Origin of the sequence: Aliiglaciecola sp. (assembly GCF_039982535.1) — a bacterium.
GTDB lineage: Bacteria > Pseudomonadota > Gammaproteobacteria > Enterobacterales > Alteromonadaceae > Aliiglaciecola.
On the sequence record NZ_JBDWYG010000056.1, the window covers coordinates 1 to 57,671 of the forward strand.

The window sequence follows — 57,671 nt, forward strand, 5'->3', positions numbered from 1 at the left end:
CATGTTGTTGACGTTCCGACTTAATAAAGTAGGGTTTAACAGACTGCCAATCCCATCCCTGTGCACCTTGGGCTTGCCAGTCATCATAGTCTTTTTGATCACCACGTATGTAACACATGGCGTTGATTGAACTAGAACCGCCTAAGGTTTTGCCTCTGGGCCAATATAACTCTCGATTATCTAGGTTGGTTTGTGCTGCGGTATTGTAATTCCAGCCGACATTTTTAATCCGTGAAAGCAATGACAGACCAAAGGGAATATGAATTAAGGGGTTACTGTCTTTTCCGCCCGCTTCAAGTAAGCACACTTGAACATGAGGGTTTTCAGTTAAACGAGAAGCCAATGCCGCCCCTGCCGACCCTGCACCAATAATAATAAAGTCAAATTGGGTTTGTGTTAATGCTTGCATGTTGGCTTCTACTTCACAGTTATTAATGGATACAGAAAAATACGTAATTTAGTTCACAGATCAGCGCAACTGCTCTGATGTCTTACCAGTCAGTTTACCAAAAAATAAATCCAGTTGTTACTTTAATGTACAATACGGCATAAATAAATAACGTCTAACTTGACATTAAAACCCCCACACACTCACACTTAGCAATAGATTAGGATAAATAAGTTAATAACTAAGTGGCAGAAACTCTTCGCAAACGATTTTCATTAGGCTTTCATAAATGGATGGCTAAGTGGATGATCAAGTTAGGTAAAATACGCCATGTGGATTACACCATTGAAGAGCTAAATGCATTGGCGAGGCCGCATTTTCCGCAAACTCTCGACGTAGAAGTACCTGTAGGTAAAGGCAGGTTTACTATTCTTGATGTCGAGATAGATATTCCCCGCAATAGCGACACGATAAAAGTGCAACTCTATTCAAGTCTGGATATTGATGCCGTAGGCAGTCCTCTCTACCGTGCCCACTTGCTGATTATTTTAGATGTCATTCCAAAATATAATGCTGAAAACAAGACTGTGGTTATTGATTCATTGAAATTAGATTCAATCAGGCTAGTGAATGACGAATATGCATTACTTAACGATTCCAAGCAATTACTCGCCTTAGTCTTTCCCAAAAGCGTGCAAAACTTAATATCTGGTACCTTTAAGTCAGCGTTAGGTTTAATGACCGCCGGCAGTTCAGATGTTGCCGCTGACTATCTACACTTATATTTATCGGGAAGCAAACAACGGGTACTGGATTACCATAAACCTCAGATTATAAAGTTATTAGATGAAACCAAACAGAACCCCGAGTTCGTCTACAAACTGGACGAGAATGATTGGCAGGAAGCCTTATTCATTCAACACGGCCAGTTAGTTTGTGTTGAGCAGCGCTGCATTAGATTTAAATTCTAAGCAGATTTTTTTGTTGCTTCATCCGTATCCAAATGCTCATGTTCAGCATCATCCACATAGACTTCATCATCGACAATAGACAGATCGGTTTGTCGCACTCTTTCGCCTATATCATCAATATTCAACGAAGGATCATCGATACATTTTTCAAGCATTTCAAACGCTTCAGTGAAATAAACAGATAAAGTTTCCAACGACTTGACGTTCTTATCACAGCACACAATACCCACATTAGCCGTGCCAGCATAGGTAATTAACGTGATGTTTACTCCGCCCCCAGGTGTCATGGTTGAAATGGGATAACAAGCTAACAACTTACTGTCTTTTAAATAACGCACATCTGTGGGACCAGGTACGTTAGAAATCAGAATATTGGCAATAGGACGGACAAAGTCAGATAACTTTAACATTTCAAATATTAGCGAATAAGACTGTATCAACACAGTGTAGTAGCTAAAGGCTAAAGGTCTGGAGCGTTTTGCTGCCCGTTTCACAATGCGGTGATTCTCAATAATCTGGCGTAAGCGTAAGTAAGGATCATTTTTACCATGGGCCAAACGCACGGGCACTATGGCAATTTTGTTGCCTGCGGCTTGATCTCCCGGTTTACGTAAATTAATTGGCATATTGGTGTATAGGGCTTTTTTAAAAGTATGCCCTCTATCCATTAAAAACCGATGAACACCAATGTCAAAACAACAGAGTAAAATTTCATTTGCAGATGCCCTAGCACGCTTACTTAAGCCTCTCACCCGCGCAAAATTTAAATCTACCGTTGAAACAACCCTACCTTTTTTAACTTGGCCTGTTAATAAGGTTTTGGTGCCTGAAAAAGGCAAAGGCATGTAGGTTGAATTGATTCGAGTCAACTTCATCAGTAAACGCAACACAATGTAAAGTAAGTCAAAAACCACCATAAATAGCTCAAAGGCTCCACCAAAAATTAAGGTTAATACTCCTAATTTTCTGCGTTTTCGACTGCGTCTTTTAGCGGCCCATACGGGGATAAAAGTATCTGTATTTTTTTCTGGTAAATAGCCAGCTTGGAACCAGCGAATTAACGTTGCGCCGTCACCATATAGGTGATGCACCTTGGCATAGATGGCATACACGTTACTGTGATTGTCAGTAATAAAATGGTACTGCCAGAGTGGTTTATCGCGATCCAACCACTGTTCATGGAGTTTGGCGACAAACTTGTGTAAGGCTTCTTTGTCGTTTACATCGTCAACTACATGATATTTAACATGGTAGTCCATATCTAAAGTTTCAATTTCATTTAGACCAATGGGAAAGCCCATGAAACTTTTGACGGTGCCGTTGAAAGGACTAACGCCTTTATCGAATTTCTTCACCTCTGTGCATAGGTCTTCAACATAGCTAGGGGAAGCATCTTCTGGCATTTCCAAAAGCTGCAAACTTGCAACATGTTTTGGGTTATCTTCAGACTCAGTAATCCAAAATGTTTTGTCGAGAAATGATAGTTTTTTACTCAATCTCAATATTCCTTAAACGTACGGATTTTTAGGAAGCGCCTAACGCGCTAACCAAAGTTTGAGTTGCGATTGCGTCTTGCAAATGATGCAGCTCCCCGGGCGGTAGATTAATATATGGTAATACCGCAAATAGAATCGTAGCTAAGCCTTTATACAAGTGAGTTTCATCGCTGATATTTTGACCTTTTAAAGCATAATAGTTCGCTGATTGGGTAAACACTAGACCAACCAGCTCAACAATCTGTATTCCTTGATGAAAACTGGCCTTTAAACTGCCGTTTTGAATGAAAAACGTGATTAATTTTTCAATGCTTTTTTCTTGTGAGAGTATCAGCAACTTAAACTTTTTAGCCACCAAGGGGTAGTTCTCAGCCAGATTGGCCTGATTATGAAATAGGAATTGGAAATGATGGCCTTTTTCTAAAATAACGTACAAAAAATAAAAAAACTCTTCGATACTCAAGTCTTTGTTAGCAGCTGAATTAAATGCTGTATCTATCTGATTTTTATACAAATCGAAAAGTGCTGCCACTATGACTTCTTTGCCTTTGAAGTGATAGTAGAGATTACCGGGACTGATATCTAACTCAACTGCAATATCAACACTACTGACATTACTCTCCCCGTGTTGGTTAAATAAATCCAACGAAGTGACTAGTATTTTCTCTGCCGTTTTCATAGTGAACAACCAAAGTTAGTCGAAAATTTTCTTACATAGCCGATGAAAGCATCAACCCCTTACAGGGAAATAGGTAGCGGTTGCGCTTTAGGCCAATAATATTTTTACCTATCATTCCATAAATTATTAACAACTTACAAGTGCTACAAATAAATTAGTAGGTTATTCATTTGAATCATGATTGCGGTAAATTATGTTTACTTTCTGTTCATTAACCTTATTATTTAACTACAAGATAGCAAATATTCAAGATGTGTAATTGCAAAGGTCGCACCCTTGTAAAAGCAAACAAACCATTTTTTCAGCAACCTAAAACCCAGAGGCAACCCCATTGATTAGAGTGCTATTTAACAAAAAAGGTGGCGTAGGCAAATCGAGTTTAACCGTTAACCTGGCGGCAATTTCAGCGCACAATGGTCTAAAAACCCTATTGGTCGATTTGGATACCCAATGCAATAGCACAGCCTACCTTGACGCCATTAAAAAGGATGATGATTGCACTATTGCTAACCTATTTGAACAAACCATTACGTTTCATTTGCATCGCAAGCCACCAAAAGCGTTTTGCCAGCCAACTAAAATAGAAAACTTGGATATTATTGCTGGTTCAGAGCGCTTGTCTGAATTAGAAAGTGAGTTAGACAGCAGACATAAAATATATAAACTAAAAGAAGCACTGGAAGCCCTTGAACAGGATTATGACCGTATTTACATTGATACAGCGCCTGCTCTCAATTTCTATAGCTTATCAGCTCTTATTGCCGCTTCTCGTTGTTTAATTCCTATTGATTGTGATGATTTTGCCCGACAAGGTTTATACAGTCTGCAACAGAAAATTGCTGAAATTAAAGAAGATCATAATCCGAATTTAAGCATAGAAGGTATTATTGCCAATCAGTTTATGAGCAATGCAAACCTTCCCAAACAAATTATCAATGAACTATTAGACGAAGATTACCCGGTTTTACCAGAATATGTGGCTCAATCAGTAAAAATGCGGGAATCCCATCAAGCTAAACAACCATTGATAAAACTCGCCCCTAAACATAAATTGACATTATCCTTAGTCGGCATCTTTAATCTCATTGAAAAGTAAGGTGAGTAAACAGACCTTAGGGTATGAACACAGAGACGAAAAATTAGCGGCAGTTAATACCGCTAAATATCTTAAATCAAATAGAGTTGCATAAAGCCGGCTATCATCCCAAGAATTGCACCAACCACAATCAATTTCCACTCATCGGCTTGATAAGCTGGCCGCAACACGCCTTCAAACTCTTCTGGGGTGAGTAATTGCATTCTAGCGCACAAATCATCGCCCACTCTTAGGGCATCATTGGCATATTCGTGGGCATATTGCAGATATTTATCAGAGCTATCGAAAATCATTTTTACCGCAAGCTCTTTCATTCGATAGTACTTTTCGGAACCAACCCCCAATGCGAAGTATGGTTGAGCTATTGCCACATAACGCTCGATAGCATCATTAACGTGCAGTTCAATCAATTCCAAAAGTTGCTCTGAGCCTGAGCCGTGCAACACAATGTCGGTAATATTTTTAGAATTGATTAACTTTTTCTCAATGATTTCCGAGTACACCTCAGAGACTTCTTTTTGACGTTTTAAAAACATACCTTGAAAGGTGAACCCACAAAAACGAATGGGCTTTTTAGGCTCAAAAATGATTTTAATTGCAATCCAGTTAGTGGCATATCCGACAATTAAACCACCTAGAGGCAAAATCCACCAACTTTGGAACCAGTACCAGAAAGCCATGGTGGGTAAACCAAACAGGAAACCAAAATACAAACCAGAGCGCTCAATAAACGGAAATTCTTTTTCACCCGACCTCAAGAAAATTTCATTAATAAGCTCGGGGTCATTAACTAAGTGCTCTACCACCAATTCTTTGATATCCAGTATTTCATCCACATTGTGTTTGAAATCATCTACCATTTTGGCAACGACATTGGGAATATCAGCTTCAACTCGTTTGTATACCAAGTTTTTCGCTTGTACAGGCATGGACGCCCACATTTGCGGTGCTGACTCCTGCATAACTTGATTGACTATTTTTCTTAATACTTGTTTAAGGCGACGTTGAATGGATGCGGTTAACTTGTCTGCTTCAATTCTATCAGCGAGTTCTTGGACACTAAGTAACTTTCCTAAAACTAGTTCTACTTCTATTTCGGCCATTTCCTTACGTTTCATTGGAATCAGCCCTTGCCAGCCAAAAAATGGACGAACACCAATAAATTCTATTGGATAAAACATCATTTTAACTGCAAGAAAGTTAGTTGCCCAACCAACTATTCCACTGGTGATAGGGATCAGCAACAACAGGTAATTTTCTAAAATCCATTGCATAAGTAGCGTGGATGCCTTTATTTAGTTAGCCAGAAATGAAAAACAAACTCGATAGATAGCTAAGTAGTAGAGTCTGCTGCTTAATAAATCAACGCCTCTAAGTTTACCCTAAGCTAGTTCCTTAGGTCAGGCTAAACTTTGCCATTACAATGGTCAATCAAATTTATGCTATTGATTATAAATACTATAATTATGGATCAGGTGAAAATGCATGAAATCTTATCATTTCATGCAAATTGGGTAGCCTTTTCTAATTTATTGTTTTATTAATAAAGCATACTAATTGCTAATGTTTATTTAGCTTGTGTAATGTTAGCTTTTTAAATCCAAAGCTAAATATATCGTTTCAAATATCTAAATTTATTGATTCAATAATCAGATTTGAAACCTCTTAATTTGATAGTCCTGGTACGAAAACGTTTACCGGGTTAAATAGGTTGAACCATATGGCTTACTCGGATTCCCTTAGGGAATTAAATGCTGCAATCAAACATGCAGAAAGTTATGAAGAGTACAAGGAAGCCTGCCAGGAACATGATGAAATATCTGGCGCTGAAGAATGGAAAAGTAAAGACGCTTGCAAAGAGTATGACTACCGTCTTATTCGTAAACGAGTGCAACGCATTAAATTAGCTCGCTCTCGAGGTGATGCACTAGGATTGATGTCGATACTGCATGAAGGTATCCACGGAAATTTAGGTAATATAGCCAACTCTGCGATTAAAAATCATAGCAAAATCGGCACTAAATACCTGATTCAAGAATTTATCGACCAAGTATGTGAGTCTTTAGATTTTATATACCATGCAGATGAATCTGAAATTGATTTTTACGAGAAGCTATCTTTCTTTGATGAAACTGCCCATGCATTTGGACAGAGTTGTCTAATGTTAAGTGGCGGCGCAGGTTTAGGTTTTTTTCATGGTGGCGTAGTTAAATCCTTAAGTGAGCATGATTTACTCCCAGATGTTGTTTCAGGGGCAAGTGCTGGCTCAATTATCGCAAGTTTGATTGCTACCCGCACCAATGAAGAGTTGAAAGAGGCGCTAGAACCTCAGAATATTTACGAAAAATTCAGCAATTGGCGAATTTGGCAGGGCTTTGGTCGAAATAGCCTAATGGACAGCTCTAACCTCGAAAATGCATTAATAGAATTATTCGATTTAATGACTTTTGAAGAAGCTTATAAAAAAACAGGTCGCCATGTGACTGTGACGGTCTCACCGTCAGATTTACATCAATATTCTCGTCTACTTAATGCCAAAACCTCTCCTAACGCAATTATTACGCAAGCAGTTCGCGCGTCATGTGCAATTCCATTGGTGTTTAGCCCTGTACAATTAAAAGCCAAACAGGCAAACGGTAAAATTGTACCTTACATTCCAAATCGTCGCTTCGCGGATGGCTCTTTAATGGCTGATATGCCATTTAAACAGTTGGCCCGTCTATATGGTGTTAACCATAGTATTGTGAGCCAAACTAACCCTATTGCCGTGCCCTTTTTATCCCGAGATAAAAAAGACACAAGAGGCATTGCCGCTTTGACTTGGCGGCACATTGCAAATATCACCAAGATGAATAGCATCTATGCATTTGATGTTCTAGAAGGTGTAACTTCACACAAAGGCGCTAAGTTGGGTATTCACAAGTTACGCTCCATCATTGATCAACAATATGTGGGAGATATTAATATTTTACCGGAACGAGGCTTCGCAAGTTTAAAACATATATTAGCGAACCCCTCTTTGCGCAGCATTGAAAAATTAATATCAGGTGCAGAACGAGCGACTTGGCCGCAAATTGATCGCATCAAGCGAGATACTCAAATTAGTAAAACCTTCAGTAAGTATCTTAAAAAGCTAAAGAGCAGAGAAGAAAGAGTTTTAACTCAGCACAATGGGCTGCGCTTAGTAGACTCACCAAAGTCTGCTTAATAGATGTCAATCGAAGGCAGAAAATATGATGTTAGAGAATGGGCTATTTTGAAAATTTAACTAAGGTCTCGAACTGGCCGATTTAGCCCGTTGATATCTTTTGATGAATATGAATAGTCTGCTCAATTAGCAGTGAAAACTAAAAAATCCTCAGTGTTAACTGGGGATTTTTTTAATTGTAAGGCTGACTAGTTGTGTCTCGTTTGACTGGATTATGCGTTTCAATACACTCAAATAAAAGTGCTTTGTTTAAAATACCAACCTAAAGACATGCCTAATGCCTAAATTAAAAACTACTCTTTATCAGCGGTACTTTTGGTAGCTGGGGCTTTTTTCGCAGCAGGTTTGCGCGTAGTACCAGTAGTTGTTTTTGTAGCAGTCGTTTTTGCTGTGCTAGTTGATTTACTTGCAGCCGTCGACTTGGTCGCAGTGGTTTTCTTTGCTGCTGGCTTGCGGGTACTGGCAGGCTTAGCTGCAGTGGTTGAAGCTTTAGCGGCTGCCGGCTTAGCTGTAGATTTCGCAGCAGCTTGTTCAGCGGCTTTTTGCTGTGCAAGTTTGGCCACAACATCGATCAAATTATCAACTTTATTGGAGAGTATTTCTAATTGAATCTCGCGACTGTGACTTTGCATGCCCATTTTACTTTTGAACATTGCAATTTTGCTTTTTAACATCGACTTCCCCTTAAATATTGAGCTGTGTTCTAGTTTAGCTTTAAGATCCGCTTCCACTGATTCACCGCGTACAATCAGGTCTTGTACTAAAGCATTGCCATCTGTATACAATTTGTCCAGTGCATCTGTAGATTTATTTAAACTTTCTCCATAGGCACCAACACTTGCTAACCAGGATTTACGCCCGCTTTCTTCAACAGATTTTATCGCTTTCATAACTCCCCCGACGTTTTTCGTACTTCTCAACACATTTATCAGTTCAGGCGTTGTAAACCTCAATCCTATAGATTAAAGCCTACAAAACGCCTGAGCTTAGTTACATTACTTAGCTGCTAATTTAGCAACAGCGTCAGTTAATGCATCAATTTTTGCAGAAAGCTCTTCTACTTTATCTTCTGAACTTGAAGCGTCTAAACCAAGTTTTTTACGTACTTCAGAAACACGTTCTTCAACATTAGTTTTAGCTTTGATTTTAGCTTTGGCTTCAGTTTCTAATACTTCACCTTTTTCAACTAGCTCTTCAAAGACTTTACCTGCTTCGGTAGTCAACTTTTCATATTGACCTTGAGCTTCATCAAAACTCTTACCATAAGCACCTAAACCAGCTAACCAGATTTTACGTGCAAAATCTTCAGCGTCTGAAACTTTACTTTTGATTGCGTCTAAATTTGTCATGATTATTTCCTCGATTTGTTGACTGTGATTAAGATTAACGATCAAAATTAGAAAGCGCATACTAAAGTCTCAAAATAATCTAAATTAATTTGAGACTTTAAGGTAAAGTGTTGAAAAATAATGATATTTTAATTATAAAATTAAAAAGTAGCAGAATGGTGCTTAAAGGATTTTTCGATATTTGTTTTTCTATCCTTTAATTTAAGGTCAACACGGTTGCATATTCATGGTTCAAAACAAACGAATATACAACAGTGTGTTTAGTCAACTAGGTCGTTGGGCATTTCAGCGCGGATCTCGTGCCAGATTTTACCTGACTCAATTCCGTATTCACGAACAACAGAAGCAACTTTATCAAATTCACCAGTATCAGCTAGCTCCATTAACTTCTGGTAATAGTTACGTGATAACTCCCGCGATTTAGGGCAAGAAAAATAGTATCCACCAATTCTGGAGTACAATCCTCTGAACCCATTCATCATTAATACATAGACTTTGTTTCCTGATGCAAACGCCATATCGTGGTTAATTCGATAATCATACATTGCAAAAGCAGCGCCCTCTTCAGGGATATCTTTATATCCTTTTAGAATTTCCTTAACTCGCTGTGCATCATTTTTGATTGCACCACGAATAAAAACAGCGCTTAAGTTTGTTCTAGCGGCTAACAAATGATCCACTAGTTCGGAAATTCCTTCTTGATCTAAACGAGCGAGTGTCTCAAGGATATTCAAGCCCGAAGTTTCCCAAAAATTATTCACTTTAGTGGGTTTACCATGCTGAATTGTTAGCCAGCCATCTCGAGCCAGTCTTTGCAATACCTCACGGAGAGTTGTGCGCGTTACGCCGATGAGTTCTGATAACTCACGCTCTGCGGGTAATATCGTTCCTGGAGGGAAACGTCCACTCCATATTGACTCAACAATATATTCTTCTGCAAATCCTGCTGGACTTTGTGCCTTGTAAATCATGCAACGGCTCTCTTATTATCATTTTAGTGTCATGTTATAACTGATTGTACCAGATGAATTTTATATGGAACAACGAAACTTTAACAACATGTTAAATATTTAATAGACTTTATCGGTCGCAAAGGTGTGCAATATCTGTTCAAATAGTATCAATTCACTGATTAACAACAGAATTACCTTGCATTTATTGCGCTTACCTTTTAAAAATGAAGGGATAAATAATTGCGATTGCACTTCAAATCGATGAGTAAAAGGACACCCCTATGCAAGTTTCTATGACTCAAGCTATTTACAAGAACTTTTTAGGCCATGCACCGGATTGGTATAAACAAGTTATTGTCGGATTTTTGATATTAAACCCCATTCTGTTTTATTTCGTTAGCACCTATGTGGCAGGCTGGGTATTGGTGTTGGAATTTATCTTCACCCTAGCAATGGCGTTAAAGTGTTACCCATTACAACCGGGGGGATTACTACTCATTGAGGCCCTCTTTATAGGGATGACCTCTCCTTCTCATATGTACCACGAAATAACCGTCAATATTAGTGTGGTGTTACTACTAGTCTTTATGGTTGCTGGCATATACTTCATGAAAGACTTGCTAATGTACTTGTTTACTAAGCTATTGATTAAAATAGAAAACAAACGAGCATTATCTTTAGCTTTTATTATTGCTTCGGCCTTTTTATCCGCTTTCTTAGATGCATTGACAGTCATAGCGGTGATTATCGCGGTGGGGTTAGGGTTTTATAGTATTTACCATAAAGTTGCCTCAGGAAAAGATTTTAACATCGATCATGACCACTCCAGTGACGATGAGATAGCCCAGCCAAGTCGGGATGATTTAGAAAACTTCCGAGCATTTCTGCGTAACCTTATGATGCATGCTGCCATAGGAACCGCTTTAGGCGGTGTAATGACAATGGTTGGTGAGCCGCAAAACTTAATCATTGCCGATAAAGCATCTTGGGGCTTTGGCGAGTTCTTTATTCGTATGTCGCCTATTACTCTACCAGTGTTTATATCTGGGTTACTAACGGCTTATTTCGTCGAAAAAATGGGTTGGTTTGGCTATGGCGCTAAGCTGCCTCCAGTTGTCCGCGGGATTTTAAGTGACTACAACACGCAAATGGACAAACAACGGACTAAATTAGATACCGCTAGACTGTTTACCCAAGCTTTAATCGGTATTTGGTTAATTATAGGCTTAGCACTGCATTTAGCCGAAGTTGGTCTAATTGGTTTATCTGTAATTGTTTTAGCGACTACCATGTGTGGCGTTATTGAAGAGCACTCCATTGGTAAAGCATTTGAAGAAGCTTTACCTTTTACCGCGCTGCTTTGTATATTTTTCGGTGTTGTGGCTGTGATTATCGATCAGGGCTTATTTACACCCGTTATTAACTACGTATTGACCTTCGAAGGTAAAACTCAACTGGTGATGTTCTATTTAGCCAATGGTGTGCTATCCATGGTCAGTGACAATGTGTTTGTAGGTTCAGTTTACATAACCGAAGTTACGACTGCGCTGCATAATGGCCAAATCACTCGCGATCAGTTTGATATGTTAGCCGTTGCTATTAACACTGGTACAAACTTACCCAGTGTAGCCACACCGAATGGTCAGGCTGCTTTCTTGTTCTTGTTAACCTCCGCTATTGCGCCGTTATTACGCTTGTCTTACGGTACTATGGTTTATATGGCATTTCCGTTTACCATTGTATTAACCCTAGTTGGCTTGGCGGCAACTTACTTTGGTTTACAGGAACTAACAGATGTTTTATATAACCTGAACTGGATCAACCACCATGTTCCAGGTGAAGCAGCGGGCGCAGCAAGTGCCCATTAAGTATTAGGATAAGAATCATCAATATGAATATATTTGTATTCTTGGGTAGTTTAGCGTCAACACGATGGGCTTGGTTGACGCTAATGCTATCTGCTTTGGCATTAATTGTGACCGCGCTGTTTTTTCAATACGGTTTAGATCTCAAACCATGCATTATGTGCATCTATCAACGGACAGCGGTGTTTGGCTTGCTGTTCGCAGGCTTGCTCCCTACCCTTAAAAACAATCTGATCACACGCTTTATTGGGTTTGTGACTTGGGGGGTTTCGGCAATATGGGGGATGTTTATTGCTATTGAACATGTGGGGATCCAAAACGAATCGAATCCTTTTTTCGTATCCTGTGAAATTGTGCCTAACTTCCCGTCATTTCTTCCCCTGCATAATTGGTTACCCAATATGTTTGCTGCCACTGGTGATTGCGGCAATATTGATTGGGAATTTATGAATATGAGCATGCCTGAGTGGATGATTGTTGTATTTGCAATTTATACGGCAGTGTTTTCCATTGTATTGTTTAGCCGTCTTTTTACTCGCCGTAGCTTTTAACTATTATTTTATCTAAAACGAAAAGTTAAATGTAGAAATCGATTAACGCTTAAGTTAATCGATTTCGTTTAATGGCCAAATTACAATGTGATCTTCAAAGTCTCTTTCATCAACATCTCGGTCAAATACGGTTTTGCCCCTTACAGACATACCAGCTTTGTGCATTCCAGATTTTTTGTTCTTATGCAGCAGAGGATGCCAACTTGGAAGACCTTTGCCCTCGTTAAGCCTCCGGTAACTGCAACTGGGCGGCATATAAGCAAGCTGATGAAGATTATCCTGTGAAAGAGTGACACACTCTGGCACCAGTTCATCACGGTCTGCATACTGAGTACAAGCGCATGTTTTGGTATTTAGATAACTACACACAACATTGGTGAAATGTAACTCTTCGGCTTTAGCCTGTTGCGGTGCTTGTTGAACATCCTCTTCTGATGAGGTGCTGTCATCAGATTCATCTGCGTTAGAAAGGCTAACTTCAGAGGCACCTTCATCAATGATTTTGTGTAAACAGCATTTTGCGCAACCATCACAAACCGCTTCCCATTCTTCACGGTTCATTTGTTCTAATGTTTTATGCTGCCAGAAGTTTGCTTCTAAGCTCATTTTTCCCCCAGCACTTTACTGTTTAAGCTAAAATGATCATGTAAATTCAAACTCAATTCGTCATCAGCATATAAGGGACCAACACCTTTTGGCGTGCCTGTTAACACTATATCGCCAGGCAACAAGGTGAAAATTTCACTGATTTGTGACAACAATGACACCACATCCCAGATCATTAAAGACGTGTTTCCTTGTTGTCGGAGTTGTTGATTGATCTGCAAACTAAATTCCAGATTTTGCAGGTCGGGAACGTTTTCTATTTCAAGAAAACCCGACACCGGACAGGCTCCATCAAAAGCTTTAGCCCGCTCCCAAGGCAATCCCTTAGATTTCAGTTTAGCCTGCAAATCTCGTAGGGTTAAATCCAGCGCCAACCCCACGCCATAGATGGCAGCAAGGCATTCGTTTTGAGATGCATTTTTTAGGGGAGACTGAATTAGAATAGCCACCTCAAGCTCGTTATGACAACTTCCCAAGGTGTCTGAGGGCAATAAAATGGGATCATTGACATCACATAAACTGGTAGCAGGCTTCATAAATAATAGCGGATTATCAGGAACTTCATTTCCTAACTCTTTGACGTGATCCACATAGTTGCGCCCAACACACACGACTTTGCCAACCGGTAATTGAATAGCTTGGCCACTGATACTTTTATGCAAATATGCCATTTAAGACCCCTTTTTAATTCGATCAGCTAGATAACTCACCGCACTGCCAAAATAGGTAGAGCGATTCCAGCGCATAAGTGTATGAAAGTTTGAGTAAACTAAATAAATTCGGCCATTTTCATCATCGGGCATAATTAATGAGGCTTGCAAATCAACATTGGGCAAATCAGAGCCGTCATAGCGTCTCACACCTAATCCTTGCCATGCACTCAAGGGCTGCATTTTTGACTTAGCTAAACCGGCTAGGCTCAAATCAAAGTCAGCAGGAATACGAACTTGTCGTCCCCAGGTAATACTGTCATCCCAACCTTCTTTGCTTAAATAATTCGCAATGGATGCAAATACATCTTCAGGATTACTCCAGATATCTTTTTTACCATCGTTATCATAATCAACAGCGTATGTTAGAAAGGAGGTTGGCATGAACTGACTTTGCCCCATAGCTCCAGCCCAAGAGCCGAGAAACTGTGGTTTTTGAATGTGACCTTGTTCTAAAATGGTTAGAGCAGCAAACAACTGTTTTTTAAAAAAAGCCTCTCGGCGACCTTCATAAGCTAAGGTTGATAATGCAGACACGATGGAATAATTCCCCATTATCTTGCCGAAATTGCTCTCGTTCCCCCATAACGCCACGATAAAACGAGGTTGCACGCCATATTCGGCACCAATTTTATCCAACACTTGCTGGTGTTGATGATACAAATCGACGGCTTGCTTAACTTTCCAATCTGGTACCCGAGTGCGTAAGTATTTGTCTAAGGTAATTTTAGATTCAGGCTGATTCTTATCTGCTTTAATCGCGCGTTTATAGAATGTGATATCGGCAAAAGCCTGTTCGACAAATTGTGCATCGAAACCTTCGACTATCGCTTCACTCTTAAGCTGCTCAACATAAACACCGTAACCTTCTTCTGATTTTTGAGCATGTAAGGGCAAACTCAACAACAGAGTTAAAAATAGAACCCAATGCGCTTTCACTCGTTTGATCATTTCGCCTGTTTAACCTTTATTTTTTATTTGAGACTGTTTATGTGCTTTTAGCAAATCTTCTTCAGGTGGGGGAAGTTGCAAATAAAAACCGTTTGAATTTAATTCGGTAGTCAACTTATCAATGTCCACTTGTGCTAACTTTTGCCGTTTTTGCAGAGCTAAAATCATCACAAATGTAGGCGTTCCAAAGGTTTGCATAAGGGGTTTTGGCACATCTTCAAAGTTGTCTTTTTGCAAAACATAAAGGTACGTTTGCTGCTTTTTACTACTTTTATAAACATAAACCAGCATTATCTTATCTCCCCGTATTTGCCTACTATTTTGAGAGCTTCATCACCTAACAACTCCCCTCTCCAGCCTTTAATTAAATCAGGCTTCAACCCCATTTCGCGTAATTCATCTTGTTGATGCCAATGGTATTTCAACAATTGTTGGATTTGTTTTTTTGATCCTAAGACTTCAACGGGGATCTCAAGTTGGTCCGCTTTTACTTGACACAAGGCTCTGATTTCAGCCGAAGCTTTTTTAAAGCCTTTATGGGTCATCAACCTTTCTACCGGTGGAGGATATACTTCAATAGGCGCAACCTTGGCTTCCTCAACCATACTCAGTAAAGCATCTGAGTGGATACGTGCTTCCTGAGGAGTCATACCATCAATGGCAAAAATAGCGCCTTTGTGGCTAGGTAACGTACGAGCGACTTCAACCAAATTAGATTCACGCACAACGAAATTTAAAGCCAAGTCACGTATTCGAGCTTGCTCTATTCGCCACTTAGCTAAGATTTTGAGTAAATACAATGAAATGCCTGACAACTTCCAATTGTTTTTAATATTTAAATAAGCCAGCTCCGAGGGTAGGTTGATGGATTTCTTCAATGCTAACTGCTGCATTTCTTGATAAATCCATTCGGTACGCCCCAGTGCCGCAATTTGTTCGCTCAATTGAGGATAAATTTGCAACAAATAAAGTACGTCATTGGCCGCGTATTGACATTGTTCTTTACTTAGCGGGCGCGCAATCCAATCTGTTCGCGACTCTCCTTTATCGAGTTTGATATCTAGCATCAGCTCAATAAGGTTGGCGTAGCCCAGTGTCGCCCCTTTATTCAATAAACACGCAGCAAACTGGCTGTCAAATATAGGGGTTGGGATCACTTTCAAACTATGCCAAAAAGTTTCTAAGTCTTCTGAACACGAATGCAAGACTTTCACTACATCTGGATTGGCTAACAGCTCCACTAAAGGAGATAAATCCTCAATTTCTAGCGGATCTACAAGCACCAACGAGGTCCCATCAAAAATTTGGATTAAGCCCAATTTAGGATACAGCGTTCGAGTTCGCACGAACTCCGTATCAACGGCAATAGCAGAAGCGTTACTGGCCTGATCACAAAAGGATTGTAATGCGTCGAAAGTAGTTATAAGGGTATATTGCATATGAAAAGATGGACACCTAGAAAATAAAAAACCGACATGAGTCGGCTTTTTTGAATTAAATGAAATACGAGAAGATTTCGTTTAAGTTAATCGCGCAACTCTTTGCGGAGTATCTTACCAACATTTGTCTTGGGAAGCTCGTCTCTAAATTCAACAAATTTTGGCACTTTGTATCCAGTTAAGTTTTTACGGCAATGAGCGATCAGGGCTTTTTCAGTCAATTCATCTGAATTTCGTACAACAAAGAGTTTAACGGCTTCACCAGATGACTCACTTGGCACACCAACTGCCGCGACTTCCACCACTTGCTCGTGCATAGCCGCAACTTCTTCGATCTCATTGGGGAATACGTTAAACCCGGACACTAGTATCATATCTTTCTTTCTATCGACGATGTAAAAGTAACCTTGCTCGTCAACAGTCGCAATATCACCTGTTAATAGCCAGCCATCTTTAATAACATCTTCGGTTGCCTCAGGACGGTTTAAATAACCTTTCATTACTTGTGGACCTTTGACGTACATCTCTCCAGGTTGGCCCATAGGTACTTCGTTGCCATCATCGTCACATAATTTTATATCGGTGGAAGAAACTGGCAAACCGATAGACCCCTTGTAACTCTCGAGTTGTGGAGGGTTAACACTCACCACTGGACTACATTCGGTTAAACCATATCCTTCTAACAGGACCTTACCGGTCACTTTTTCCCATTTTTCAGCTACGGGACGCTGCACCGCCATGCCGCCACCTAAGGCAAATTTTAAGTCTGAAAAATCGAGGTCATTAAACTCCGGTGTATTAAGCAATCCATTAAATAAGGTATTCACACCGGTAATCACAGTCCAGTGATGTTCCGACATTTCTTTTACAAAGCCTTTCATATCTCGAGGATTGGTTATCAACAAGCTTGGGCAACCAAACTTCACGAAGGTCAGGCAATTGGCTTGCAACGCAAAGATATGGTAGAGCGGTAAAGCAGTGACCACCAGCTCTTTCCCTGGTTCGATTACCGTTTCTAGCACAGAAGAAATTTGCTCTAAATTAGCCACCATATTGCGATGAGTAAGCATGGCTCCTTTTGAGACCCCTGTGGTACCGCCGGTGTATTGTAAAAAAGCGATGTCATCATTGTTTATTTCAGGTCTGGTATAGGTTAAGGAAGCGCCTTTTTTAATTGCAGAAGTGAAGTTTTCAGTATTGGCAATGGAGAACTTTGGCACCATCTTTTTAATGTACTTTACTGCAAAATTCATCACCCAACGCTTGGGTGCTGGGAACATATCAGCGACTTGCGTCAGCAATACTTTTTGAACATTAGTTTGCTCAATGACTTGCGCTAACGTAGAAGCAAAATTTTCAATAATAACAATGGCTTTAGTATTGGAGTCTTTTAATTGGTGTTGTAACTCTCGAGCGGTATATAGAGGGTTTACATTGACCACTGTCAATCCCGCTCGCAATATGCCGAACAATGCCACTGGGTATTGAATGATGTTGGGCATCATAATGGCGACGGGATCACCTTTTTGTAATCCTTGTCCTTGCAGGTAAGCAGCAAATTGCGCAGATAACTTGTCTAGCTGTGCAAACGTAATACTGTGTCCCATATTGATAAACGCAGTATTTTCAGCGTAAGTCGAGACAGACTGTTCAAATATATCGACTATTGAAGAATAACGCTCTGGGTCTATTTCTGCAGGAATTTTAGGGTCGTAGTGCTCTAACCAAATTTTGTCCATTGTGCCTCCAGGGCTTATGCTTCTCGATACGATTACATGATCTTAACGAATGAACATTAAAATTAATACAGGTAAGACCTGATTGTTGCCTAATTTTATTGATTTAATGGATTAGCCGCTAAAAAATTAAGCACTTTAGTCGCAATTTCCTCCGGATAATCCATATGTAGGTGGTGTCCCCCTTCACAAGTCACATGACTAAGGTTCGCCACCCATTCAAGTCTCTCTTGCACTTTTTCACGCATAACTTCATATCCTGAGGTTCCCATAATGGCCAGCGTGGGTGCTTGAATATTTTGCATAAAGTGTTTGGCTTGTTCATCCGTCAAACGAACAGAGGAGAGTGTCCGAAGCCGTCTATCGGTGCGAAAACGAAGCTCACCATTTTGTTCCAGTAAATTTCGATTCACTAATAAGGTGGCGGCCTCTTCCGTTAGATCCCCTGCTAAGGCTCTAGCTTTAACGACAGAATCATAACTTTTCGGATGTTTTGCTTCCCTAGCTTGCAGTTCCATACGACTCTCTATGGCTTCACGCATTTGCAATGGGCTAGTTTGCGCATCTTTTGACATGGGACCGAAAGATTCAATGGTAATAAAGTGAGACACAAATTCAGGAAAACTACTGGCATACATAGAACCGACAATTCCGCCCATTGAATGTCCCAGCAAAATAAAATTCTTATACCCTTGGCTCAATACAAGTTCATGTAAGTCATGAACAAAGTCAATTTGATGATAATGAGCATCAGCACTGCGGTGACTGGATAGCCCATGTCCGGCAAAATCAATGGCAACCAAGTGGTAATCATTCAAATATTTGGATAAAGGGATAAAACTCGCCGCGTTATCTAGCCAACCATGCAAAGCAATAATTAAGGGTTTATCGGTGTGTCCATTTGCGAGTCCTGCTAACTCAAGGTTAGGCAGAGAAAACCTGAAATCATGCATTTTAGTGTCCTATTAAGCATTTCGTGAAAAACAAAAAAGCGGCAATTACATGCCGCTTTTTAACACTTTATTACCACCACCGGAAATTATCCGCCGTGATACACAGTTATCTTTATTACTTATAATTGGAATAAAATCAGAATCTAACGCTCTTTATCAGTAGTTCTGACACTGTTATTTCGTGACTGTGGTCTGCTGTTTGGTTGTATCGTCCTACTTGGTGTTGAAGCGCCGCCTGAAGGACTATCACTGGTGCGACGGATGATAACCCGTTGATGATAAGGTCGATATGGCCATCCCCAATAGTTCCCATAGGGCCACATGCTTATGCTATTCACATTTACCTGTTCTAACTCTTTCCAAAGATGGTATCCACTTGATTGGATAGTAGGAAACACAAATTTATGTTCACCCACCATACCTTCTTCCGAGCCCATAACTGTTCCTGTAAAGGTAATTGATCGACCTTTTTCAAAGACTATAGGGTCGATAAAACCGTCGATATAAACTCTGAAACGACCCATACTTTGATTTGAGATAGAAGGGCGACCATAGGAGCGCAATGGAAAGTCCACCACTTCAACCATAGTGGCATCCGGTAAGTTGGACACTTCGGCAATAACGCCTCCCCAACGAACTAGTTTTCCGATATTGCTTTCGGGATTGTTGGTAACTTGCTGGTATTCGAGTAAAGTCGCCCCCTCTTCTACCTGAATACTTTCAGGTATGGTAGAACAACCCGCCATCAGTACAACTGAAAGAAATACCGTGATTTTCGCTAACATGAGAATCCCCTTTACCGCTTGATTTAGCTTACTTAATTTAATTCATACGAGCGTGAATAGATTCTGGATTTATGATCTACTCGAGTTTAAACCACAAAAACAATGGCTCTTACACTCCATCTCATAATCAATTAGATAGATGTTTATAGTAACACCCCATTCTCGCAATTCGTTTAAAATTTGGATGAATCAACGTTATTTCAGGATATAAAAGCCCTAAACATTACCAATCACCATAACAAATCAGCGAAAAATATTACACCGAATATTGTTTTTCTGGGGTTCAAAAGTTAGAAATTAAACGAAAGTATCAATACCTAAGAGTGATTGAATTTCACTCCGTTGATTTTCTTTGGCCAGAGATTGGTAGGCATCGATGGCCTGGCGAGCACTAAAATCTTGAGGTTGTGATGTACCACTTTTTTGTTGACTAAAACGTTCAGCTTGGGCAAATGCTTCGGGGGAATTTTGACGTGCGACAACCTGCTGACGTGGCAACTCAGTGTCACGTCTTTGCTGTTTCTGCTCTTGTGCTTCCGCTTGTTTTTGCGGTTCACGGGCAGTTGGTGTAATGGTCAGTTGGTTTTGCGCAGCAACCAACGAAGATTTAATTTCCACTTAGCTAAACTCTTGCATCCTTTTTATCTGTCAAACCATTTTAAACTGCAATTATCATGCACAAGAGGCTTTCTTATTCAAAAAAAGAAAAATGGCTCTTTAAACCAATCTAGTTAGTATAACTATTCCCTACCCGGCAGCTTTTTCCACGTGACTTTGTCTCGCAAATAAACCGGTTGAATATCTTCTACGTCACTAACATTGCCTTGCCCAATTGCCTCTATTGCTAACGGTATCATAGCTGCACTACTTGGATATAAAATGGTTGGCTGTCCAGCTTGTGCAACAACGTTTTCAAAGGCTTCATAAGCAGACCAACCTGTTCCGCATAAAACGTCCGGTTTATCTGTTAGTAGCTCAAGCACCGCATCAGGGCCAAGCACTTGCTCTTCCCCAAGCAAACAGGCCAGATTATTTTCATTACGATAAAGCGCGAAATATACTTCATCCATTCGCGCATCTATGGCGACTGCAATTAAAGTCGCCTGAGTCTCATCAATTGCTTGCTGTGCCATGGTGGCTAAGGTAGAAATCCCAACAACGGGCTTTTCAGTGCCCAATGCCAAACCTTGAATAATACCGGTTGAAATGCGCACGCCTGTGAAACTGCCAGGACCACGTCCAAACACCAGATAATCAATTGCGGCCAGGGTTTGCTCGTTGCGCTCTAGTAGCTGTTCAACCATGGGCAATAGTTTTTGACTATGTTGTTGCGGACACACTTCAAATATTGAATCCGTTTTTTGATCTACAGAAATCGCCGCCGAACAGGCTTCAGTGGCTGTATCTATCGCAAGTATTTTCATTAATTCAAAGGCCTTCAGAGGAATTTAATTCAGTTAAAAAATCTACCGCTACCGACAGGTCTCGGGTGCGCTTCATTGGCGGTAAACTAGCTAAAAAGGTTTTTGCATAATCTTTGGTTATTAGTCGATTATCGCAGATCACCAACACCCCTTTGTCTTCTTCATCACGAATGAGTCGCCCAGCTCCTTGCTTTAGGGAAATAACCGCTTGAGGTATCTGTATTTGGGCGAACGGGTTCGCTCCAGATTTTCGACAATCTTCAATACGCGCTTGCAAAAGTGGGTCATCTGGTGCGGCGAACGGAAGTTTATCGATCATTACGCAGGTTAAATCATCACCACGGACGTCAACCCCTTCCCAAAATGCACCAGTACCTAATAACACCGCTTGTTTATTGCTAACATATTCATCCAATAACGCACGTTTAGTGGTCGTGCCTTGCACTAGAATTGGGTTATCAATATGTTCAGGTAAACTTTCGGCAATAATTTTCAGCATTGCATGAGATGTAAACAGCAAGAAACAGCGTCCCTTACTTGCCTTAATAAGCGTAATGGCAACTTCCAGAAGATGCTGTCGCATTTCCCAACTGCTAGGTTCAGGTAAATAGCGAGGTACACACAATACCGCTTGCTGTTGATAATCGAAGGGACTATCCAAGGCCAATGTTTTGGCATTATCTAACCCCATTAAACGCTGGAAATGAGCAAAGCCGCCATCAACCATCAAGGTAGCAGAAGTAAAAATCCAACTTCGTTTTGGTTCTTCAATAAAGGCAGCAAAACGTTTAGCAATGCTTAGAGGCGTTAAATGCAAAACAATGTGCTTCGGCGTTGTTTCGTACCACAAACTCACACCTTTTTGATTAACATCGTTTAAAACCGCCAGCTTCGCTTTGGCGTGTGTCACCCTTTCGAAAAGGGTATCCAGTTCTTTCTCTCGACCTAAATGGATTTTTATGACTTCGTAAAGCACCGTTAGCGACTCGTCTAACTTACTAATTTGAACTTCAACCTCAGGCCGTTTCAGCATTTGTCGCCAATTGCCTCGTTCAGGGGTAACCGGGAATAAAATCCGCAAGTCAGCAGCAATCAAACGACATTTTTCAGCAACTTTTACCAATTGTTCAGCGTCTTTGAGTTGCGTTCGTTTTATGATTTCAATGTCTCGGGCTAAGTCATGAATTTGTCGACTGGAAAGAGCTTCACCAAAATACTCACTAGCGATGTCAGGTATTTGATGGGCTTCATCAAACACCACCACATCGGCTTCAGGAATAAGTTCTCCAAAGCCTGTGTCTTTGAGTGCCATATCAGCAAAAAATAAATGATGATTCACCACTACTATGTCCGCATCCATTGCTTTGTTGCGGGCTTTAACTAAATAACAATCTTCATAGTCAGGACAATCTCGACCTAGACAATTATCAACGGTAGATGTAACTAACGGTAAAACTCTGGCATTTTCTGCCAAAGACTTTAGCTCTCCCATATCCCCAGTGTTAGTAGTTGAGGCCCATTGCCTCACCTGGGTTAATTCGTCTAAGGTTGCCCGCTCTAAAAGCGTGCTATTACCACCATGTTGGCCTAATCGATGTAAACAAAGGTAATTTGAACGACCTTTAAGCAGCGCGGCTTGCCGATTACTGGCTAAGGCTTTCTTGAGTAAAGGTAAGTCTCGATGAAATAACTGCTCTTGCAGATTTTTGGTGCCCGTTGAGATTATGGCTTTTTTATTGCTGATCATCGCTGGAGCCAAGTAAGCAAAGGTTTTACCCGTGCCTGTACCAGCCTCAACAATAAGTGGCACTTGATCGTCAATGCATTGCTCAATGGCTTCAGACATGGCAATTTGTGATGCGCGGGGACTAAATCCGGCAATAGCGGTAGACAATACTCCGTCTTCGGCAAACAACTCTGACGTTTTACTCATGCACTGCTTGCCTGTCTGTTACTGTCACAAATTAGTATCACTATTGTTATCCATTTATCGAAAATTACTCTCCAGCCTATGAGCGGGAGAAATTGGCGGTGAGTATGCCAAAAAAATCGAAATAATGTTAGGGGAAGATAATCTATGCCAATGCTTTATGCAGCTCAATGGCTTAAAAAATTGCCCCAAAAAAGACAGTTCGCACCAAAGGTGTATTAAAAAACAGACAAATTTATGAGGCATAATTTACAGGATCATATAGAAACACAAAAATAGCAATATAAAACAATTAGTTACAGTTTTGGCACAGAATAAGCAATGCTTAGAATATTATTTTATTCATCATAAAACAGTAAGATTTACTTGCTACCTTTCTGTTTTTATTGATGGAAACGACAGGTTTAAAACCAGTTGTTTCAAGTGGCACTTAGAAAGGAGTTCGATTATGTTATTCTGGTTAATCTTAGCGACTGTTGTCACCTTGATGGCAATTTTCAAACCTGCCGGCTTATCTGGTATGTTAATGTCAGCTATAATCTCTACGATATGCTACGTTGGTATCTTTTTATTTGTGACATTAACCTTTGCTCGATCACTTAAAAAAGAAACTGCACTTTAAAATGGACTAAAGGAAACACAATGAAAACAATCAATCAGAAAATTGTATTATCACTATTTTTAGCTAGCTTAGGTCTTGTAGGCTGCTCAGAAGCCCAAAAAGAATCTACCAGCGAAACCAAAGCTGAAATGACTGAAGAAATGGAAGATATTAAGGAAGAAACTTCAGATTACTTGGACGACGCTAAAGACGAAGCGTCAGACATGATGGACGAAGCTAGCGAAAAAGCTTCTGATATGAAAGATGCTGCACAAGAAAAAGCATCAGAAATGATGGAAGATGCTGGCGATGAAGTAGAAGAAATGAAAGAAGCTGGCGCTGATAAAATGAAAGAAGCGTGCATCAAAATGAAAGAAAAAACTGGTGGTGACGTTTCTGATTGTAACTAATTACAATTAGGTGTCTTTAAAATGAGACACTTTATGTCATTCTTAAAAAGAGCGATTTATCGCTCTTTTTTATTTCCTAAATGTCACTAGTTTAAACCCGTTAAAAGCGAACAGCTCTAGAAAGATTTACCGTTTAAGTAATTACCAAATGCACCTAACAACTGCACTCCAGAGTTTAGCGTTAACGATTAGTCAACGCTGCACATCAGATCGTACAAAATGGCCGCTTAGTTCAACTCTGCGGGTTTTCTGTGCGAAGTTCCCTGTTCATAGGCATAAATGAGCTTGATAAGCCTAGGTTCATCATACATTCGGCCGATAAATTGTAGCCCTGTGGGTAAGTTTTCCGAAGTGAACCCCATAGGCACGGTGAACGCTGGTTGTCCCGTGTGTGGGCTAATAACTTGACTATTATCACCTTTGTAATCTTCTTCAAAACGACTAATTAGAGCGGGTTTGTTATTCCAGGTTGGGTAGATAAGCGCATCAAGTTTGTTTTGCTCCATCACCTGTTCTATACCATGTCTAAATGCCATTCTGCGGGTATCGTGATATGCATCTGAACACTCAATAGAGGGTGCACCGTAACGCCCACTTGTTCCAAGGTTAGCTTCCAGTCGAGCTTTAGCAAACTCCGATTTTGAGCCAACAGCAATGATATCTTCAAGGGTTTGCATCTTTTCATTTTTCACATAAGTAGCTAGAAACGCTTCCACATCATGCTGGAATTCTGCACACCATTGATTGGCTTTTAAATTGTCAAAGTTTGGGATATTAATGGGGTTGACCACGGTTGCCCCAAGTTTTGTTAGATCCTCAATAGACTGTTGAAATAATGCGGAGATTTCAGGATCAGGACGGTTATCACTAAGCTGATTTAAAACACCGATACGAGCCCCTTTTAATCCATCTTCAACTAAATATGACAGATAAGATTTTGGAATTTTACCTTCAGCGTTAGCAGTGATGGGATCATTTTCATCGTAGCCAGCAATCACATCCAAAACCCGAACGGCATCTTCGGTTGTTCTTGCCATCGGCCCAACCACATCATTGCGCAAAAACAAAGGCACTATGGCACTGCGTGACACTAAGCCTATAGTGGTTCTTAGCCCCACCAAAGCAGCATGGGAAGAAGGCCCGCGAATTGAGTTTCCGGTATCAGTGCCCAAACCTACAGTTGCAAAGTTCGCAGCGATGGCCGAGCTTGTTCCACCGCTGGAGCCCGCGGGGACATAATCTTGATTATAGGCATTACGAGTGATGCCTAGGGTGGAGCTTTCCGTGTGTTTGGGGCTGAAAGCCCATTCTGCCATATTGGTTTTAGCTAAAATTATCGCTCCTGCATCAACCAGTTTTTGAATAATAAAAGCGTTCTGCTCAGGAATGTAATCCGCTAATGCAAGGGAGCCAGCGGTGGTGGGTAAATTGGCCGTGTTGATATTATCCTTCACCAAAATGGGGATACCATGCAAAGGACGCAATTTTCCGGTTTCAGCAAACTCCTTATCTAATTTACTGGCAATCTCAAGGGCATTCTGATTGATCACACTGATAGCATTAACTTTATGATTATACTGATCAATGCGCTTTAGATAGGCCTTCACCAAGTCTTGGCTATTGTATTGATTCGTTTGGTAAGCAGTGTGAATTTTCGCAATGCTAAGCTCTGTTACATCAACTTCTTTGGCTTGCCCTTGTTCTGGCTGACAGCCCTGTAAAATCGAAATCAAGGTGAATAAAGCAATAAGTTTAGGGGTTGAAACAAATAATTTGATCATTCAATAGCCAATCAGTAAGAGTGGAAAAGGTTCTCATTTTTATGTTTCAGAGAATGTTCGCTTTATGTTGAATCGCCAGTAAACGATGCATTTAATACCAACATATCTGAACATTCGAAGCCTAGGAACTAGACACGTCAAAAAGCATAAAGCACAACTTAACGCAATTCAATAGTGATTAAATATCCTGCAATCTAGCGCCACTTCCATAACAGCAAAAAATAGCGTGAGGAAAATAACGTGGACAGGAAAATAACGTGGACAGGCACCTTTCAAAAAACAATCTAGACAGTCATAATTCGCTAACTAGTGACTTAAGTACGCATCAAAAGAGACGCGCTTTCTCTTTGGCAAAATAATAAACAACCATACTGGTGTGAGTTAACCATGCTCATATTAAAAAACACGAATACATGCCTGTCCATGATAAAAACTATACATGCCTGTCCATGATAAAATCTATGTATGCCTGTCCGTGATAAAATCTATGCATGCCTGTCCATGATAAAAACTATGCATGCCTGTCCATGATAAAACTATGCATGCCTTCCATGATAAAAACTATGCATGCCTGTCCATGATAAAAAATGTAAAAAGTCTTAGGGAATTCGTTTTCCATTGGGGTCATAAATACGATTTCTGGAGGCCTAAGCAAAATTATTCCAATTAAACTAAAAAAGTTGTCACACTTTTTAAGCCCACCGTTACTTAGGTATGAAAAGCATAAAATATTTTATTTTTAATATGATTAATACAGGCTGAAATACTTATGACAACAAAAAATTTGGTTCGCTCAAAACTCCACTCAATGACTATAATCACTGCGTTATTATGCTTATTGTGTTGCTCTAAATTACACGCATCAGAACACAATACGTTTAATGTAGAAGTAAAGGGACAAGGACAAGAGATCATTCTAATTCCTGGATTAATGTCCAACGCTAGTGTTTTTGATAGTGTCGTTAATGCCCTCTTACCTCAATATGAAGTTCACCTAGTTTCAATAAAGGGGTTTGCAAACACTCCAGCAAGCGGCAATTTTAGCATCGCCAATTTAGTACAAGACTTAGTAAGCTATATTGATGAGAACGATTTACAAAAGCCAGATGTTATAGGTCACAGTTTGGGAGGATTAACAGGTTTTGTGCTTGCTAGTTATCATCAAGACAAAATAGGTAAACTGATTTCAATAGATGGGTTACCATTTATAGGGCCTATTTTTACTCGTAACTCGTCAATAACTGCTGATATGATGCTAGCCCAAGCTAAAAATATCAAAACAATGTATGCCAACATGACCAGTGAACAATTAGCTGCGCAAACACAACAAGGGGTTTTTATACAAGCTACCTCATCTCAAGATCAAAACAGAATTGTCGAAATGGCTAAACAGTCAAATCCTGAGACAGTAGGCAATGCCATGTATGATGTTTTGACCACCGACATGCGACAACCTCTAGCCCAGTCCAATACCAATATACTTATGCTTGGGGCCTCCGGCGGCTATTCTCAGCAAGCCCAGCATAAAATGGTTAGTTCGCTATACTCCCAACAATTTGAAAATGTTAAAAATGCAACCGTTGTAATGAATACAACCACACGTCACTTCATGTTTTTTGACGACGCCACTTGGGTCAATCAGCAAATTACACAGTTTTTAGGGGAATAGTGATGGAAAATTCAATTGCACAGCCAATGCCCTTAGCTCAAGAAGTATTACTTGCTCAAAAAGGAGATATGCAAGCATATGAACGCCTTATCAAGCAATATCAAAACTTAGTTACTTCTATTGCACTGGCCATCGTAAAAGATATAGATGACAGTGAAGAAATTGCCCAACAAGTGTTTGTGTCCCTGTGGCAAAACCTTAACCAGTTAAAAAACCCAAATAGCTTTTTACCCTGGATAAGACAAAGTACAAGGTTTACTGCATATAACTTTCTGCGCGATAACAAAGTGAAAGAAAAAGTTGATTCAGCTCAAGCCAACCTAATTCTTGAACAGCTGGTTGATCCTAAAGAGGAAAACGAAGAACAACTTTATCTTAATAATCAAAAACAGGTGTTACGTCAGTTTATTGATGAGCTCGCGTCGGATGAGCGTGAAATAGTACTGCTTTATTATCGAGAAGAGCAGTCGAGTAAGCAGGTAGCCTCGTTGCTCAACTTGAGTGAGGCTAATGTGCGTAAAAAGCTTTCACGGGTTCGCCAAACGTTAAAAACCAAGCTATTGAAAAATGCGAGTGCTTATATCTATAGTTCTGCCCCTGCATTAGGCTTTAGTGGATTAATATTATCGATGCTTGTACCTTCAGCTCCCGCTGCTGCAGCCACGTTAACAACTACAGTAGGCTCGACGAGTAAAGCTGGCTCCAGCTTTTTCATGAAGTTATTCATGATTATTGGTGGCTCTTTATTAGGCGCTTTTTTAGCCGTCTTCAGCATAATTTGGTCATCTAATATAGCCATAAAAAGACTTGAAACACTACCACAGAAAGCAGTGTTTAAGCGCTATCGCAATGAAACCATTGCATGGGTAATTGCATGGGGTTTCATCATTACGGCAGGATACGAGTTTACATCAGGATGGATGGGGCCGGTATTTACTTACCTCGGGTTTTCAGTAGGTCTAGTTTTGTTGGTGATACGCAGTATGAGATTGATGCATACACACGCCACAAATGCTTCTGGTAAAAAAGCCAATAAAGCAACAATGGTTATAAACTACTCTTGTTTGTTGCTAGGTGTGGTGATTGGATTTTCTGGCTTGGTGATAGGATTGATTAACAATGGCCGTCTAGTAATATAACCTAAGCCTTGGATAAGGCAGTCTGGGTAAGCGTCTATGTAGCACTATTGTGCGAGTAATCTATACACTTACCCTGATGCCCTATCTAAAGAGTGAAATCAAGATAAAATCAATAACCTCGGTTTTTCCAGAATTGGATCTCTCCATCGGCGTACTCTTCCAAAACGGTGAAGGTTTTTTCCGCTACTATTTTGCCGTCACATTCGATTACCATGCGCCAGTCTCCTACTTTATCGTGGATGGGCGACCACAAGGTATCCCCTAAGTAGAACTCCCAGTTGTTATTTCGAACATACACATCACCACTGAAGGGCTCCAAAACATTGCCCTTTTTATCAGGAATATTGGGGTGGTAAATAGTGTAATCTAACTTCAGCCCCTTGCCCTTTTTGACCTCTAAAATAAACCCGAACTCAACGTCTAAAGTCGCAGGGATTTTGGTGGTAAAGTTGCGAATCGAAGGCAATTCTTTACTTTTGTTATCCCACCCTTCATAAAGGCCAAAACTGGTCATTTCGAATTGCGCTTTAGATTTTGCCATTACTGCTAATCTCTTTCGTTCTATGGGTGGGTGGCATGTAAATTAGTGAGCCTTAAGTAAATTACTGACGGCTTTAAAATGCTCATGTTTAGCATCTTTTAGCCACCCAAAAACCAGCATTTCCACCGATAGTAAATGACAACCTGCGGCGATTAATTGCTGTTTTGCTAATTCTCGATCAGATTCATAACGGGAAGCTGTAGCATCCCAAGCAATGGTAACCTGATAGTTGGCGGCAAGGGCGTCAATGGCGGTTTGATATAAGCAAACGTGGGATTCGGCACCTAATAACAACAAATTTGGCTTAGCGGTGTCCGTTCTTATTTGATCTAGGTGACTCACTAGTTCGGCCTCGGCAAAAGCAGAGAATGCGGTTTTAGTAAAGTTACGTTGAACATAGGGCTGCAATAACTCGTGGGTTTCACCCAAGCCTTTAGGATACTGCTCTACCCCTGTTATTGGCATTTCAAATAATTGTGCAGTCTCCAACAATGTAATACAGCGGCGCAGCATAGCTTGGTTGTTGTGCATTGTAGAAAATAGTTTTTGCTGTATATCGACCATTAATACTTGCGTTGTCTGTGGTTTGATATGTTCAATTAACATAAATTTGATACCCCCATGGTGTCATAGTTAGTTCCGAATCTGGTTTGATTTCTAAGCTTTTATTTTCGAAAAAAGAATCGTAATCACCTAAGCATAAACTGCCCTTAAGCGTCACTTGCAATGGCTGGTTGGAAAAATTAATAACCACCAAAACTTTACTGTTTTTATCTGATCTTACAAAACTAAATACTTGTTCAGGGGCAGAATTTGGTACCTGAATCATTCTTGCCCCCCATTGTGCGTTATACAAGGCTGAATGTGTTTTTTTAAGTTGGATTAAGCTTTGATATAAATCACCAATATGATGCTGCTGCCAATCGATTGGATCTTTTTCAAAGAACGCCAATCGTTTTGTTTCTCCAGCTTCTTGTCCATTGTGGATCAGTGGCATGCCCTCACCAATCACCGACAACACAATAGCGGCTTCAAGGCCCTGTTGAAATTGCTCTAGTTGAGTACCGTCCCAAGCATTTTTATCGTGGTTACTCACAAATGTCATTCGATGGGCTTCAACAGGATAGGATTTTTCATTCCACGAATAATATTTAAATAATTTACTAATGGGTAAACCATGACAAGTAATACCATGCAGGGTTTCATTCCAACTCCACGCATAGGTCATATCAAAAGCATTTTGATGAAGATCTTTTGATTCCCACTCCGCCAACATGAATATAGGTTTGATACTGTCTAAATCTGCGCGTACATTTGCCCAAAAATCATTAGGAATAAAACCCGCCACATCACATCTAAAGCCGTCAATATCAGCCACTTCAACCCAATAACGCATTGCTTTAGCAATATAGTTGCGCAACTCGGTATTGCTGTAATCAAAATCGATAACATCATCCCAGTCCCACCAAGGAGTGGGAGTAAAGTCGCCTTTGTAGTCCCGTGCATACCAGTCGGGATGATCTTCAACAAGGTGATTATCCCAAGCTGAATGGTTGCAAACCCAATCAATAATAACTTTAAAGCCAAATGAGTGAGCCGTTTTTACGAAGTCTTGAAAAGAGGCTAAATCACCAAATTCTGGATTCACCGCATAATAATCTTTCACCGCATAAGGGCTTCCCAATGAGCCTTTACGGTTTTTTTCGCCAATAGGATGTATTGGCATAATCCATAAAATATCGACACCTAAGGATTTTAAACGAGGAAAATGGGATTGAGCCGCATTGAAGGTGCCTAGCGAGGTGAATTGACGGATATTTACTTCGTATATAACCGCATTTTTCACCCATTCGGGAGTGTCGATTTGCACATAGCTTTTTGGAGTATGATCCATAAAATGAAATCCTTTCTACTTGACTAAACCCTTTAAGTTAACTGACGTTCTCCATGATAGAGATTAAATTGTGAGCCTTTAATAAAGCCGATTAAAGCAATATCTAACTCCTTACACAAATCTATGGCCAAACTAGTCGGTGCGCCTACGGCAATAATCATACTGAAACCCGCTCTAGCCGATTTTTGTACCATCTCAAAACTTACCCTGCCACTTAGCAAAACAGCATATTGACCAGGTAATTGGGGCAAGTATTTACCGATTAACTTATCCAGCGCATTATGTCTGCCAATATCTTCACTTGTGGCAACGACATCCCCGTATTGGTCTAGTAACCCAGCACCATGAACGCCACCAGTTTTACCAAAAACAGTTTGTTGCTGACGCAATTTATTCGGTAATTCACAGATTAACTTTGCTGGAAAAGACACTCTATTTGGTTCTGCAATGGGAGACAAATTTTCGAGTAAACTTTCGATATTTTGTTGTCCGCATACACCGCAACTGGAAACAGATAATTGGTTAGCCTTGTATTTCGATAGATCAACCAGCGAGCCCGGTTTTACGGTTATTACAATTCGATTACTGTTATTTTGTTGCAGCTTTCCCTTGCCGGTATGCGCAATACTGAATATATCGCTGACCGAGAGTAAATCAACGGAATGTAACCAGCCTTTAACCAAATTAATATCGTCACCGGGAGTACGCATGGTCGAGTGCAAATACAACTTATCCGTTTGATTAGGAGAATTGTAATATTTTAGCCAAATTTCCAAGGGCTGCTCACTGGCAATCCAATCAACGTTTGTGGTCGCTGAGTCTTGATAGCGGACTATATTATATTGAACCGATTTTTCCATAGCCTACTTTTGTTAGAGAACCTAATTACCAGAAAACCCATGCTTTAATAATTGAGTTGATGTTACGAAAATATAACATCAGTTGGTTTAGCAATATACCACGGTTGAGTGCCCTACCCCCAGCAACTAAAACCAAACTTTGCTATTTATCAGTTATCTACACCTTGGAAAAACACACATATTAGGCTAAAACATAGTAAGGCAATGACAGGTTTTACCAGCAATGATAACTTGCAACTTAGCGGGGTCTAAAGATGTATTTTAGCGCAGTATGTTACCTTTCAAACAAAACGATGAAACAACTCTATGCAATATCTCAGTTGCCATTGCCCATTGTTGATTAGCTATGGTCAAGCACTCCACTGATACTAACCATACCAGGATTACCCTAAGTCCGAATCGCTCAGCCAGTTGGGCAGAGGTCAAATTAGTTGTGTTTTGTATAGCTGTATTTGTCTTACTCATCGCCGCTATTTGGGCATTTCTAGGGGTTTGGCTAGTATTGCCTTTTGCTGGATTTGAAGTCGCCTTACTGGCTTTTTTAATGCATAAAGTCAATCGCCAATGTTGCACTAAGCAAGTCATTACAATTAACCCACAAAGGGTTGTGATTGAATGTGGTATCCAACAACCGGTATTCAAATGGCAGTTTAAACGGCAAACAACACACCTGTCGGTCATAGAGGCTGAAAGCGCATTTGACCGACTACAAATGATATTAACTGATGATACTATCAGTATTAAGTTGGGAGAATTTCTAAATCAACAAGATTGCCTTATTGCCCGCGACTTGCTGACCCGTAACGGCATTATGGCCGTGAGTAACAAATGGTGGAAGCCTCGCTAGTTAAAAGGCAATTTAATCTACGTATTTAACCGCTGTGCCGCAAATGCTAACCATTAACATACTGCCATTTTGACCAATTACTTCATAATCAATATCAACCGCTATTACTGCGTTAGCGCCCATCATTCGCGCTTCTTCGGTTAATTCGGTAAAGGCGATTTTACGGGCTTTTGTCAATTCTTGTTCATAGGAGCCAGAACGACCACCAACGATGTCTCGTATCGAAGCAAATATGTCTTTGAGTATATTTGCCCCCATTATAGCTTCGCCCACAACCACACCATAATAATGCTCAATCTTTTTGCCATCTAAATTATTTGTTGTAGTGACTAACATATTTTATCTCCTAATAATGTGGTTACCTTTTCAATCAAATTAGTTGAATCAGCAATTTCGTAATGTTTAGCAGCGGCAACACCCCACACTGGCTTTGGCCAAGCCACATCATTTTGGAAACGGCCAATATGATGAATATGTAATTGTGACACCATATTCCCTAAAGCCGCTATATTCAATTTATAAGGTTGAAATAGGTGTTTAATGGACTCGCTAAGAATTTTAGACTCGTACCAAAGCTGGCTTTGTTGTGCTTCATTTAAATCTATAATTTCAGTGACGTCATTAACCCGAGGCACTTGGATAAACCACGGGTATTGATAATCGTTTAATAATAAAATTTTACTTAAGGGTAAGTCACATACCTCAAAGCAGTCTTTGGCTAATTGCGGATCAAGTTGGAAATCAGCATTATGCATGCTTTCTCCTTATATTTTTGTTGCGACTACTGTTAACAGTGCCCGTTGTCCAATTGCCACATTTTCATTAGGAAAAACTATGGCTTCATTATCAAACTCACAGCGATATTGAGCTCCCGTTTCAGAGGCCAACAAATGCCCTTTTTCGAAGTCCGTAAAATTGGGGGTATCGCTATCGAAGTGTAATTTGAAATCTGCTTGATGCTTATTAATTACCTGATTAACCCGATAAATAAAGCATTTCTCGGGTGAAAACTCAGGTAATTTTAATTCTTTGTTGGCGATAAGCGCGGTTAGGGTTTCCCTAACGGCGACGAATTTTGACATATCATTTTCGCCGAAGCGTTGAACTTTGCCTAACTCAACAGTAAATGCGTGAGCCCCAAACTGGCGAGAAGAGTAATAACTAAAAGTAGTCGTGGGACTTTCAGAAAGTAAAAAGGTATTCACCCCACAAGCATATAAAAATGCCAGTTGTTCCAAGCTATGTTGTTTACCATGCAAAAAGGGATAAACGGCAAACTTGTCATTTTTAGAGGCACGAATTGCCGTGTGTAAATCGTAATGCAAACGCTCTGATGTTTCACTTCCTTGGGTGAAAAAATCCGCGACCACTTGCTCTAATTCTTGCGCTCGTTGGCGCTCGAAATTATGCTCGCCATCAGTGGAAGAGTGAGCACCGCTAAACAAGCGATTTAGATTTTCTTCAACAAAACGTTTTTCAATCGCCATCGACGGTAAATTGGCGAATATAACCAGAAGTCGATGTTGCGGAGTGAGCTCTAAACGGAGGATTTGTGACACTAGGTCATCGCAGATCTCAATGGGTGCGGTTTCGTTACCATGCACGCCACAAGATATCACAATGTCCTTTAGTGAGGTACTCGCCGGGGTAAACTGAATGATCCCCGGACTACTGATGTTGACCGTGACACCATTGGCTAGAACAAACTCAATGGGCTGATTAAATAATTGAGGTTCGAATCTGGACAGTGCCAGAAATTGACCTGATAGAGTAAGTCTCTCAACTAACATATAACCTCTTAACGTTTAAATAATAGCAGTGTATAGCCAATCATCGTAATACAAAGTCTGCGAACGGCTTTAAGCTGGCCTAGACATAAATGACTGTGACGTCCCCACCATCAAATCTGTATGGTATAGCTGTATAAAGTCCAAGCGAGGAATCGCTTTTGAAAACAGAAAACCCTGTCCGCATTCAATACCAATCTCCCGAAGCATGTGCATTTGTTCAACGGTTTCAATGCCTTCTGCAACTATGTCACACTGCAGTGCCCGCCCAATCACTTGAGCAGCTTCAATAATGGCTAGATTCACGGGGTTTTCTTCTAATCTTAAAACAAAAGTCTTATCTATTTTTATGGCATCTAACGACAGATCACGAATATAGGCTAAATTCGAGTAACCCTTACCAAAATCATCTACCGATACTCTCATTCCTAATGCGCGGGCTTCTGATAACTGGCGTTTAACCATCAATGAATTGGATAATGCCACATCTTCAGTTAATTCAAGCTCTAAGCAGTTTAAATCGATATCGTATAGCTTCTGTAATTCTCGTAATTTAGGAATGAATTTAAAGTCGTAAAGTTGGGTGGGGGACATATTTACCGACAACACAATATCGATGCCAAGCTGTTTAAACTGCAAGGCACTTTGGAAAGCCTTTTCTAGCGTCCAGTTTCCCAATTCATTCATCATATTATAGGATTCAGCCGCTTCGATTAACGCACCTGGAAATAAGACTCCGTCTAGGGGATGGTTCCATCTAAGTAGACACTCGGCACCCACTATTTTTAGGGTGTTTAAATTAACTTTGGGTTGGAAATAAATTTCTAACTCATCATTTTGAAAAGCCCGTTTCAAATCAGCTTTTAACGCTAAAGAACGCCCACTTTGGCCTTTTTGACTCATATTGAGAATATGTAAATTCTCGTATTTATTTTCTTTAGCTTGTTTTAACGCAGACTCTGCCGCTGCCAAAAGCTTAATTGTGTCTTGATTACCTGGCTCATTGGCTACAGCCCCCACATTGAAGTCAGCAATAAACGCATGACCATCAAAATTAATTGGGGTTTTGAAGTGTTCAACTAAATGATTAAAGTGGTAACGAAGCTGTCTATCACCATGTCGACCGGGGATCACAATGCCAAAAATATCCCCACTCATTCTACCGAATAGGATTTCTCGTCCAAATAAATACTTAATACGATTAGCAATGGCCAACAAAATAATATCGCCAACCTGGTAACCAAGAGAACTACTTACATCTGAAAAGCGCACAACATCGATTAACATTAAGGACAACTTGTTATCGTGTTTCACCGCTTCATCGATACGATCTAAAAATGCATATCGATTTGGAATGGTTGCTAACGTTTGATGAGCTTGACCCATTTTATTTTTCTTATTAGGCGCACTGCTAGGCAATTAATAAGATTCTATACGTATCTGGGTGCAAAAGAAAAGGCTCAATTAAATAATTGAGCCTTTTCATAAGTTATTCGCTGCTTTGTTCATCAAACCGCTAATTTAGCTGAGCTCAACCTGCCCTTCTCAGCCAATTTATTAACTTCAGAAATCTTGCTCTACTTTACACGCATCCAACTTCCAGATTCGGTCTACGTAATTTTGTATGGAGCGATCTGAGGTAAATTTACCCATTCTCGCGCAATTCAGAATGGCCATACGCGCCCACTCTTTACTGTCTCGATAGGCTTTATCTACTTCTTTTTGGGCATTTGAATAAGCTTCAAAATCTGCCAACACATAATAGGGATCACCACCATCTAGTAAACTATGCTTCAATGAAGATAAAGCACCGGGTTTCCCAGGAGTAAAGTAGTCGGTTTCTAACCAATCTAAAATAGCCTTAAGTTCGGCGTTTTGATAATAATAATCGTAAGGGTTGTAACCTTGAACACGCAGCTCCTCGACATCTTCTACGGTTAAACCAAAGATGAAAATATTTTCATCTCCTACTTCTTCAGCGATTTCTATATTTGCGCCATCCATAGTACCGATAGTCAGAGCCCCATTTAATGATAGCTTCATGTTGCCTGTGCCTGATGCTTCTTTACCGGCTGTTGAAATTTGCTCAGACAAGTCAGCTGCTGGGATCATTTTTTCTGCCAAGCTCACACGGTAATTGGGTAAGAACACCACTTTTAACTTCTTATTCACCCTTTCATCATTATTAATACGTTCAGCAACCATATTAATGGCGTAAATAATGTCTTTGGCTAGTTTGTAACCAGGGGCGGCTTTTGCGCCAAACAGAAAGACTCGAGGATGCATATCATAGTCAGGGTTTTCCAATAACCTGCGATATAACGCCATAATGTGCAACAAATTAAGATGTTGTCGCTTATATTCGTGTAATCGTTTGATTTGTATATCAAAAATGGCTTTTGGATCTATCTCAATACCAGTTAGGTTTTTCACCTCACTGGCTAAAGCAATTTTATTGTTAAGCTTAATTTTCATAAAGTCTTTTTGGAACTTTGCTTCGCCAGCAAACTTCTCAAGATCTTTCAACTTGTCCAACTGCAAAGGCCAATCAGTACCGATTTTTTTATCAATTAATGCTGATAATTTGGGATTACAAGCTTTTAGCCAACGACGAGGAGTAATGCCATTGGTAACATTAGTTAGCTTGCCAGGCCACATTTGATCAAACTCTGGAAACAGGTTGCTTTTAACTAACTTAGAATGAATTTCAGCCACGCCATTGACCGCAAATGAACCTATCACCGATAGATTCCCCATTCGCACCATTTTATCGTTGCCTTCTTCAATGATAGACAACTTTTGTTTGATCTTATTATCCCCAGGCCACTTTTTTTCCACTTCGGCTAAAAAGCGTGAGTTAATTTCGTAAATAATTTCTAAATGGCGAGGTAGTATTTTTTCAATCATTCTCGCGGGCCACTTCTCTAGCGCCTCCGGCAATAAAGTATGATTTGTATAAGCGAAGGTTTGATGACATATTTTCCATGCATCATCCCAATCCAATTCAGCTCTGTCGACCAAGATACGCATTAACTCGGGGATCGCGATGGCCGGGTGGGTGTCATTTAATTGGATAACAACCTGTTGAGAAAAGCGGCTCCAATCGTCTCCATGGGCACGCTTGTAGCGTCGAATAATATCTTTGAGTGAACAGGCACAGAAGAAGTACTGCTGTATTAAGCGCAGCTCTTTACCGGCTTCAGTTTCATCATTGGGGTATAACACTTTGGAAATGGTTTCTGCTTGCACATTTTCAGATTGTGCATCTACATAACCACCAGCATTGAACACATCCCAATTAAAATAACTTGAAGCTTGGCTTTGCCATAGGCGTAAAACATTGACTGTTTTGCCGCCAAACCCCACCACCGGGATATCCCACGGAATCCCTTTTACAATAGAACCAGGGTGCCACTCTTTAAGGATACGACCGTTTTCACCATATTTAGTTTCTACATAACCAAATAAAGGCACTTCTTGAATGGACTCAGGACGGCATATTTCCCATGGGTTACCATAATCACGCCAACTATCAGGTCGCTCAATTTGTGCGCCATTTTTAATTTCTTGACGGAACAAACCATTCTCATAGTGAATACCATATCCTACTGCAGGCAAATCCATTGTCGCTAAAGAGTCTATAAAACAAGCAGCTAAACGCCCTAAACCACCATTACCGAGTGCCATATCTGGCTCTTCTTCCATCACATCGGTCAAACTAACCCCTAGCTCTTGAAGGGCTTGTTCGGTGACCTCGAATAATCCCAAATTATGCAGATTATTGGACATTAACCGGCCCATTAGGAACTCAGCTGAAAAGTAATGTACTGCGCGGGTATCGTTTAAGTAATGGGATTTTTGCGTGCGGCGTAAACGCTCAAGGACTTGTTCTTGTACCGCAGCACATGCTGCTTTCCACCATGCGTGGTTATTAGCTTTATTTTCATCTGTTCCTAAGGAACAATGAAGGTGACGAACAATTGAATCTTTAATATCACTTTTACTGAGCTTTTCGGGCTCATCTAAAGTTTTGCTTCTAAGATTAACTTTTGGCATGACGGAATTTCCCACAATGACAGCTCACAATTTAGTTAAAAACTGTAATAAAATTACAGTTTCCATTATGACCGTAGTTGTAGCAGGAAATTCCATCCGATTCTGTTAAAAAATTGTTAAATATTGCGTTTTTTTTGACTTTTTTATAAAAAAATCGATTTTATTAACAAATTTCAAACCCAATAAACGCATTTTTTAAACGTTTTTCGATTTAAACACCCCATCTACCAAGTTTTGAGCTTCATTTAGCAGACTATCTAGGTGTGTTTCACCATTAAAACTCTCTGCATAAATTTTATAAACGTTCTCGGTACCCGAAGGACGCGCAGCAAACCAACCATTTTCGGTACTTACTTTCACTCCGCCGATAGCTGCATTATTACCAGGCGCATGAGTTTGGATGTTGTTGATTTTCTCTCCCGCTAATTCGGTAGAGGTAATAACCGACTTATCCATCTTGCTTAACACCTGTTTTTGCTCATGACTAGCTGCAACATCAATGCGTTTATAACTTGGTGAACCAAATTGCTCAGTTAACTTTTGATAATGCTCACCTGGATCGATGCCAGTCACTGCCATGATTTCTGCGGCCAACAAACAAAGAATAATCCCGTCTTTATCCGTTGCCCAAGGTTGTCCATTTCTGCGTAAGAAAATACCACCTGCACTTTCTTCTCCAGAAAAACCAAATTCACTGTTGAGCATACCTTGTACGAACCACTTAAAGCCTACCGGCATTTCAGATAACTCTCGACCGAGAGATTTGGCTACACGGTCAATCATACTGCTGGAAACTAAGGTTTTACCAATCTTCAAATTACTCGGCCAGTCACTACGGTGCTGGTAAAGATAATTAATTGCCACTGCAAGGTAATGATTAGGATTCATTAGCCCAGCGGTTTTGGTGACGATGCCGTGACGATCGAAATCCGGGTCATTACCAAAGGCTACATCAAAATCTTGACGAAGCTCAATGAGTCCAGCCATGGCATAGGGAGAAGAACAGTCCATACGAATTTTGCCGTCTTTATCACGGTGCATAAATCCAAATTGTTGATCGACTTTGTTGTTCACCACTTTAATATTTAAGTTGTAACGGTCGGCAATTTTATCCCAATAACCTAAACCCGCTCCCCCTAGAGGATCCGTTCCTAAGCTCAAGCCAGCTTCAGATATTGCTTTCATGTCTACGACTTGATCAAGCTCATTAACGTATTGCTGGCACAAATCAACTTCTTGAACAAACTCAGATTTCATTGCTGAATCAAAGTCCACTCGTTTTATTTCACTGCATCCCGCGGCAATAATACGATTTGCTCTATCTTGAATCCAATTTGTGGCATCGCCGTCTGCAGGACCTCCATGAGTAGGATTATATTTAAACCCACCGTCTTCAGGTGGATTGTGGGAAGGAGTAATGACCACACCGTCAGCCAAACCTGATTGTTTACCACGGTTGTAATTAAGAATCGCGTGAGATACCACAGGAGTAGGCGTATACCCTCGGGCTTCTTGAACAATCATATTGACCTGATTTGCACCTAACACTTCAACCGCAGTAATAAATGCAGGCTCTGACAACGCATGGGTGTCCATACCAATATACATAGGACCAGTGGTATTTTGAACACTACGATATTCAGCTAATGCCTGACATATAGCCGCAATGTGCACATCGGTAAATGTATTTAAAAAAGCACTACCACGATGACCAGATGTTCCGAACGACACAGCTTGCGTTGGGTCGTCTAAATTTGGTTTATTGGAATAATAAGCGCTAACTAAACGCGCAACGTTGACTAGTTGTTCTGGAGCTGCCGGCTGACCTGCCTGTGGATGAATTGCCATAGTAATCCTAGTAGTGAGTTTAAGTGAATTTACGCTTTAAATATTTTACCTAATCGTTCTACGTTACTTTTAGAATACCCCAATATAGTGGCGGTATTGGTTAGCATAGTACATTTTTTATCGGTATTGTTATTTGTTACTACCCAATATTCAGAACCGGGTATTTGTTTTGGATTAGTACTACTACCTGTTTTTAATAATGTATTTTTGTCTGTCGCAAAATAAAGTCGACCTTTACCTTTTATTTCCAATACAGCGTTAAAACGGTCTGGGTGTGTTTGATGCAATGCACCCAGCATCTTTAAAAAGCGTTCAACTTTGCTCATAGGCTGATCAAACGTCTCTTGATTCAACAAATCGAACAAGGAACTGGCATTCACTATTTCGTCGCTAGTTTGCTGTTCTTTAGTTTGTACTTCTCGGGATTTTTTAATTTTATTTATATCTTTGACTTCTTTATTTACTTCTGCAGGCTTAGACACGTCGACATTCGGGTTTTCCCCTGCTTCTAATCCTAATTCGTCAATCAAAATTCGGCGCAAAATGTCTGAAGCACTTTCACCGATATGCTTAGTTTGAGAGGCTATAAATCCATATAATTCGTCGTCGATGGTAATCGTTTTCATTTTTCTAATAACAGCTATTTAAAAGTGCCTCTATTATAAGACTAATGACATTTTTTTTTCAGTAAAAAATTTACATCTCTTTTTCTAGCTACCTGTATTCAATACTAAATAGTTACCATTACAGTTATTTTTAACGCCGAGACAAAATACAGGATTTATACGTGAGTATTAACCCCAAGGGTTACAGTGTTCACCCCATAGTCTAAAATTGAATTAACTGAGTGTTTAAGTTTCAGACACTAAAAAATAAAACAAGGTATCGCTGACTATGCATCCACAATTGCAACATGCCATGAACCAAGTTTCAGAACAGGTTATTGGCAAACATCAACAAATTAAATTAGCTTTTACCTGTTTGCTAGCTAATGGGCACCTACTCATTGAAGATTTACCGGGCATGGGCAAAACAACGCTTTCTCACGCACTTGCGGGGGTTTTTGGCTTAGATTTTTCTCGGATTCAATTTACTTCTGACTTACTGCCCGCCGATATGCTCGGTTTAAATATTTTTGATAGCACAAAACAATCGTTTCAATTTCACCCTGGTCCCATTTTTAACCAATTAATTTTAGCGGACGAAATTAATCGTGCGAGCCCCAAAACGCAAAGTGCTCTGTTAGAAGCCATGGAAGAAAAACAAGTGAGTTTAGACGGTGAAACTCGCGCCCTTCCCTCTCCATTTTTTGTTATTGGGACGCAAAACCCCATGCATCAATCAGGCACCTACCCATTACCTGAATCCCAATTAGATCGTTTTTTAATGCGTATTCAATTAGGTTACCCAGATTGGCAAGCTGAGAAAGCCATGCTGTTAGCACAAGATTTTAGCGGCAAACAAACACCGAAGCCGAGCTTAACCATCGCCGAGTTTACGCAGATGCAAGGGCAAATAACTAAGGTCAACGTATCTGACGCGATATTAGAGTACATACTAAAATTGGTCACCCATAGCCGTGAGAACGACGGCTTTCCGAATCCCTTATCACCAAGAGCAAGCAAAGCCCTAATGCAAGCATCTAAAGCGTGGGCATTTTTACACGGCAGAGACTATGTAATACCAGAGGATATCCAAGCAGTATTACCTTCAGTTGCCGAGCACCGTATGCGTGCCGCCATGTCAGACTTTAACGGACAAACCAGTTTGAGCGATAGGCTATTAGACGCTATTGATCCCCTGGCCGCATAATATGTTTGGATGGCAAACTGCGGCACAGAATTGGCTAAATAAACGTATTCCCCAAGCCAGTAAATACCAATTGAATTACCGCAGTATTTTTATTTTTCCCTCGCGTTTCGGCGGTCTATTTCTGCTCTTATGTTTTGGTTTGTTTATTTTAGGCACCAATTACCAAAATAATTTAATGATATTGTTGTGCTATTTTTTACTTTCTCTATTCCTACTAAATCTATTTAGTGCTTATCTCAATTTTGCCAAGCTAGAAATCCAATTAGGCAAAATTCAACATGGATTTGCCGGAGAAAAACTGCAAATTCCGGTTTGGTTCAACAATAATAAACGGGTTTCTCATGGGCTTCTCAAACTCAACTTTTGGAAATCCAAAAATAGCGTCACTATTGACTTAGACGACTCAAGCAACCCGGTGTATTTACCAATGGATTGTGTCACCCGAGGTAAATTAACATTACCTCGGGTGACACTCACTAGCACTTTCCCCTTAGGTCTAATCAGTTGTTGGACCCATTTAGCATTCACCTCAGAGATTTTTGTTTATCCTAAACCTTTAGAAAGTAAAGTTAAGTTATTCAATAAACATGATTCTGCACAGTTGAATGAGGCCGACACGACGATTAAAGGTCATGATGACTTTGATAGCTTAGCCCCTTACAAACAAGGGGAGCCTCTTTATCACGTTGCATGGAAACAGGTTGCTAAAGGTCAAGGTATGATCTCTAAGCAGTTTTCAAATCAATCCGGCGCAACAGGTTGGTTGATTTTAGCTTCACTTCACTCCCCTGATATAGAAATCAAACTTAGCGAGTTGTGTTTTCAAGTAATTGAATTAACCCGAAACAACAGCATATTTGGGTTGGACTTAGGAAACGTTAAGATTGAACCTAGTAGTGGACTGGAACATCAAAATGCATGCTTGAAAGCCCTAGCTCTTCATTCGCCCTATATAAAGGGTGTTGCATAATGATATCTTCTGCAAAAAACCACGCTCATATTATTCTTACCCTTGTTTTCCTGGGCATCAGTGTAAGTTTGCTCGAGCCTATTATGGGCTGGATTTTGATATTGGTAGTATGTGCAGTTGTTATGCGTAGCGCCCTGTATTTAGATTTACACAAACATGCGCCTTCGGTGCGAACTTTGAACCTTCTTGCTCTGTTAAGTGCAATAGTATTGGCCTATTTTAGCTTCCAGTTAGGTGTACTTCTGGGGATGATTAACCTATTAGTGTTAGCCTGCTCCTTGAAGTTGATGCAGTTGCGCAGTATCAAAGACTATTATCAATTAATCACCTGCTGTGGTTTTTTGATTGGTTGCGGCTTTATCTTTCAAAATAGCATTGGCTTTAGCGTTTTTTATTTGCTCCTGACATTGTTACTGCTACTTTCTCTAGCATGCCATATCAGCCCTAGCCTCGGACTTAATAAAAACCTCAAAAGCATCGCTGTTATGGGAGGACAGGCATTACCCATAGCCCTGCTATTGTTTATTGTATTACCTAAAATTGGGCCATTGTGGCAAATGCCTACCTCTAAATCTCATCAAACAGGATTAGCAGAGCAAGTTACCCCTGGAGACATAGCACAATTATCTCAAAGTGCAGAATTGGCATTTAGAGCAACATTTAAAGGCGCAATACCTACGCCACAAGAGCGTTATTGGCGAGCTTTAGTGATGGAGGAGTTTGACGGTAAAACATGGCGAGTTTCTTCTGAGCGTAAAGCCATCAAGGGTCAATACAAGCAATACAATAAGGAATTTAAGCCGACACTCAAAGGACGCTACTTTAGCTATGATGTGATTGCTGAACCTACGCATCAAAACTGGTTATATAGCATCGATATCGGAGTGCCTGATGGTCCGCAAAACAGCAGCAAAATTTGGCATAGCCACGAATACCAATTGAGTAATAACGGACCACTAGTGAGCAACTTCCAATATTCGCTGCGCTCATATCCTGATACTCCATTAAATCAAACATTGTATAGTGTTGACCGTCGTATTAACTTACAAAAACCCAATAAAGGAAACCCAAAAACCCAAGCTTGGGTAAATAAATTGCAGCAACAATATCCAAATGATCAGGATTTCATAAACCAAGTTCTGGCTTTTTTTGCCGAGCAACCATTCGTGTACACTTTGCAGCCTCCATTGATGCAAACCAATGCAATAGATACGTTTTTATTCGAGCAGCAACAGGGATTTTGTTCTCATTATGCATCCGCAATGGCGTATATTTTGCGCTTGGCAGACATTCCAGCGCGCTTAGTAACGGGTTATCAAGGTGGCGAAATGCGCGAACAAGATTATATGAGTGTGTATCAATATGATGCCCACGCTTGGATTGAAGCTTGGCATTCTGATAAAGGCTGGCAACGGTATGACCCCACAGCAATTGTTGCTCCCAATAGAGTGGAATTTGGATTAAGAACTGCCATAGAAGATGCGGCAGAGCTAATTGACTCACCATTTTCGTTGAACCGTTTTAGCTCCATTGCTTGGTTGAACGATTTTAGGTTGTTATTACACGATATCGATTTCGTTTGGACTAAATGGATATTAGGATTCGATAGGCGTTCTCAAGAGGACCTAATTAAGTCACTCATCGGCGAGTTAACTCCGAAAAAATTGGCACTATTTGGCCTCAGTGTCATCGCACTTATTGGACTATTACTGGCATTTTTCTTTTTGCCATCGTTACACCGAAGAAAAGTTGATTGTATTACTCAGTATTATCAAAAATCCGAAAAGCTACTAGCCAAGTTACACATCTACCGTCCAATATCTCAAGGACCTATTGATTTTGCCGACAGCGTTCAACGCAAGCTTCCCAGTTCATTGCATCAGCCTTTTAACCAAGCCACCAAAATTTACGTGCAACATCAGTATACAAAAACCAACGAGCAGCAAAACTCCAAGAATAAAGCACGTATAAAACAACAGTGGCAGGTGTTAAAGAAAGCAGTAAATCGACAGTTGAAACACTAAATCTAGCACAACAACAAATTGCAACGTCAGGTTAACGCTGCAATTTAAAGTCATAAGTTGGTTTTAATATGAACCGTGACTTCTTCTCGGTCATGATACAAATGTTTTGCTTGCCACTCATAGTTAACGCCATGTTTTGCCATTATCTCTTGTACTAGTAGTTTTGCCTGGGTAACGGACTCGTATCTTTGTTTCATAGGTAGCTTTAGATTAAAAATAGCTTCCTTACACCACTCTTTCACTAACCAATTGGCCATTAATTTTGCAACACGTTGGGGCTGTTCAATCATATCGCACACTAACCATTGGACATTTTTTTTTCTTGGCTCAAATTTAAAACCATCTTCAGGGAAGTAGCTAACTTGCCCTGTTTCCATTAAGTTTTCGTCCATTGCGCCATTATCAACGGCTTGCACAAAAAGGCCTCGTTGCACTAATTGATAAGTCCAGCCACCAGGACAAGCACCTAAATCAACGGCATGCATACCTGGCTCAAATCGCTGTGCCATTTCTGCTTTAGGAATGAACGACTGAATTGCTTCATCCAATTTGAGGGTTGAGCGACTTGGTGCTGATGATGGAAAGCGCAAACGTAAAATACCCAAGGGATAAGCACTGTGCTTTTTAGGATTCGAGTAACCAAGGATCACTTCAGTACCTGTAACAAAAAATACGAACAAACAAGGTTTGTTACTTTGTTCTTTTGCCGTCAACAAATTATTTTTACGCAGATGTTGCCGTAAAGGCACTGATAGTTTTCGACATAACTTAGAAAGTTCTCGGCCATCGGTTGTATCAGCATGTTCAACCCGCAATTCACCAAAAATGCTTTGATCCTGCAATTGTTCGAGTATCGGTGATATGCGATCAGAGGTATCCGTTAATTCAAGAGGCTCTGAACTGGCAAACATTTGTCGAGCAAACACAAGCTCCTTCACCGCTAGTTGTTGAATTACCTTGTCAGCATCGCCATCTTGATGGCAAATAAATTGAACGAATCCAGATTTTTTTGTAAACCTTGGATAACCGTAAACACCCAATTGACTCAATTTTTCTTGCAGCTCAGAACATAAATCAGCTTCAAAACCTGCACGACAATAAAACAGTAGAGAATTAATTCTCATATTCGTAAGCTGCCACTAGTAAACACACCCAACCAGCCACAAAACATAACCCACCTAAAGGGGTGATGGGACCGACCCACTTTAAATTAGTGGTTGCCAAAATATATAAGCTACCGCTGAAAAATAATATCCCGAAAGCAAAGGATCGCGCCCCCCAGATTAGCCATTCATTTTTCCAATAAGCGTAAAAAACTAAAAACGTTATCATGGCTAGACTGTGGATCATTTGATATTGCACCGCAGTTTGGAAGTAACCTAACGAACTTTCAGTCAACATATCTTTTAAAGCATGGGCACCAAATGCGCCTAACAATACCGATAGTGCTGCGCTACAAGCAGCAAACATTAATAAAAACTTCATATTTGTTCCTTCATAAATTTTATCATTCGATGAACAGCCGAGCGAATATGCTCATCTGGCCCAATTCCAGTAGATTTAAGCGGTACAAAACTATGATCTGCTGCCGCTAAAAATTGAATATCTATATTGTTAGGAAGTTGGTAAGACTCCACCTGACTACGATTACCAAATGTATCCCGTTCTCCCTGAATTATCAGTATAGGTAACCTTGCATCATATAAATGCGCAGTCCGGAGTTTTTCCGGTTTACCCGGCGGATGGAAAGGATAACCTAAACAGATGACACCTTTTATTGCCTCAACGCCCTTGCCTTCGCTTTCGGATTCAAGCATTGATGCCATTCTTCCACCCATAGATTTGCCACCAACAAACAATGGTAGCTTTGTATCGGCACCATCTACTATCTCTGTAAAATCTTGCAATAATATATTAGCTCTGTCTGGTGGTTGACGTTTATTTTTTTCAGCTGCTCGCAGCATATATGGAAAATCAAAGCGCACAACTTCAACGCCGCCCTGACACAGTAAGGTAGCAATTTGCTGCATAAAATCACTGTGCTTATTTGCACCAGCACCATGGGCAAAAATGAAACGTGCGAATGGCTTTTCGGGGCTATCAATTAAGAGCTTCATCTTGATCCTCTTTTACCTGCTCCAATAGCCAATGCCTAAAGGTTGCAATTTTGCCTAGCTCAGCTTGGGATTCGTGACAAACCAGATAGTAACTGCTCTTACTCACTAAACGTTCCTCGAATGGACAAACTAAACGTCCAGACGCCAACTCCGGTCTGGCTAACACACTATTTGCAAGAGCAATTCCCTGGCCAAGAGCCGCAGCTTGAAGCACCATCATGGTATGGCTGAATATGGGACCTTGTTCTACTTTCACGCCGTTGACATGAAATTGTCTTATGAAAGTCTTCCAGCTTTCGCGGGTACTGTCGTGCAATAAACGATGGTGTTTAAGGTCTTTTAAGCTTTCCAATGGTTTAGTCCCATTAAACAACATTGGGGAGCAAACAGGTGTCAAATATTCAGTATGTAATTTGTCTACTTTTAATCCAGACCATTTACCACGACCATAATAAATGGCCACATCAACGTCGTCCTCCAAGAAACCATCATCAAAATCTATTGCTTTGATCCGAACGTCTATATCAGGGTACTGCTGACTAAATTGATTAACTCTTGGCACCAACCATTGAATTGCAAAGCTTGGAGGCATCGCCACCGTCAGAGCACCTTTAGCCCCTGCCGCTAATAGTCTTTCCGTGGCTAGGTGTAATGATTCAAACAGCTCTTTTAATTCTAGATAATAGCCTTGCCCTTGTTCCGTGAGCAGCAAGGAACGATTCTTTCTCAAGAATAATTTGATCGAAAGAAACTCTTCTAAACTTTTAATTTGATGACTAACTGCTGCTTGTGTAACAAAGAGTTCATCTGCCGCTTTAGTAAAGCTCAAATGTCTTGCAGCGGCTTCAAATGCTCTTAAGGCATTCAATGGGGGCAATCTGCGATTCATGACAAATCTTATTTTTGGTGGATTACCCTAAGGATAAACCAGAAACGCCTTACATTCATTAGTTTTTCTAATGCTTATCCATACTAAATGTCATTTTTAAGCTTCTAATTAATTGTATAAAATAGCTCCAAGTTAAAATTTTATATATATAAAACATTAACTTAATTGAGTGTTTTTGTTAAATAAATATGACAAAAATGATAATTTTAAATGAAAATAATTTAGAGAAAAAATGAAAAACTTAAAATATATTACCGTCGCAATCGCATTAAACGCTAGTGTTTGTGGTTTTGCCAATGCAAATGATACCACTGATATGGGTATGTCATTAGCCACTACCATTGATGCTTTACTTAAACAAAACTTAGATGATCTTCAACCATTGAATGCAATTGAAGCTTCTCAACTTTCTGTAGTATCTAAAGCAGCAAAGAAAGAACTACAACAATTTGTAGTTGAAATTGAAGAAACATCAAGTGCAATCAACAACACGGCGAAACTAACTGAATAAGTTCGCCGTTAGGTTATTAGTTAGCGCTAGTATCTAAAGGTGCAAAGCTTTTGACTAACTCGTCTAACTGTTTCATTTGTTGCAAATAAGGTTCTAATTTATCTAGCTTTAACGCACAAGGCCCATCACATTTCGCTTGATTTGGTTCAGGGTGAGCTTCAATAAACAATCCAGCAAGACCCAATGACATACCACTGCGAGCTAATTGAGCCGCTTGAGCTCTACGACCATCAGCAGAATCTGAACGCCCTCCTGGCTTTTGTAAAGCATGTGTGGCATCAAATATTACTGGAGCATAATCTTTCATTTCATCCATGCCAAGCATGTCAACAACTAGATTGTTATAGCCGTAACAAGAACCTCGCTCACACAAAATAACTTTGTCATTACCCGCTTCCAAAAATTTGTTAATAATGTGACGCATTTCATGGGCAGCTAAAAACTGAGGTTTTTTAACGTTAATGACGGCGTTGGTTTGTGCCATTGCCACTACCAGATCTGTTTGTCGGGCTAAAAACGCAGGTAACTGAATAACATCAACAATTTCAGCCACTGGTTGTGCTTGATGGGGCTCATGAACATCTGTAATAAGTGGTACATCAAAGGTATTTTTAATTTCTTCAAAAATTTTCAAACCTTCTTCCATTCCAGGGCCACGATAAGAATGTACCGATGAACGATTAGCTTTATCAAAAGAAGCTTTAAATACGTAAGGGATATTTAGTCGCGTAGTTACCTCTTTGTAATGTTCAGCAATGCGCATTGCCAAATCACGGGACTCAAGTACATTCATACCACCAAACAAAACAAAAGGTTTGTCATTAGCAACATCTACATTGCCGACGGAAATAGTGTGTTGATTATTCACTTAAATTAACTCTCTCGGTTAAAGGCATCATAATAATGACAGGCATAGTAGGAATATTACAGCGGGGAGTAAAGTAAATTTGTTACGTCAAAGTCTCTGCTGTTTATGATTTATCACCGGATGCAGATTTTGAGTTGAACAAACTTGCTTAAACCAAGGCAAGTTAAGCAAATTATCACTTATCTGGTATTCGTAAGCGGCGTTATTGCTAATGCAAAATGATATTAACTGCATTATCCCAATTGCGCATTTGCAGCTTTAATATTTGCGCAGAAGGATCTTGAGGGCAATGTTCTATGAAAAATTGATAATCCGCTTTAGCCACCTGAGGACATTCTAACTGATAAAGTAAAAAGCCTCGGTCACGGCGCTCATAAGGATCAGCAGGACAAAACTCAATCAATAGCTCCACAGCTCTAAGGGCCATTTGATAGTTTTCTTCTCGAATGTAGGAGGCTTTCAAATTATGTAGCAACCTCACCAAAATTTCTTCGGTAGTGGCAATATTAAGCGCATCAGAAGGCATTTCTTCATCTTCTGTTTCCCCAACAATACTAAAATATAAAGCCTCTAACTCTTGCCATTTAATTGTATTGCCATTAAGTGGGTCGATAAAACGCAATCGTTTATCTCGAGTTTGGAAACGGATCAAAAAGTGACCAGGAAAATTCACCCCAGCCACGTTAAAACCTAATTGATTAGCGATGGCAGAAAAAACAATGGATATTGTGACAGGGATCCCTGTGTGATAGTCGATTACTTTATCAATTAAACTATATCTAGAATTAAAGAAATCGTTTTCATCTCCGCTAAACGCCAACTCAGTATAAAAGCCATCAATTAGTTGCTGAAACCTTTCCAACTCAGATGCTTCTACGTCAATCTGGTTAGCGACTTTTTTAGCGAGAATATCAATTTGATCAGTATATTTTAAAATATCGATATCATTTTCAAATTGCTGAGTTAACAATAAACTCGCCAATAAAGAATTATTTTCGTTGATAGCATGATTAAGCGCTTTCACATTACCCTCAGACAACTTTGCATTATGTACTGTTATCGGGCTGAAAAAATTAAACTTAACCGCAATCGTTGCCTATTTTTTAGAGCCCAATAAGTGCTTGTTTACTAACCGCTAAATTAGCTGCCAATGCTAGACAGGCGATAGCAAGAGAAAAGCCTCCCCATTGTTTTAAGGTCGAATTGGCAGATTTCAGGACATAAAAGCCTAAACCAATGTAGGCAATAACTAAGATTATTTTTTGCCACAACCAAGGGTGTTGAATAGGATTAAAAGGTACTATAAAACATAATGTTATAGCTGAAACTAGCAAAATAGTATCAACAATGTGCGGGACTATTTTCACCCATTTTTTATGTAACAAAGTGGAGTTACGTTGTAACCATACAAAACGTAAGATAAACAAAATTATGCTAAGTGCCACAGCTGTGAGATGAAGATGTTTGGCCATCATGTACATAAAACGCCCTTTTTTAATTTTTATATTTCAATTGGTAAAATTTGAGCCTCAATATAAAGGAAGATAGGTAAAGCGACCAGTACTTTATAGTAAGTATCTGGTCAAACAGAAGGGCCAGTGGACGGTGTTAGCTAGGCTTAGGTATTTGCAGTTTGCTTCCCCTAACCTTGCTAAGATTGAGCTCTATTGAACAGGATCAGGGTATTGTTGCTGGATAGTTTCGAATTTATCAATATTGGCAAATAACATATCAACCAGTTTAGGCTCAAATTGTTTACCACGCGCTTGTGCGAAGGTGTCGAGAACTTTATCCAATGACCAAGCTTCTTTGTAGTTCAATTTACTGCGTAGAGCATCGTAAACATCGGCAACAGCGGTAATTCGACTATAAAGGTGTATTTCTTCGCCTTTTAAACCTCTAGGGTAACCGTTACCATCCCAGTGTTCATGGTGGTCGCGTGCAATTTCCGCAGCTGATTGAATAATTTGACGGCGAGAATCCTTTAACAAATCATAACCAATTTGTGCGTGCTCCTTGGCACTATCTTTTTCTTGCTCGTTAAGAGGGCCTGGTTTACTTAATATATGGTTGGGAACACTTAACTTTCCGACATCATAAAGCGGTAATGCCAAACTAAAAGTTTCAATTTGAGTTTCACAAAGACCATACTCAACAGACAAGACTTTGCACATCTCAACCATCCGCTGAATGCGCTTTCCAACGCTAAAATCTTTGTTTATAGCTGTACCTAAGCGCTCAATTATTTCACGTTGAGAGTCTTCAATATCCTTTGTAAGTAGCACATTATCAAAGGCAATTTGCACATTCTCGCTGAATATACTCAGAAGCTTTTTATCATAGGGATTCATTTTTCTGGGGATCCCAGATAGATACAATAACGCCCCGTTAGTATGTTTGCCCTGACAGTATGCCGCCACATATTCTTCGCCATAAACAAGTGACTTTTCTTCTATAGCTTTTTTACACGCTATGAGCCCCTCTCCGGAGACGACCTCCTCTAACAATGCACCTTCTTGGCCTTGATATTCACCTTTCCCAGTAAATAGGTAAAACTTTTCAGGTTCTAAAGTATCAATTGGATTAGGCGTAGCAACGGCAGAGGTAATATAGGCCGCATCTTTAGTTCCGCCAAGTAGCGAAGATAGTTGCTGAATAATTCCTTCAATAAAATTTTCTAAAGAACGGATAGTAAACAAATTTGCAGAGGCAGAGATGATTTTCTCTAAACCTTTTCGATTTTCTTCGATTACCATTATATCTCGATAAGAACGCAGAGAAGCGATGACGACGGTAAACAACTTTTGAGCAGTTAATTCAGTTTTCGATTTATAGTCATTGATATCATAGTTTAAAATGACATCACGCTCAGGCGCTTGGCCAGGTTGACCGGTACGTAAAATAATACGCGTAAAGTTGTTATGAAGCTCATTGCGAATATATTGTGCTACGTCTAATCCGGCCTCATCTGTCTCCATAACAACATCTAACAAAACAACTGCGATGTCATTGTGCTTTTGGAACAGTTCTTTGGCTTCAGCACCGCTATGGGCACTAATAAAACTCAGTCCTTTTTCCTGAAAAATAAAATCATTCAACGCAAGTCTAGTAACCGCATGAACTTCAGGTTCATCATCAACTATGAGGACTTTCCATACACCTTTCTGAACTTCAATTTCTTCATCTGTATCTTCAGCAAACAGAAACATATCAGACATAGCAAAACCCCATAGAAAATTATGCGAGATAATCTAACACTTAGAATCTTCCTGAGCCATAGAAATTTGAAATCCAATCAAGCAACTCAATACCCCAAGCAGTTTACTTCCCTCCAAAAGAAAGACAGAACTTCGTTTCCAATATTAATCACCCTTTAACATGGACACCCACCCGCTTTAACATGGACACCCACGCTTTACCAAACATCGCTTTAACATGGACACCCACGCTTTACCAAACATTATTGAGCTGATTGAATGATGGGTGTCTATGTTATTAACTTTAATTTACCCGAAGACGATGGCTGTCCAGGTTATTAACTTACCCGATTACGGTGGGTGTCCATGTTATTCATGCGGTGGGTGTCCTGGTTATTGGGTGTCCACGTTATTGTTTGACTAAACAAAACATTGATTAAGAAAGTAGGCGAAAGGTTTTATAATTGCTGATTGGATTACGGCTTTTGAGCTGCACTAATACGCGGTTGATCGTTCAAGTCTTTTTTGTGGAAAATATGAGTATATTGATATTGTGCGAATAGCTTAGCAAGATCTTCTGATTGATTGTATCCGTGTTCAATCATCAACCATCCTCCGCTTTCTAAATGCTTCAGCGATTGCTCAATGATAATCTTAATATCATCTAAACCATCCTTGCCGGAAGTTAACGCAGATGCAGGCTCAAATCGCACATCCCCTTCCAAAAGATAATGGCTGTCACTTTCCACATAAGGCGGGTTGCTTACTATTAAATCAAAGGTTCTTGCATTCAAGTTGTCAAACCAACTACTTTGCAGAAATTCAACATCTGGTACCTGATTGGCAATCCCATTACGTTTTGCCAGTGCCACCGCACTTTCAATAACATCTACTCCTGTTACTTGCCAATCAGGCTTTTCTTGAGCTAATGACAATGCTATTGCGCCTGTTCCCGTGCCTAAATCCAGTACTTTTGCTGTTTGACCTAAAGGTAATTGCAAGGCTTGTTCAACCAGTAATTCGGTTTCAGGTCGTGGGATAAGGGTATCTGGGGTTACTTCGAGGCTTAATGTCCAGAAATCCCGTGTGCCTATTAAATGAGCCACAGGATGTCCGATTTTGCGTTTTGTTACCAATTTTTGAAAATGAGATTGGATATCCTCATCGACAATTTTGTCCGGCCATGTCATCAGGTAGGTAGTTGATTGGCCCAGGCAATGTGCAAGTAAAAATCTAGCGTCTGTTTTTGGACTCTCGCCTGCCGATAAGTGCTGATACGCCCAATTCAATAGCTCTGAAATGCTCGAACCAGCAGTCAAACTTAAATTAGCTGCCATCAGACAAGGAAGCTAGCAGATCAGCTTGGTGTTCTTGCCTAATAGGTTCTAGCAACGCATTTACATCCCCTGCAATGACATCATCTAATTTATATAAGGTTAAATTGATTCGATGATCCGTTACCCGTCCTTGTGGGAAGTTATAGGTACGTATACGTTCTGAGCGATCTCCGCTTCCAACCAAGTTTCGGCGTGTGGAAGCCTCTTCAGCTGCACGTTTATCTTCTTCAATTTGAGTCAATCTAGATTGCAATACCGACATAGCTTTAGCACGGTTTTTATGCTGTGAACGTTCATCCTGACATTCCACCACAACGCCTGTGGGAATGTGAGTTAAACGAATAGCAGAATCGGTTTTGTTGACGTGCTGTCCACCAGCCCCAGATGCTCTAAAGGTATCCACTCTTAAATCAGCTGGGTTGATTTCAATGGCTTCTGATTCTGGGATTTCAGGTAACACAGCTACGGTACAAGCAGAGGTATGAATTCGGCCCTGAGACTCAGTTTCAGGTACCCGCTGTACGCGGTGTCCGCCTGACTCAAATTTCATAATGCCGTAAACACCGTCGCCAATAATATTCGCCACCACTTCTTTATAACCACCGTGCTCACCTTCGTTGGCATTGATAAGCTCTAAACGCCAACCTTGAGTCTCAGCATAGCGGCTATACATTCTGAATAAATCACCCGCAAAAATTGCGGCTTCATCACCACCGGCACCGGCTCTAATTTCTAAGAAACAGTTGCTATCGTCGTTGGGATCTCGTGGCAGCAGCAATATCTGTAATTCATTTTCTAAGCTTTCAATTTTCGACTTAGCTTCTTTAAATTCTTCTTGTGCCATCTCGCGCATTTCTGCGTCATCTTCTTGCATCATTTCTTGCGCAGATTCTAAGTCTTCCTGCGCTTGCTGATACTGTTTAAAGGCTTTCACCACGCCTTCTAATTGGGAATATTCTTTTGACAAGGCGCGAAACTTGTTTTGATCCGCAATAATTTCAGCGTTACTTAATAACGCCTGAACTTCTTCGAATCGTTCGATAAGAGTTTCTAATTTACTGACTACTGAATCTTTCATGGTTTTCCTGTTTATTCTTTTTCGACATCCAGACCCAATGTTTGCCGAAGCAATGACAATGTGTTTTGGTCTTGTTCTGATGCAGCGCGGCTCAGCGCTTTAGTTGGCGCATGAAGTAACGCATTGGTCAGCTTATTTGATAATTCTATCACGACTTCTTGCGGATCTTTGCCTTCGGCTAACTGGCCTAAAGCACGCTGTTGTAATTTAACTTTAACGTCATTATTTTGCTGCCGAAATAGCTTCAAAGAATCAATCGACTGTAACGAGTTTTGCCAATTACTAAATACTTGTGCTTGTTCTCGGATAATCAACTCAGCTTCATCTGCCGCTTGCTGACGACTAGCTAAATTCTGCTCGACAATATGTTGTAAATCATCGACCGAATATAAATATGCATCGTCCAGATCTGCCACTTCCGTCTCGATATCTCTTGGTACTGCAAGATCTACGAAAAAAATAGGTTTATGTTTACGATCCTTTAATGCACTTTCCACCATTCCTTTGCCGATGATGGGTAAGGTACTGGCAGTGGAACTGATCACAATATCGGCTTCATGTAATACATTAGGAATTTGCGCTAGAGTAATAACATTGGCGTTGATTTGTTCTGCCAAATCTTTTCCGCGACTTAGAGTACGGTTAGCAACCGTTATCGTATTCACACCGCTATTCGTTAGATGCTTAGCAACTAACTCAATGGTTTCACCCGCGCCAATTAACAATACTTTAGTTTTCGATAAAGATGAGAATATCTGTTTAGACAATTGTACTGCTGCAAAGGCAACCGAGACAGCATTTGCACCAATATCAGTTTCGGTTCGCACTTTTTTCGCCACTGAGAATGTATGTTGAAATAATTTTTCAAATTGGCTATTTACTGCCCCATAATTCTTGGCATTAATATAGGCTTGTTTTACTTGGCCTAATATTTGTGGCTCTCCCAATACTAAAGAATCTAAACCACTGGCGACGCGCATTACGTGGCGGATTGCCTCATCTTCTTCTAGCATATAACTGTGACAAATCAGTTCATTGGTATCTAAATTATGAAATGTGGCAAGCCACTGAACCAATTTATCAGCTAAAGAGTGCTTAGTTGACACATAAATTTCAGTGCGGTTACAGGTAGACAGAATAACCGACTCATCAGCTCCTAATTGCTCTCTCAAAGACGCAAGCGCTTCCACCATGGACTCCACGGGAAAGGCTACTTTCTCCCGTAAAACAACGGGGGCAGTTTTGTGATTAATTCCTACAGCAATCAGTGTCATTGAGAAATGCGAGTCAACCGTGCAACATTATTGGGAGCGGCATTGTACGCAAAAGCCAAAACTATTGAAAGTAGTCGAGCTTCTGTGTTCCCATATATACCAATATTTCAACTCAATTTTAGCTGTTTTTTATCTTAAGCTTTGATAAACGAATAAAATATCAACTAAATTTCAACTTGGCATTTTGCATGAAACCGATTTTTGTCATATCAGCCTGCTTGCTCTTACTGATTTTATCAGGTTGCGTCACATCAACTAAAATTAATCAAAGTATCGACAGTGAACGCCATCAACAGCAACTTTCAGATTTAACCCACTGGAAAATCAAAGGCCGTTTAGCGTTTAAAAGTGAACAAGAAAAAGTCAGTGCCTATATGAATTGGCAACAGCATGAAAATCAATTTGATTTGCAATTAAACACGTTTATTGGCACCAACATTTTAAAAATGCGCAGCGATGATAATTTTGCAAAGCTAGAAGTTGACGATCAAACCTTCACCGACTCTGACCCCAACAGTTTAATTTTAAAGGTAACGGGTTGGAATATTCCGGTGGAAAAACTCGGGCTTTGGGTAAAAGGCCAGCATACCGCCAAGGATAATGTTATTTACGACGAATATGGTTTAGTGAGTCAGTTAGAAGCTAAGTGTAAAAAGTGTGTACCTTGGACATTAACCTATTCAGATTACAAAAAAGTTGACATGTTATGGTTACCCCACGCTATACAACTAACCAACACCCAAAACATCGCGAACCAAATTAAAATTAAAATATCTTCTTGGCAGAAAATGTAATGACACAAAGCGAAAAACCTAAACAATGGTGGCCCAGCCCTGCAAAACTGAACCTTTTTTTACATATCACCGGACAAAACGAAAAGGGTTATCATTTATTACAAAGCCTATTTCAATTGGTGGATATTGGTGACCAACTGGCGTTCGAGACCACTGATGACGGCATTATTTCCTTAAAGACGCCATTAGATGGTGTCGCCGAGCAGGATAATTTAGTTTACAAAGCCGCTGAAAAATTGCAGCAACATTCCGGCAATCCATTAGGATGCAACATTTG

Annotated in this window: 57 protein-coding genes (1 of these 57 running past the window's edge); 16 read left to right on the forward strand and 41 right to left on the reverse strand. The window is 40.1% G+C overall.

The annotated features are described in order from the left end of the window. The coding region (locus ABJV04_RS16250) for a GMC family oxidoreductase N-terminal domain-containing protein (protein ID WP_348492632.1) at nt 1-409 on the reverse strand (409 nt) is incomplete at its 3' end. A gap of 224 nt (nt 410-633) precedes the next feature. On the opposite strand from ABJV04_RS16250, the gene ABJV04_RS16255 reads away from it, so the two are divergent. Next, on the forward strand, nt 634-1,359 hold the full coding sequence (locus ABJV04_RS16255; RefSeq protein ID WP_348492633.1) for a DUF1439 domain-containing protein: 726 nt from the start codon (nt 634-636) through the stop codon (nt 1,357-1,359). Here the strand turns inward: ABJV04_RS16255 and ABJV04_RS16260 are convergent. Together ABJV04_RS16260 and ABJV04_RS16265 are read right to left on the reverse strand one after the other, a co-directional pair. Further along, complete coding sequence (locus tag ABJV04_RS16260) at nt 1,356-2,855, reverse strand: wax ester/triacylglycerol synthase domain-containing protein (protein WP_348492634.1); 1,500 nt, start codon at nt 2,853-2,855, stop codon at nt 1,356-1,358. The genes ABJV04_RS16255 and ABJV04_RS16260 overlap by 4 nt on opposite strands. A gap of 28 nt (nt 2,856-2,883) precedes the next feature. Next, entirely contained in the window at nt 2,884-3,534 is a 651-nt protein-coding gene (locus tag ABJV04_RS16265) for a TetR/AcrR family transcriptional regulator (protein ID WP_348492635.1), read from the reverse strand. Between the two features lie 331 nt (nt 3,535-3,865). On the opposite strand from ABJV04_RS16265, the gene ABJV04_RS16270 reads away from it, so the two are divergent. Next, entirely contained in the window at nt 3,866-4,630 is a 765-nt protein-coding gene (locus ABJV04_RS16270) for a ParA family protein (protein WP_348492637.1), read from the forward strand. A 71-nt stretch (nt 4,631-4,701) separates the two neighbouring features. On the opposite strand, the gene ABJV04_RS16275 is transcribed toward ABJV04_RS16270, so the two are convergent. Then, a complete protein-coding gene (locus tag ABJV04_RS16275) occupies nt 4,702-5,904 on the reverse strand; it encodes a DUF445 domain-containing protein (protein WP_348492638.1) in 1,203 nt (400 codons plus the stop codon). A gap of 446 nt (nt 5,905-6,350) precedes the next feature. Between ABJV04_RS16275 and ABJV04_RS16280 the strand changes: the two genes are divergently transcribed. Further along, a complete protein-coding gene (locus ABJV04_RS16280) occupies nt 6,351-7,838 on the forward strand; it encodes a DUF3336 domain-containing protein (RefSeq protein WP_348492639.1) in 1,488 nt (495 codons plus the stop codon). A gap of 293 nt (nt 7,839-8,131) precedes the next feature. On the opposite strand, the gene ABJV04_RS16285 is transcribed toward ABJV04_RS16280, so the two are convergent. The 3 genes from ABJV04_RS16285 to fadR all read right to left on the reverse strand — a co-directional run bounded on the left by ABJV04_RS16285 (nt 8,132) and on the right by fadR (nt 10,158). After that, complete coding sequence (locus ABJV04_RS16285; protein ID WP_348492640.1) at nt 8,132-8,728, reverse strand: hypothetical protein; 597 nt, start codon at nt 8,726-8,728, stop codon at nt 8,132-8,134. 105 nt (nt 8,729-8,833) lie between these two features. Continuing rightward, the gene (locus ABJV04_RS16290; protein ID WP_348492641.1) at nt 8,834-9,187 is read right to left on the reverse strand and encodes a phasin family protein; all 354 of its coding nucleotides are present in this window, start codon (nt 9,185-9,187) and stop codon (nt 8,834-8,836) included. A gap of 260 nt (nt 9,188-9,447) precedes the next feature. After that, nucleotides 9,448-10,158, reverse strand: a complete 711-nt coding sequence (gene fadR, locus ABJV04_RS16295) for a fatty acid metabolism transcriptional regulator FadR (protein WP_348492642.1) — start codon at nt 10,156-10,158, stop codon at nt 9,448-9,450. A 263-nt stretch (nt 10,159-10,421) separates the two neighbouring features. On the opposite strand from fadR, the gene nhaB reads away from it, so the two are divergent. Both nhaB and dsbB read left to right on the forward strand, forming a co-directional pair. Further along, nucleotides 10,422-12,008, forward strand: coding sequence for a sodium/proton antiporter NhaB (gene nhaB, locus ABJV04_RS16300; RefSeq protein WP_348492643.1), 1,587 nt, complete (start codon nt 10,422-10,424; stop codon nt 12,006-12,008). 23 nt (nt 12,009-12,031) lie between these two features. Further along, nucleotides 12,032-12,556 (forward strand): disulfide bond formation protein DsbB, encoded by a 525-nt coding sequence (dsbB, locus tag ABJV04_RS16305; protein WP_348492644.1) that lies wholly within the window; start codon nt 12,032-12,034, stop codon nt 12,554-12,556. Between the two features lie 54 nt (nt 12,557-12,610). Here the strand turns inward: dsbB and ABJV04_RS16310 are convergent, their stop codons facing one another. The 11 genes from ABJV04_RS16310 to ABJV04_RS16360 form a co-directional block, all read right to left on the reverse strand. Then, nucleotides 12,611-13,162 carry a YcgN family cysteine cluster protein gene (locus ABJV04_RS16310; protein WP_348492645.1) on the reverse strand — a complete coding sequence of 184 codons (552 nt, stop codon included), beginning with the start codon at nt 13,160-13,162 and terminating at the stop codon, nt 12,611-12,613. Continuing rightward, entirely contained in the window at nt 13,159-13,833 is a 675-nt protein-coding gene (locus ABJV04_RS16315) for a fumarylacetoacetate hydrolase family protein (RefSeq protein ID WP_348492646.1), read from the reverse strand. The genes ABJV04_RS16310 and ABJV04_RS16315 overlap by 4 nt, the downstream gene beginning before the upstream one ends. Next, nucleotides 13,834-14,823 carry a lytic murein transglycosylase gene (locus tag ABJV04_RS16320; protein ID WP_348492647.1) on the reverse strand — a complete coding sequence of 330 codons (990 nt, stop codon included), beginning with the start codon at nt 14,821-14,823 and terminating at the stop codon, nt 13,834-13,836. A gap of 9 nt (nt 14,824-14,832) precedes the next feature. After that, the gene (locus ABJV04_RS16325; protein ID WP_348492648.1) at nt 14,833-15,114 is read right to left on the reverse strand and encodes a YcgL domain-containing protein; all 282 of its coding nucleotides are present in this window, start codon (nt 15,112-15,114) and stop codon (nt 14,833-14,835) included. Continuing rightward, the gene (gene rnd / locus ABJV04_RS16330) at nt 15,114-16,262 is read right to left on the reverse strand and encodes a ribonuclease D (protein ID WP_348492649.1); all 1,149 of its coding nucleotides are present in this window, start codon (nt 16,260-16,262) and stop codon (nt 15,114-15,116) included. The genes ABJV04_RS16325 and rnd overlap by 1 nt, the downstream gene beginning before the upstream one ends. 86 nt (nt 16,263-16,348) lie before the next feature. After that, the gene (fadD, locus tag ABJV04_RS16335; protein ID WP_348492650.1) at nt 16,349-18,001 is read right to left on the reverse strand and encodes a long-chain-fatty-acid--CoA ligase FadD; all 1,653 of its coding nucleotides are present in this window, start codon (nt 17,999-18,001) and stop codon (nt 16,349-16,351) included. Between the two features lie 95 nt (nt 18,002-18,096). After that, on the reverse strand, nt 18,097-18,951 hold the full coding sequence (locus ABJV04_RS16340) for an alpha/beta hydrolase (RefSeq protein WP_348492651.1): 855 nt from the start codon (nt 18,949-18,951) through the stop codon (nt 18,097-18,099). A gap of 143 nt (nt 18,952-19,094) precedes the next feature. Then, on the reverse strand, nt 19,095-19,736 hold the full coding sequence (locus tag ABJV04_RS16345; protein WP_348492652.1) for a Slp family lipoprotein: 642 nt from the start codon (nt 19,734-19,736) through the stop codon (nt 19,095-19,097). 297 nt (nt 19,737-20,033) lie between these two features. Continuing rightward, the gene (locus ABJV04_RS16350) at nt 20,034-20,354 is read right to left on the reverse strand and encodes a hypothetical protein (RefSeq protein ID WP_348492653.1); all 321 of its coding nucleotides are present in this window, start codon (nt 20,352-20,354) and stop codon (nt 20,034-20,036) included. Between the two features lie 122 nt (nt 20,355-20,476). Next, nucleotides 20,477-21,160, reverse strand: coding sequence for a tRNA (adenosine(37)-N6)-threonylcarbamoyltransferase complex dimerization subunit type 1 TsaB (tsaB, locus tag ABJV04_RS16355; RefSeq protein WP_348492654.1), 684 nt, complete (start codon nt 21,158-21,160; stop codon nt 20,477-20,479). Nucleotides 21,161-21,164: 4 nt separating this feature from the next. Beyond that, nucleotides 21,165-23,093 carry an ATP-dependent DNA helicase gene (locus ABJV04_RS16360; RefSeq protein ID WP_348492655.1) on the reverse strand — a complete coding sequence of 643 codons (1,929 nt, stop codon included), beginning with the start codon at nt 23,091-23,093 and terminating at the stop codon, nt 21,165-21,167. Between the two features lie 445 nt (nt 23,094-23,538). On the opposite strand from ABJV04_RS16360, the gene ABJV04_RS16365 reads away from it, so the two are divergent. After that, a complete protein-coding gene (locus ABJV04_RS16365) occupies nt 23,539-23,712 on the forward strand; it encodes a hypothetical protein (protein WP_348492656.1) in 174 nt (57 codons plus the stop codon). Between the two features lie 20 nt (nt 23,713-23,732). Further along, nucleotides 23,733-24,101 (forward strand): YtxH domain-containing protein, encoded by a 369-nt coding sequence (locus ABJV04_RS16370; protein ID WP_348492657.1) that lies wholly within the window; start codon nt 23,733-23,735, stop codon nt 24,099-24,101. 227 nt (nt 24,102-24,328) lie between these two features. Here the strand turns inward: ABJV04_RS16370 and ABJV04_RS16375 are convergent, their stop codons facing one another. Beyond that, complete coding sequence (locus ABJV04_RS16375; protein WP_348492658.1) at nt 24,329-25,882, reverse strand: amidase family protein; 1,554 nt, start codon at nt 25,880-25,882, stop codon at nt 24,329-24,331. Nucleotides 25,883-26,651: 769 nt separating this feature from the next. Here ABJV04_RS16375 and ABJV04_RS16380 point away from each other — a divergent pair. Together ABJV04_RS16380 and ABJV04_RS16385 are read left to right on the forward strand one after the other, a co-directional pair. Continuing rightward, the gene (locus tag ABJV04_RS16380; protein ID WP_348492659.1) at nt 26,652-27,551 is read left to right on the forward strand and encodes an alpha/beta hydrolase; all 900 of its coding nucleotides are present in this window, start codon (nt 26,652-26,654) and stop codon (nt 27,549-27,551) included. A 2-nt stretch (nt 27,552-27,553) separates the two neighbouring features. Continuing rightward, the gene (locus ABJV04_RS16385; protein ID WP_348492660.1) at nt 27,554-28,690 is read left to right on the forward strand and encodes a sigma-70 family RNA polymerase sigma factor; all 1,137 of its coding nucleotides are present in this window, start codon (nt 27,554-27,556) and stop codon (nt 28,688-28,690) included. Between the two features lie 109 nt (nt 28,691-28,799). Here the strand turns inward: ABJV04_RS16385 and ABJV04_RS16390 are convergent, their stop codons facing one another. Genes ABJV04_RS16390 through ABJV04_RS16405 form a run of 4 tightly spaced genes read right to left on the reverse strand, consistent with a single transcriptional unit; the run spans nt 28,800 to nt 31,985 of the window. Beyond that, on the reverse strand, nt 28,800-29,231 hold the full coding sequence (locus tag ABJV04_RS16390; protein ID WP_348492661.1) for a DUF3859 domain-containing protein: 432 nt from the start codon (nt 29,229-29,231) through the stop codon (nt 28,800-28,802). Between the two features lie 42 nt (nt 29,232-29,273). Next, nucleotides 29,274-29,837: an isochorismatase family protein gene (locus tag ABJV04_RS16395; RefSeq protein ID WP_348492662.1), complete on the reverse strand. Its 564-nt coding sequence runs from the start codon at nt 29,835-29,837 to the stop codon at nt 29,274-29,276. Then, a complete protein-coding gene (locus ABJV04_RS16400) occupies nt 29,827-31,125 on the reverse strand; it encodes an alpha-amylase family glycosyl hydrolase (RefSeq protein ID WP_348492663.1) in 1,299 nt (432 codons plus the stop codon). The genes ABJV04_RS16395 and ABJV04_RS16400 overlap by 11 nt, the downstream gene beginning before the upstream one ends. A gap of 32 nt (nt 31,126-31,157) precedes the next feature. Then, complete coding sequence (locus ABJV04_RS16405; protein WP_348492664.1) at nt 31,158-31,985, reverse strand: formate dehydrogenase accessory sulfurtransferase FdhD; 828 nt, start codon at nt 31,983-31,985, stop codon at nt 31,158-31,160. 346 nt (nt 31,986-32,331) lie between these two features. Between ABJV04_RS16405 and ABJV04_RS16410 the strand changes: the two genes are divergently transcribed. Further along, nucleotides 32,332-32,832, forward strand: a complete 501-nt coding sequence (locus ABJV04_RS16410; protein WP_348492665.1) for a DUF2244 domain-containing protein — start codon at nt 32,332-32,334, stop codon at nt 32,830-32,832. A 12-nt stretch (nt 32,833-32,844) separates the two neighbouring features. On the opposite strand, the gene ABJV04_RS16415 is transcribed toward ABJV04_RS16410, so the two are convergent. The 7 genes from ABJV04_RS16415 to seqA all read right to left on the reverse strand — a co-directional run bounded on the left by ABJV04_RS16415 (nt 32,845) and on the right by seqA (nt 41,149). After that, the gene (locus tag ABJV04_RS16415) at nt 32,845-33,168 is read right to left on the reverse strand and encodes a heavy metal-binding domain-containing protein (protein ID WP_216050300.1); all 324 of its coding nucleotides are present in this window, start codon (nt 33,166-33,168) and stop codon (nt 32,845-32,847) included. Further along, nucleotides 33,162-33,587 carry an HIT domain-containing protein gene (locus ABJV04_RS16420; protein ID WP_348492666.1) on the reverse strand — a complete coding sequence of 142 codons (426 nt, stop codon included), beginning with the start codon at nt 33,585-33,587 and terminating at the stop codon, nt 33,162-33,164. Before ABJV04_RS16420 ends, ABJV04_RS16415 begins: the two co-directional genes overlap by 7 nt. Before the next feature lie 9 nt (nt 33,588-33,596). Next, nucleotides 33,597-34,622, reverse strand: a complete 1,026-nt coding sequence (astE, locus tag ABJV04_RS16425) for a succinylglutamate desuccinylase (protein ID WP_348492667.1) — start codon at nt 34,620-34,622, stop codon at nt 33,597-33,599. A 69-nt stretch (nt 34,623-34,691) separates the two neighbouring features. Then, nucleotides 34,692-36,005, reverse strand: a complete 1,314-nt coding sequence (locus ABJV04_RS16430) for a bifunctional diguanylate cyclase/phosphodiesterase (RefSeq protein WP_348492668.1) — start codon at nt 36,003-36,005, stop codon at nt 34,692-34,694. A gap of 177 nt (nt 36,006-36,182) precedes the next feature. Then, nucleotides 36,183-38,675, reverse strand: a complete 2,493-nt coding sequence (locus ABJV04_RS16435; RefSeq protein ID WP_348492669.1) for a glycogen/starch/alpha-glucan phosphorylase — start codon at nt 38,673-38,675, stop codon at nt 36,183-36,185. Between the two features lie 195 nt (nt 38,676-38,870). Next, nucleotides 38,871-40,523, reverse strand: coding sequence for a phosphoglucomutase (alpha-D-glucose-1,6-bisphosphate-dependent) (pgm, locus tag ABJV04_RS16440; RefSeq protein WP_348492670.1), 1,653 nt, complete (start codon nt 40,521-40,523; stop codon nt 38,871-38,873). A 29-nt stretch (nt 40,524-40,552) separates the two neighbouring features. Next, nucleotides 40,553-41,149 carry a replication initiation negative regulator SeqA gene (seqA, locus tag ABJV04_RS16445; protein ID WP_348492671.1) on the reverse strand — a complete coding sequence of 199 codons (597 nt, stop codon included), beginning with the start codon at nt 41,147-41,149 and terminating at the stop codon, nt 40,553-40,555. A gap of 268 nt (nt 41,150-41,417) precedes the next feature. Between seqA and ABJV04_RS16450 the strand changes: the two genes are divergently transcribed. The 3 genes from ABJV04_RS16450 to ABJV04_RS16460 are packed head-to-tail and all read left to right on the forward strand — an operon-like array spanning nt 41,418 to nt 45,329. After that, complete coding sequence (locus ABJV04_RS16450; RefSeq protein ID WP_348492672.1) at nt 41,418-42,335, forward strand: MoxR family ATPase; 918 nt, start codon at nt 41,418-41,420, stop codon at nt 42,333-42,335. 1 nt (nt 42,336) lies between these two features. Continuing rightward, nucleotides 42,337-43,305, forward strand: a complete 969-nt coding sequence (locus ABJV04_RS16455) for a DUF58 domain-containing protein (protein ID WP_348492673.1) — start codon at nt 42,337-42,339, stop codon at nt 43,303-43,305. Continuing rightward, nucleotides 43,305-45,329, forward strand: a complete 2,025-nt coding sequence (locus ABJV04_RS16460; protein WP_348492674.1) for a DUF3488 and transglutaminase-like domain-containing protein — start codon at nt 43,305-43,307, stop codon at nt 45,327-45,329. Before ABJV04_RS16455 ends, ABJV04_RS16460 begins: the two co-directional genes overlap by 1 nt. 50 nt (nt 45,330-45,379) lie before the next feature. Here ABJV04_RS16460 and rlmM read toward each other — a convergent pair whose 3' ends face one another. Genes rlmM through ABJV04_RS16480 form a run of 4 tightly spaced genes read right to left on the reverse strand, consistent with a single transcriptional unit; the run spans nt 45,380 to nt 48,335 of the window. After that, complete coding sequence (gene rlmM / locus ABJV04_RS16465) at nt 45,380-46,453, reverse strand: 23S rRNA (cytidine(2498)-2'-O)-methyltransferase RlmM (RefSeq protein WP_348492675.1); 1,074 nt, start codon at nt 46,451-46,453, stop codon at nt 45,380-45,382. Continuing rightward, on the reverse strand, nt 46,443-46,814 hold the full coding sequence (locus tag ABJV04_RS16470) for a DUF423 domain-containing protein (protein ID WP_348492676.1): 372 nt from the start codon (nt 46,812-46,814) through the stop codon (nt 46,443-46,445). Before ABJV04_RS16470 ends, rlmM begins: the two co-directional genes overlap by 11 nt. Then, entirely contained in the window at nt 46,811-47,446 is a 636-nt protein-coding gene (locus tag ABJV04_RS16475; RefSeq protein WP_348492677.1) for an alpha/beta family hydrolase, read from the reverse strand. Before ABJV04_RS16475 ends, ABJV04_RS16470 begins: the two co-directional genes overlap by 4 nt. Next, on the reverse strand, nt 47,430-48,335 hold the full coding sequence (locus tag ABJV04_RS16480) for a transcriptional regulator GcvA (protein ID WP_348492678.1): 906 nt from the start codon (nt 48,333-48,335) through the stop codon (nt 47,430-47,432). The genes ABJV04_RS16475 and ABJV04_RS16480 overlap by 17 nt, the downstream gene beginning before the upstream one ends. Before the next feature lie 232 nt (nt 48,336-48,567). On the opposite strand from ABJV04_RS16480, the gene ABJV04_RS16485 reads away from it, so the two are divergent. Continuing rightward, the gene (locus ABJV04_RS16485) at nt 48,568-48,846 is read left to right on the forward strand and encodes a hypothetical protein (RefSeq protein WP_348492679.1); all 279 of its coding nucleotides are present in this window, start codon (nt 48,568-48,570) and stop codon (nt 48,844-48,846) included. A gap of 16 nt (nt 48,847-48,862) precedes the next feature. Here the strand turns inward: ABJV04_RS16485 and kdsA are convergent, their stop codons facing one another. The 7 genes from kdsA to hemA form a co-directional block, all read right to left on the reverse strand. Next, nucleotides 48,863-49,714 (reverse strand): 3-deoxy-8-phosphooctulonate synthase, encoded by an 852-nt coding sequence (kdsA, locus tag ABJV04_RS16490; RefSeq protein ID WP_348492680.1) that lies wholly within the window; start codon nt 49,712-49,714, stop codon nt 48,863-48,865. 208 nt (nt 49,715-49,922) lie between these two features. Continuing rightward, complete coding sequence (locus ABJV04_RS16495) at nt 49,923-50,738, reverse strand: tetratricopeptide repeat protein (protein ID WP_348492682.1); 816 nt, start codon at nt 50,736-50,738, stop codon at nt 49,923-49,925. Between the two features lie 79 nt (nt 50,739-50,817). After that, nucleotides 50,818-51,195, reverse strand: coding sequence for a SirB2 family protein (locus ABJV04_RS16500; RefSeq protein ID WP_348492683.1), 378 nt, complete (start codon nt 51,193-51,195; stop codon nt 50,818-50,820). Nucleotides 51,196-51,378: 183 nt separating this feature from the next. Further along, nucleotides 51,379-52,932, reverse strand: coding sequence for a DUF3369 domain-containing protein (locus ABJV04_RS16505; RefSeq protein WP_348492684.1), 1,554 nt, complete (start codon nt 52,930-52,932; stop codon nt 51,379-51,381). Between the two features lie 455 nt (nt 52,933-53,387). After that, complete coding sequence (gene prmC / locus ABJV04_RS16510) at nt 53,388-54,248, reverse strand: peptide chain release factor N(5)-glutamine methyltransferase (RefSeq protein ID WP_348492685.1); 861 nt, start codon at nt 54,246-54,248, stop codon at nt 53,388-53,390. Then, nucleotides 54,238-55,326, reverse strand: coding sequence for a peptide chain release factor 1 (prfA, locus tag ABJV04_RS16515; protein WP_348492686.1), 1,089 nt, complete (start codon nt 55,324-55,326; stop codon nt 54,238-54,240). Before prfA ends, prmC begins: the two co-directional genes overlap by 11 nt. Before the next feature lie 11 nt (nt 55,327-55,337). Continuing rightward, nucleotides 55,338-56,600 (reverse strand): glutamyl-tRNA reductase, encoded by a 1,263-nt coding sequence (gene hemA, locus ABJV04_RS16520; protein WP_348492687.1) that lies wholly within the window; start codon nt 56,598-56,600, stop codon nt 55,338-55,340. A 188-nt stretch (nt 56,601-56,788) separates the two neighbouring features. Here hemA and lolB point away from each other — a divergent pair, with 188 nt between their 5' ends. Together lolB and ispE are read left to right on the forward strand one after the other, a co-directional pair. Next, nucleotides 56,789-57,394, forward strand: a complete 606-nt coding sequence (lolB, locus tag ABJV04_RS16525; RefSeq protein WP_348492688.1) for a lipoprotein insertase outer membrane protein LolB — start codon at nt 56,789-56,791, stop codon at nt 57,392-57,394. Further along, nucleotides 57,394-57,671 carry the 5' end (the start) of a 4-(cytidine 5'-diphospho)-2-C-methyl-D-erythritol kinase gene (ispE, locus tag ABJV04_RS16530; RefSeq protein WP_348492689.1) on the forward strand. It continues 595 nt past the right edge of the window, so only the first 278 of its 873 coding nucleotides appear in the window; its start codon is at nt 57,394-57,396; its stop codon lies off the right edge, out of view. Before lolB ends, ispE begins: the two co-directional genes overlap by 1 nt.

Coding starts and splice junctions, on each gene's coding strand:
- ABJV04_RS16265 (WP_348492635.1), bottom strand. CDS start 3,534: ATGAAAACGGCAGAGAAAATACTAGTCACTTCGTTGGATTTATTTAAC.
- ABJV04_RS16275 (WP_348492638.1), bottom strand. CDS start 5,904: ATGCAATGGATTTTAGAAAATTACCTGTTGTTGCTGATCCCTATCACC.
- ABJV04_RS16280 (WP_348492639.1), top strand. CDS start 6,351: ATGGCTTACTCGGATTCCCTTAGGGAATTAAATGCTGCAATCAAACAT.
- ABJV04_RS16285 (WP_348492640.1), bottom strand. CDS start 8,728: ATGAAAGCGATAAAATCTGTTGAAGAAAGCGGGCGTAAATCCTGGTTA.
- ABJV04_RS16290 (WP_348492641.1), bottom strand. CDS start 9,187: ATGACAAATTTAGACGCAATCAAAAGTAAAGTTTCAGACGCTGAAGAT.
- fadR (WP_348492642.1), bottom strand. CDS start 10,158: ATGATTTACAAGGCACAAAGTCCAGCAGGATTTGCAGAAGAATATATT.
- nhaB (WP_348492643.1), top strand. CDS start 10,422: ATGCAAGTTTCTATGACTCAAGCTATTTACAAGAACTTTTTAGGCCAT.
- dsbB (WP_348492644.1), top strand. CDS start 12,032: ATGAATATATTTGTATTCTTGGGTAGTTTAGCGTCAACACGATGGGCT.
- ABJV04_RS16310 (WP_348492645.1), bottom strand. CDS start 13,162: ATGAGCTTAGAAGCAAACTTCTGGCAGCATAAAACATTAGAACAAATG.
- ABJV04_RS16315 (WP_348492646.1), bottom strand. CDS start 13,833: ATGGCATATTTGCATAAAAGTATCAGTGGCCAAGCTATTCAATTACCG.
- ABJV04_RS16320 (WP_348492647.1), bottom strand. CDS start 14,823: ATGATCAAACGAGTGAAAGCGCATTGGGTTCTATTTTTAACTCTGTTG.
- ABJV04_RS16325 (WP_348492648.1), bottom strand. CDS start 15,114: ATGCTGGTTTATGTTTATAAAAGTAGTAAAAAGCAGCAAACGTACCTT.
- rnd (WP_348492649.1), bottom strand. CDS start 16,262: ATGCAATATACCCTTATAACTACTTTCGACGCATTACAATCCTTTTGT.
- fadD (WP_348492650.1), bottom strand. CDS start 18,001: ATGGACAAAATTTGGTTAGAGCACTACGACCCTAAAATTCCTGCAGAA.
- ABJV04_RS16340 (WP_348492651.1), bottom strand. CDS start 18,951: ATGCATGATTTCAGGTTTTCTCTGCCTAACCTTGAGTTAGCAGGACTC.
- ABJV04_RS16345 (WP_348492652.1), bottom strand. CDS start 19,736: ATGTTAGCGAAAATCACGGTATTTCTTTCAGTTGTACTGATGGCGGGT.
- tsaB (WP_348492654.1), bottom strand. CDS start 21,160: ATGAAAATACTTGCGATAGATACAGCCACTGAAGCCTGTTCGGCGGCG.
- ABJV04_RS16360 (WP_348492655.1), bottom strand. CDS start 23,093: ATGAGTAAAACGTCAGAGTTGTTTGCCGAAGACGGAGTATTGTCTACC.
- ABJV04_RS16365 (WP_348492656.1), top strand. CDS start 23,539: ATGTTATTCTGGTTAATCTTAGCGACTGTTGTCACCTTGATGGCAATT.
- ABJV04_RS16370 (WP_348492657.1), top strand. CDS start 23,733: ATGAAAACAATCAATCAGAAAATTGTATTATCACTATTTTTAGCTAGC.
- ABJV04_RS16375 (WP_348492658.1), bottom strand. CDS start 25,882: ATGATCAAATTATTTGTTTCAACCCCTAAACTTATTGCTTTATTCACC.
- ABJV04_RS16380 (WP_348492659.1), top strand. CDS start 26,652: ATGACAACAAAAAATTTGGTTCGCTCAAAACTCCACTCAATGACTATA.
- ABJV04_RS16385 (WP_348492660.1), top strand. CDS start 27,554: ATGGAAAATTCAATTGCACAGCCAATGCCCTTAGCTCAAGAAGTATTA.
- ABJV04_RS16390 (WP_348492661.1), bottom strand. CDS start 29,231: ATGGCAAAATCTAAAGCGCAATTCGAAATGACCAGTTTTGGCCTTTAT.
- ABJV04_RS16395 (WP_348492662.1), bottom strand. CDS start 29,837: ATGTTAATTGAACATATCAAACCACAGACAACGCAAGTATTAATGGTC.
- ABJV04_RS16400 (WP_348492663.1), bottom strand. CDS start 31,125: ATGGATCATACTCCAAAAAGCTATGTGCAAATCGACACTCCCGAATGG.
- ABJV04_RS16405 (WP_348492664.1), bottom strand. CDS start 31,985: ATGGAAAAATCGGTTCAATATAATATAGTCCGCTATCAAGACTCAGCG.
- ABJV04_RS16410 (WP_348492665.1), top strand. CDS start 32,332: ATGGTCAAGCACTCCACTGATACTAACCATACCAGGATTACCCTAAGT.
- ABJV04_RS16415 (WP_216050300.1), bottom strand. CDS start 33,168: ATGTTAGTCACTACAACAAATAATTTAGATGGCAAAAAGATTGAGCAT.
- ABJV04_RS16420 (WP_348492666.1), bottom strand. CDS start 33,587: ATGCATAATGCTGATTTCCAACTTGATCCGCAATTAGCCAAAGACTGC.
- astE (WP_348492667.1), bottom strand. CDS start 34,622: ATGTTAGTTGAGAGACTTACTCTATCAGGTCAATTTCTGGCACTGTCC.
- ABJV04_RS16430 (WP_348492668.1), bottom strand. CDS start 36,005: ATGGGTCAAGCTCATCAAACGTTAGCAACCATTCCAAATCGATATGCA.
- ABJV04_RS16435 (WP_348492669.1), bottom strand. CDS start 38,675: ATGCCAAAAGTTAATCTTAGAAGCAAAACTTTAGATGAGCCCGAAAAG.
- pgm (WP_348492670.1), bottom strand. CDS start 40,523: ATGGCAATTCATCCACAGGCAGGTCAGCCGGCAGCTCCAGAACAACTA.
- seqA (WP_348492671.1), bottom strand. CDS start 41,149: ATGAAAACGATTACCATCGACGACGAATTATATGGATTTATAGCCTCT.
- ABJV04_RS16450 (WP_348492672.1), top strand. CDS start 41,418: ATGCATCCACAATTGCAACATGCCATGAACCAAGTTTCAGAACAGGTT.
- ABJV04_RS16455 (WP_348492673.1), top strand. CDS start 42,337: ATGTTTGGATGGCAAACTGCGGCACAGAATTGGCTAAATAAACGTATT.
- ABJV04_RS16460 (WP_348492674.1), top strand. CDS start 43,305: ATGATATCTTCTGCAAAAAACCACGCTCATATTATTCTTACCCTTGTT.
- rlmM (WP_348492675.1), bottom strand. CDS start 46,453: ATGAGAATTAATTCTCTACTGTTTTATTGTCGTGCAGGTTTTGAAGCT.
- ABJV04_RS16470 (WP_348492676.1), bottom strand. CDS start 46,814: ATGAAGTTTTTATTAATGTTTGCTGCTTGTAGCGCAGCACTATCGGTA.
- ABJV04_RS16475 (WP_348492677.1), bottom strand. CDS start 47,446: ATGAAGCTCTTAATTGATAGCCCCGAAAAGCCATTCGCACGTTTCATT.
- ABJV04_RS16480 (WP_348492678.1), bottom strand. CDS start 48,335: ATGAATCGCAGATTGCCCCCATTGAATGCCTTAAGAGCATTTGAAGCC.
- ABJV04_RS16485 (WP_348492679.1), top strand. CDS start 48,568: ATGAAAAACTTAAAATATATTACCGTCGCAATCGCATTAAACGCTAGT.
- ABJV04_RS16500 (WP_348492683.1), bottom strand. CDS start 51,195: ATGTACATGATGGCCAAACATCTTCATCTCACAGCTGTGGCACTTAGC.
- ABJV04_RS16505 (WP_348492684.1), bottom strand. CDS start 52,932: ATGTCTGATATGTTTCTGTTTGCTGAAGATACAGATGAAGAAATTGAA.
- prmC (WP_348492685.1), bottom strand. CDS start 54,248: ATGGCAGCTAATTTAAGTTTGACTGCTGGTTCGAGCATTTCAGAGCTA.
- prfA (WP_348492686.1), bottom strand. CDS start 55,326: ATGAAAGATTCAGTAGTCAGTAAATTAGAAACTCTTATCGAACGATTC.
- hemA (WP_348492687.1), bottom strand. CDS start 56,600: ATGACACTGATTGCTGTAGGAATTAATCACAAAACTGCCCCCGTTGTT.
- lolB (WP_348492688.1), top strand. CDS start 56,789: ATGAAACCGATTTTTGTCATATCAGCCTGCTTGCTCTTACTGATTTTA.